Raw genomic sequence first — 57170 nt, 5'->3', positions numbered from 1 at the left:
TCTCCTTGGTCGTCTCCGGCATCACCTTGTTGAGCGAGAGCAGGGTGCCCACCAGGTGCACATCCGCCTCGACGGCCTCCAGCATCTCCGGCTCCAGCAGCAACGCGGACAGGCCCAGCCGGTCGATGGCGTCCCGCTGCATCACCTGCACGACGGAGGAGGGAAAGTACGTACGGATATCCCCGAGCCAGCGCGCCACCCCGGGCACCGATGCCCCGAGCCCCGCCGAACGCCGCCTGTCGTCAGCCCCTTGCCTGCCCTTGCCGCGTCCGTAGAGCGAGGCCAGCGCCCCGTCCATCTCGGCATCCCGCCCCTGCAACGCGCGCCCGGTGCCGTCCGCCTCTCCCCCACCGAGCACCAACCGCCAACGCCGCAACCGCTCATCCTCGGAGAGGGCGACGTCGGGGGTGGGGGTGTCGGAGGCGGGGGTGTCGGAGGCGGGGGTGTCGGAGGCGGGGGTGTCGGAGGCGGGGGTGTCGGAGGCGGGGGTGCCTGCGGTGCGGGTGGGGGTGCCCGCGCCGGGAGCGGGGGCGGGAGTCGAGGTGGTCGGGCCGGCCTTCGCCGTGGCGGTCACGGTCGTCTCGGCCACCGCCGTCTCAGCCACCGCCAGGTCGCCCACCACCGGGTCGCCCGCCGCCGTGTTGCCCGCCGCCGGGTCGCCCACCGCCGTGTCGCTCACGGCCGTCGTCTCGGCCGCTGTCACCTGGGACCTGTTCGTCGTCATCCCGCCGCCCCCGCATGCTCGTTGTCTCGTTCAACGCGTGCCGTGCGCGCTGTGCGTGCTGTGTGCGGGTCGCCCGCGTCGCGGTCATCGCGTATCCGATGCCGGTCAGGCGCCCCTTCGTCGACGGCATGCCCATCGAGCCCCGGCTCGCTGGAACCCGACTCACCGAAGCCCCGCTCCTCAAAACCCAGCAGCAGGCGCAGGGTGGGGAGGACGGCCGCGGCACGGTCGCGGTCCAGGCCGGGGCCGAAGCCCGGGGCCGCCGCCTCCTCGCCGGCGTCCGCAGGGGCGCCGGAGCCGACGGTGGGGCCGCGCCGGACCAGCTCACCGAGCGTGCGGCGGACCCCGGCTTCGTACTCCGCGAACGTCCTCCGCAGCAGCGGCAGGACGTCCGTGAAGGCGGCACCAGGCACCCGCGTCAGCCACCCGTCCACCAGCGCGAGCAGGCGTTCGTCATGGACCAGGAGCATGCCGCCGTCCCCGCCGCCGACGAAGCCTTCGATCCACCCGGCGGCGTCCGCGGGCGGGGTGCCGGGCGAGAGCGCCAATCCCATCAGCTGCTCCGCACCACCCTCGCCCAACTGCCCGTCGTCGAGGAGAAGTCGGGCCGCTCGCCCCCGCATCAGTCCGGGAACGGTGTCCCGCCCCGATATCGTCCGCAGCACCCCTGCCCACCGGTCCCGCAGCCCGGCCGCATCTCCGCCCGCGCCGGCGGCCGAGCCCTGACCGACCCCACCTGGAGCGGGACCGGCCGGCGCAGTGCCGGCGGGCGCAGTGCCGGCGGGCGCAGTGCCGGCGGGCGCAGTGCCGGTCGGCGCATCGGATGCCAGGCCGGCATCGGCCTGGAGCCGCCCGAGGAGGGCAACGGCCCGGTGGGTGGCGTCGAGATGGCCGCGCATCTCCGCCGCCCCGTCCAGGTCCAGCCCCGCGCAGGCCGGCGGCAGGCCGACGAAGACGCGTTCGGCCAGGCCCATCGCCACCTCGCGCAGCGCCGCACCGTCCGTGCCGCGCACATCGCCGTACCGCACCGACCGCACGAGGGCGGGCAGCGCCTGGGCGAGATGGCCCACGTCCGCGTCCAGTGCGGCGCGGTCCGAGAGCACCCGCATCACCACCGGCAGGGCGTCGGGGAGTTCGGCGAGCAGGCACTGCTCGGCAAGCGCCGTCACCGCGGCCAGGTCGGCGGCGCCCACCGCGTCGGACGCGGCCTTGGCGGTGGCGGCGGAGAGCACGGTCGTGCCCCAGATGCCGGCCTCGGCGACCCGCACGGACAGTTCGGGCTCCCAGCGCAGCCGCCAGGTCTCCCGGAACGTTCCGGTGCTGCCGCGGGAGCGGGTCGGCTCCCCCCAGGGGATGCCGAGCAGCCTCAGCCGGTGCAGCAGCCGGCTGCGTCCGGCGTCCGTCTCCTTCCGCAGGTCCAGCTCCATCTCCCGCTCCAGCGCCTCCGGTTTGAGGCGCAGCGCTCGCCGGATGCGGGCGATGTCCCGTTCCAGTGGGACGGCGGGCGCGTCCTCCGGCACCTCGCCGAGCACATCGCCGACCACCAGCCGGTCGTGGATGAGGGTGGACGGCGCCTCGGAGCCGTCGCCCATGACGGCCCGGATCGCGTCGTCCGTCTCGGCCAGCCCGGCCAGCGGCCGCCCGCGCACCGTGGCGAGCCCCTCGGCGAGCCGGACCGCCTCGATGACATGCGCGGAGGAGACGGCGTAGTCCTCCTCCCGCAGCAGGCCCGCGACCTTGGTCATCCAGCGCTCGATGGGGCGGTCGGGGGCGCTGAAGAGATGGCCGTACCACCCGGGCGAGGCGATACCGGCGCCGTAGCCGCTGCGGCGGGAGAGCCGCCGGTGTGTCCACGGCACCCAGGTCAGCGCCGCCTTCACCTTCGGCAGGCCCTTGAGCAGTGCCCGGTCGGCGGTCACGGTGCTGCGGCGGGCCAGCGCCGGTACGTGCCAGGCCCCGCACACCACGGCGATGTCGTCCCCGAACTCCTTGCGCGCGGCCCGCAGCCGGAGCCTCATATGGGCTTCGCGCACCGGGTCGCGGTCGTGCCCGCCGTCGCCGTACACCTCACGGAGCGCGGCCATCGCCTCGGCCAGCGCGTTGAACGGCGCGAGCGCGTCGGCCTCCGGCCCGCTCGTCCCGCGGTGCTCGACGACGTCCTCCCACCAGCGCTCGGGATCGTCGTAACCAGCGGTGGCGGCCAGCACCCGGAGCGGATCGACGCGCACCTCGGCCCGGCTGTCCGGAGCGCTGTCGCCCTGCTCTCCCTCTCCCGGACGCGCGGGTGCCTCTCCTGGCCCGGGTGCCTCTCCTGGGCGCCCGCCTTTCCCCGCCGCTTCTGCCCTCGCCGGCTCTTCTGGCCTCCCCCGCCCCTCCCGTGCCCCGGGCCGTCCGTGGTCTTCTGCCCTCTCGGCCTCTTCGGGTGCCTCTGCCTCCTCCATTGCCAGGGAGTGCGCCGCGGGCAGGTCGATGAAGCGGACCGGGACGCCGTGCTCCAGGGCCCAGCGCAGCGCCACCCACTCCGGGGAGAACTCGGCCAGCGGCCAGAACGCCGCCCGGCCCGGGTCGTCCAGCACATGGGCGAGCAGCGCGACGGGCGGTCGCATACCGTCCTGCGCCGCCAGCGGCACCAACTCATCGGCCTCGGGCGGCCCTTCGATCAGTACGGCGCGGGGCGCGCACTGCTCAAGGGCCGCCCGCACCGCCCGCGCGGAGCCGGGGCCGTGGTGCCGCACCCCGAGCAGCACCGGCTCACCGCCCGACGCGGGCCTCTCGGCCGTCCTCTCCGGGGCGGCCACGCCTCCCCCGGTCATGCGCTCGCCTCACGGCAGGCGCGGTAGAAGTCCTTCCAGCCGTCGCGCTCGCGCACGACCGCCTCCAGATACTCCTGCCAGACGACGCGGTCGGCGGCCGGATCGCGGACCACCGCACCCAGAATGCCTGCGGCGACATCACCGGAGCGCAGCACGCCGTCCCCGAAGTGAGCCGCCAGGGCCAGCCCGTTCGTCACCACCGAGATGGCCTCTGCCGTGGACAGGGTGCCGGAGGGTGACTTGAGCTTGGTGCGGCCGTCGGCGGTGATGCCGTCGCGCAGCTCACGGAAGACCGTCACGACCCGGCGGATCTCCTCCAGGCCCTCCGGCGCGGCCGGCAGGTCCAGCGAGCGGCCGATCTGCTCGACCCGGCGCGAGACGATGTCCACCTCTTCGTCCGGCGTCGCGGGCAGCGGCAGTACGACGGTGTTGAAGCGGCGGCGGAGCGCGCTGGAGAGTTCGTTGACGCCGCGGTCGCGGTCGTTTGCGGTGGCGATCAGGTTGAAGCCGCGGACTGCCTGCACCTCTTGCCCCAGCTCGGGGATGGGCAGGGTCTTCTCCGACAGGACCGTGATGAGCGTGTCCTGGACGTCGGCGGGGATGCGGGTCAGCTCCTCGACCCGCGCGGTCATGCCCTGCGCCATCGCCCGCATCACCGGGCTGGGCACCAGCGCCTCGCGGCTTGGGCCGTTGGCGAGCAGCTGGGCGTAGTTCCAGCCGTAGCGGATCGCCTCTTCAGGGGTGCCGGCGGTGCCCTGCACGAGCAGTGTGGAATCGCCGCTGACGGCCGCCGCCAGATGCTCGGAGACCCAGGTCTTCGCCGTGCCGGGCACCCCGAGCAGCAGCAGGGCGCGGTCCGTCGCGAGGGTCGTCACCGCGACCTCGACGATCCGGCGCGGGCCGACGTACTTCGGTGTGATGAGTGTGCCGTCGGCGAGCGTGCCGCCGAGCAGATAGGTCGCGACCGCCCAGGGCGAGAGTCGCCAGCGCTCCGGCCGCGGCCGGTCATCGGCCGCGGCGAGGGCCTTCAGCTCCGCCGCGAAAGTGTCCTCCGCGTGCGGCCGCAGCGCCTCGCCGGGCCCGGTCGCCCTTGCCTTGTCATCCATCGTCCCGACGCTGTTCTCGGACATCGCTCCCCCTCGTCGCAAGATGTGCGGCCGGCACCCCGAAACCCCGTCGGCCGCTTGCGGAACCAAGCCTGCACCACCCCACTGACAACGGCCGAAATACCGCCCCTGACCTGCCACTTCACCCCGGTTCGCGGCCGTTGTCAGTGGTGGGTCGTAGCGTCGTTGACATGAATTCGCAGGGGGAACGCTGGACGACGGAGCAGGTGCTCGCGCTCGCACCTGACGAGGCATCACGCAAGGCGGGCGGCAAGCTCGCGGCGCCCGGCCCGTGGTCGGAGGCGGGGGCGGCGGACGGCGCGGTGTGGGGACAGTGCAGGGGCAGCGGCAAGAAGCCGTATCAAGCGGTCGTCGACATCAAAGGGCCGGCCTTCAAGTGCAGTTGCCCGAGTCGAAAGTTCCCGTGCAAGCACGCACTGGGGCTGTTGCTGCTCTGGGCCGGCGGCGACGACGCGGTGGTGGCCGGGGATCCACCGCCGTGGGCGGGCGAGTGGCTGGCCGGGCGCCGGGAGCGTGCCGAGCGCTCCGCCGACGCACCCGGCGGTGGCGGCGGCGCATCGCGCGCGCCGGCCGATCCGGAGGCCGCCAGGCGGCGTGCCGAGCGGCGACTGCAACGGATCGGCGCAGGCGCCTCGGAGCTGGAGCAGCGGCTGGAGGACCTCCTGCACTCCGGTCTGGCTGCGGCCGACCGCGCCGGCTACGGCTCCTGGGACGAGACGGCCGCCCGCATGGTGGACGCCCAGGCGCCAGGACTCGCCGCGCGGGTAAGGGAGTTGGGGTCGGTCGCGGCCTCCGGGCCGGACTGGCCCGCCCGGCTGCTGGAGGAGTGTGCGCTGCTCCATCTCCTCGACCGGAGCTTCCTGGGGATCGAGCGGCTACCGGCCCCGCTCGCGGCGACGGTGCGCTCCCGCGTCGGGTTGACCACGGAAGCGGCGGACCTGCTGACCGGCCCCGACGCGACCACGATCCGCGACCGCTGGCTGGTGCTGGCCCAACAGGACTCCGACGACGGAAGGTTGGTCACCCGCCGGATCTTCCTGCGCGGTGAGCGCACCGGGCGCATGGCGCTGCACCTCTCCTTCGGTGGTGCGCACCGCCCCCTGGAAACGGCCCTCCCACCGGGCCTCGTTCTCGACGCCGAGCTGGCCTACTACCCGGGCGCCCGCCCGCTGCGCGCCACCCTGGGTGAACGGCACGCCCCGGCGGCGCCAGGACCGATCCCGTCGGGCGGCGGCATCGACGCGGCCCTCGCCGCGTACGGCGACGCCCTGCGCGACGACCCCTGGCTCGACTCCTGGCCGGTGGTGCTCGGGGACGTCACCCCCATACCGGGTCGCGACGGCACCGGCTGGCAACTGGCCGACGCCGACGGCGAGTCGGCGCTCCCTCTCGACCCGCGCTTCCTGGGCCGTACGGGCCTGTGGCAGCTGGCCGCCCTGTCCGGTGGCGCTCCGATCACGGTCTTCGGGGAGTGCGGGCACCGCGGCTTCCTGCCGCTCACCGCCTGGAGCCCGGCCGCCGGCGGGGACGCGTCCCCGGTGTCCCTGTGACCGTGCCCCCCGTGACCGTGCCGCTGCGACCCGCCCCGGCCCTGCGGTGATGCCGCCTTCTCCCGCGCGCCGGGCCCACACCTGGAGGAACACCATGCCCAACCCCCTGGCCACCACACCGGCCGTTGCACCCGGCACCCCCCGCACGCAACCGACCACCGGCCCGTCCCCCGAGCATCTCGGCGCACCCATGGGCGCGAGCACGACCGCCTCCCCCACCGGGTCCGCGCACACCGCCTGGTCCGACTTGGTGAGCGCCGCACTGCTCGGTACGGAGCGTCGCGACCCCCCGGTGGCCGTACGGCCGGGCCAGGGCGGAGCGGCCGCCCTGCTGGACGCCGCCGCGGTGAGCACGGTGCGCCGCCGCGCAGCGCTGCGCCCCGCCCCGGCCGGCGAGCGGCCCGCCCCCGCTCCCGCCGACCCACGCCCCCCGCTACCGGCCGCCGCGCGGCGCAGGCTCTCCCTGCTGCTCGCCGATCGCGGCAGCGCCGGCGGCAGCCGTCGCGGCCCGGCGCCCGATCTCACCGAGCTGCTGCCCCAGTGGCTCGCCGCGGCGGGCGAGCTCGGCTACCGCGCCCCCGAGGCGCTGCTGCCGGCGCTGCTCGACGCCGCCCGCGCCCGGACGGACCTGCGGTCCGCCGCCCTCTCCCTGGCCGGCCCGCGCGCCCTGTGGCTGGCGCGGCTCAACGACGACTGGAAGTACGCCCTCCGCGGCATCGGCGGCCCCGCCCTGCCCGGCACCGAGGACGCGGAGAGCGTACGGGCGCTGTGGGAGGAGGGACTGTTCGCCGAGCGGGTCGCGCTGCTGACGGCGCTGCGCCGCCGCAGCCCGCAGGCCGGCCTCGACCTGCTCGCCTCGACATGGGCGAGCGAGCGCGCCGAGGACCGGCTGATGTTCCTCGACTCCTTGCGCGAGGGTCTCTCCGCGGGTGACGAGCCGTTCCTTGAACAGGCGCTGTCGGACCGCAGCCGCAACGTCCGCGCCACGGCCGCCGAGCTGCTGTCCACGCTGCCCGGCTCCGCGCTGGCGGCCCGGATGGCACAGCGGGCCCGCACCTGCGTCAGCCTGGACCGCATGGCCGGCTCGGCCGGCGCTCCCGGCACCCCTCTGCCCACTGCCCCGGAACCGGTCGGACCGGTGATCCTCGTCGAGGCGCCGCACGAGTGCGACGCCGGCATGCAGCGGGACGGCGTGGCGGCGAAGCCGCCGTCCGGGCGGGGCGAACGCTCCTGGTGGTTGGGCCAGTTGGTGGACGCGGCACCCCTCGACGCCTGGCGTGAGCGCTTCGGCGGCCTGGAACCGGCGGCGATCGTCGCCCTGCCGGTGGCCGATGACTGGCGTACGGAGCTGCACGACGCGTGGTGCCGCGCCGCCGTACGCCAGCGGAACATCGACTGGGCCCATGCGCTGCTGGGCGCGCCCAGCGCCCCGTCGCAGGCCGCCGAGGTCGCGCCGGGCGGCTCCTCCCGCGATCTGGCGAAGCTGCTCACCGTACTGCCGGAGGGCGAACGCGCCGGATGGGTGGCGGAGTTCATCGCGGCGCACGGCCTCTCGGAGGCGTTCCGGCTGCTCGGCGTGTGCGGGGTGCCCTGGTCCGAGCCGTTGGGCCGGTCGGTCGTGGACGCGCTGGACATAGCCCGGGACGCGGGCAGCTACCCGTGGAGCTTCAGCGGAGTGATGGGCCTGGCGGAGCGCTGCCTGGACCCGGCGGCCGCGGACCACCTGGAGAAGCTCACCGCGCTCACGGACGAGCCGGAGGGCGCCTCGCCGGGCTCCGGCGGCTACTGGTCCGAGGCGTTCCAGCGCCTGGTCGGCACCCTGCGCCTGCGCGCCACCATGCACGCGGAACTCCGCCACCCCGCAGCCCTGGAAGAGAGCCCGCAGCCGCACAGCGCCCCCGCGCCACTCACGGAGCGCACCCTCCGGGCCGACGCCACCACCCCGGCCACGGCGGCGAAGCCGTGAGACCGGCCCCGGAGGCGACGCCCCCCGCTTCCCCGTCCGGAGGTGAAGCCCCATGCCCCACCTCCGAGGGCAGGCCCGGTCGGCTCAAGCCCCACGACCCCCGAGACCGCTGGTCGCCAGCCCTTTGCCGGCCGGCCCCTCAGTGCCTCAGCTCGGACTCAGACCGCCAGCGGACGGACGTTGGCGTTGACCCACTCCACGATGGAGGCGGTCGTCGCACCCGGCGTGAAGATTTCCGCGACGCCCTGCTCCTTCAAAGGCGCGATGTCCGCCTCGGGGATGATGCCGCCGCCGAAGACCTTGATATCCCCCGCGTCGCGCTCCACCAGGAGGGCGATCACCTTCGCGAAGAGGGTGTTGTGGGCGCCCGAGAGGATGGACAGCCCGATCGCGTCGGCGTCCTCCTGGATGGCGGTGTCGACGATCTGCTCGGGGGTCTGGTGCAGACCGGTGTAGATGACCTCCATACCGGCGTCGCGCAGGGCCCGCGCGATGACCTTGGCACCCCGGTCGTGACCGTCCAGTCCCGGCTTGGCCACCACCACCCGGATCGGCCCCGACCGACCCGTCGCGCTCGGGCTCTCCGCTTGCGCTCCGTCTTGCCGCGCCACACCCATCACTGCCTCCAAGCCATGCACGGCACCCGCTGTAGCGGTGCCGCCGAGCCGACAATCGATCGCGCGACCGCGATCCGGCGGCCACGAGCGTGAACGAACGTTATCGCCAGCATCCCGTACCCAGCAGTTTCGTGACATGCGGGGAGGGGGAAATCACACATGGGACACGTTCGCTACGCGTCGCGTCCCGCGTGTCGCACCGTCGCGGCCCAGCGGCGGCAGCGTCGCGCGGGCCGGGCGCATGGGGAGCCGCAGCCGGGCCTCCACGCCGCAGGGCGCGCGCCAAGGCCGCAGAGCAACACGCTCGAGGCCACTGCCTACGGCTTCCCACGAGGGCGACCGGGGGTCAGAGCCGCCTCCCGGATGCCGTTCGGGAGGTCCGCAATGCCGGCCACGCCCTTTCTCTCCGCAGCCCTTCTCCTGGCGCACCTCCGCTTCGCGCCGCTCGAATGCACGCGCACGCTCTCCACACGCGTCTCCTCGCTGCTCCCCCTCAGCATGTTCATGGATCTCGCGGTCCTCGCCGGCCATCTGCTCCTCTACCCGACGGGCATCTCCCAGGAGCAGCCCGCACCGGGCCACGCCCCCCGTCCCACGGGACAGGACGCCGACCCCGACTCTCCCGCCGTACTCCCGACGGAAGGGCGGGCCCATCCGCCCGTTCTGATGCTGCACGGCTTCATCGACAACCGCTCCGTCTTCGTGCTGCTTCGCCGCTCGCTGCGACGGCACGGCTGGCGCCATGTCGAGGCGCTCAACTACTCCCCGCTGACCTGCGACCTCCGAAAGGCCGCCGATCTGCTGGGCAAGCACGTGGAAGAGGTGTGCCTGCGGACCGGGCACCACCAGGTGGACATCGTCGGACACAGTCTGGGTGGACTGATCGCGCGGTATTACGTACAGCGACTGGGTGGTGACTCCCGGGTGCGCACGGTGATCACTCTCGGCACGCCGCACTCCGGCACCAGCGTCGCGCCGGTGATGTCGGCGCATCCCATCATCCGGCAGATGCGGCCGGATTCCGATGTCATCGCGGAGCTGGCACTCCCGGCTCCGCATTGTCGGACGCAATTCGTCGCGTTCTGGAGCGAGGAGGACCAGGTGATGGTGCCGCCCCGGACGGCCTGCGTCGCTCACCCGGATTTGCGTGCGCACAACGTGCATGTCACCGGTGTCGGACATCTCGCGCTACCGGTCAACGGCACGGTCGCGGCGGGCATCCGCGAGGCACTTACCTCGGTGGAGGAGGCGGAAGGGACAGGAAGGGCTTTTTCGGTGGCTTGAACCGATCCCCCACCGCGTCGCATTGCCCTCGCATTCGCACGACGATCAAGACTTGACGTCGAACAAGCGTCGAACGTCGCGCCAATATCTCGCATGTCGATTGGCGAAAGGCGGCCAAATGCCCGGTCTCGTGGAGCCTGAAACCTGCGGAAGATTGTCGCCGTCCCGTACCGCCGGGTACAGTCGCCGCTAATTCTCCTGCTGCCGAGGCGAAAGAGAAGTTGGTGAACGACCGTCACCCATCGGAGGCTCCGCTTCCGACAGGCCCCGCTTCCGACGCCTCGCATGCGCACTATCCGGGCTACGACGCCTACGCCCCGCAGCACTCCCAGGATGCCGTGGCCGAGTACGGCGGCGGCGACCCGCTCTTCGGTTCGCTTCCCGGCTCGTACGAAACGGGCCAGTACGACACCGGCGCGTATGCCACGGACCCTTATGCCACAGGCACTTACGACACCGGTGCCTATGGCACCGGCGCCTACGACACGGGTGCCTACCCGCAGGGCTACGGTCAGGGCGGGTACGACGCCGCCGGCCATCCCGACGCCTTCGTCCCGGGCCAGTACGACTCCGGCGGCTACGAGACCGCTGCCTACGCCGCCTACGGCACGCAGCAGCCCGCCGTGGACCACGACCCGTACGCACACACCGCCTACGGGACTCCCGCGTACGACACCACCGGGCACAGCGTGGCCGGGCAGGAGACCGGCGCGTACGGGCACCCCGGATACGACACCGGCTACGGAGTCCCGGCCCAGTCCGAGGGCGGGTGGGACGCGCACCACTACGCCACCGGCGCCTACGACAGCGGCAGTTACCCCACCCACGGCTACGACCCCGCCGGCTATCACGCCGACGCGCTCCAGGAGACCGGCAGCTTCGACGCCACCGCCGTCTGGTCGACCGAGGACCAGGGCCTGACCGCGAGCATCCCGGCCCAGGCCGGGCCCCCGCCGACCGACACCGCCCAGTGGGACGCCACCACCTGGGGAGAGGCGACGGGCTACGGGACCGGCCAGTTCGAGGCCGCCTCGTACGACTCCGACCCGTACGCGACCGGCCAGTTCGAGACAACGTCCCACGAGGGCGCCCTCTACGGGGCGGCCGCCGACGACGTCCCCGGGCACGACGCCGCCGCCCAGGAGAGCCCCGGCCACGAATTCACCGGGCAGGTGCACGAGGCGTACGCCCCGGAGACCGATGCCCACACCGCCTCGACTCCCGTCTCCGAGGACGCCGCGGCCGTCGCCGACGCGATGACGCAGGCCATGCCGGTCACCCCGCCGGTCGCTACGCGCGTCGTCGGCCGGGAGTCCGGCAAGGCCGGCCGCGGCCGTGGCCGCCGTCGGCCGGTGAAGCGGTCGGCGCTGCTGACCGTCGCCGTCCCCTCGGTCGCCGCCATGGGCGTGTGCGCCGTGGCCGCCGCTTCCGTCAGCGGCTTCACGGGCGACGACAAGGAAGAAGCGACCGCGCAGGCCGCTCCGGACACCGACGGCGTCAAACCGGCCCTGGCCAACAGCAAGCTCGACACCCAGCTCGCCGGGCTCAGCAGGGGCGCCGACGACTTCCGCGACCGGGCCAGCCGTACCCAGGAGCGGATCGACCTCAAGGAGCGCCAGGCGCTGGAGCGGAAGCGCGCCGCCGAGGAGGCGGCCCGCAAGGAGGCCGCCCGCCCCAAGTTCCTGCTGCCGGTCAAGCAGCACGGACTGAGCGCGCTCTACGGCCAGGCAGGCGTCAACTGGATGTCCGTGCACAGCGGCATCGACTTCCCGGTCAGCTACGGCACCCCGGTCATGGCCGCCACCGACGGCACCGTACGCACCCAGTGGAACTCCGCGTACGGCAACATGGCGATCGTGACGGCCTCCGACGGCACCGAGACCTGGTACTGCCACCTCAGCAGCACCAAGATCCGCTCGGGTTCGGTCAAGGCCGGCGACCAGATCGCCTACTCGGGCAACTCCGGTAACTCCACCGGCCCGCATCTGCACTTCGAGGTGCGCCCCGGCGGCGGCGAGGCGGTCGACCCGCTGCCGTGGCTGCGCGGCCACGGCCTCGACCCCAACTGACCGGCTCCCGGCCCGTCGAGAGGGCCGAGGGCGGCGCCCCCGGCCCGACGGTCTGCCGCGTGACTACAGCTTCTGCACCGGCGCGTACCGCAGCAGCAACCGCTTCGGCTTCTCGCCGCCGAAGTCGATCGTCGCCTCGGCGTTGTCGCCGCTGCCCTTGACGCCCACGACCGTGCCGAGCCCGAAGCTGTCGTGGGTGACGCGGTCGCCGATGGTCAGCGCGACCACCGAGTGGTCCTTCGACCGTCGGGTCGCGAAGCCGCTCGGCCCCTTCGCCCGTGCCGACGACGACAGTGCGGAGCCGATGCCGCTCCCGAAGCCGCCGCCACCCGACGACAGTCCGCCCATCGAGGCGGACGGCGTGGCGGGCCCGGTCCGCTTCCATTCGACGTGGTCGTCCGGGATCTCCTCCAGGAACCGGGAGGCGGGGTTGTACGAGGGCTGTCCCCAGGCGCTGCGCATCGTCGAGCGGGTGAGGTAGAGCCGCTCGCGGGCGCGGGTGATGCCCACGTACGCCAGCCGGCGCTCCTCCTCCAGCTCCTTGGTCTGGCCCAGCGAGCGCATGTGCGGGAAGACGCCGTCCTCCATGCCGGTGAGGAACACCACCGGGAATTCCAGGCCCTTGGCGGTGTGCAGGGTCATCAGGGTGATGACGCCGCTGCCGTCCTCGTCCTCGTCCGGGATCTGGTCGGAGTCGGCGACCAGTGCGACCTGCTCCAGGAAGTCGGAGAGGGTGCCGGGGTTGTCCTCGCCGCGGTCCTGCTCGAACTCCAGGGCCACCGCTGCGAGTTCCTGGAGGTTCTCGATGCGGGTCTCGTCCTGCGGGTCGGTGGACGCCTGGAGTTCGGCGAGATAGCCCGTGCGCTCCAGCACGGCCTCCAGGACGGTCGCCGGGCCCGCGCCGGACTCGACGATGGTGCGCAGCTCCTCCATGAGGACGTTGAACCGCCGGACGGCGTTGGCGGAGCGGGCCGCCATGCCGTACGCCTCGTCGACCCGGCGCAGCGCCTGCGGGAAGGTGATCTTCTCGCGCAGCGACAGGGCGTCGATCATCGCCTCGGCGCGGTCGCCGATGCCGCGCTTGGGGACGTTCAGAATCCGGCGGAGCGGGACGGTGTCCTCGGGGTTGGCGAGCACCCGCAGATACGCGAGGACGTCGCGGACCTCCTTGCGCTCGTAGAAGCGCACGCCGCCGACGACCTTGTAGGGCAGCCCCACCCGGATGAAGATCTCTTCGAAGACACGGGACTGGGCGTTGGTGCGGTAGAAGATCGCGACATCGCCGGCCTTGGCGTCGCCGGCGTCCGTCAGCCGGTCGATCTCGTCGGCGACGAACTGCGCCTCGTCGTGCTCGGTGTCGGCGACATAGCCGGTGATCTTGGGGCCGGCGCCGGCGTCCGTCCAGAGGTTCTTGGGACGGCGGTTCTCATTGCGCTCGATGACGGCGTTGGCGGCGCTGAGGATCGTCTGGCTGGAGCGGTAGTTCTGCTCCAGCAGGATCGTCGTGGCGTCCGGGTAGTCCTCCTCGAACTGGAGGATGTTGCGGATCGTGGCGCCGCGGAAGGCGTAGATGGACTGGTCGGCGTCGCCCACGACGCACAGTTCGCCAGCGTCCTCCGCCGGGCCGACCAGTTCGCGTACGAGGGTGTACTGCGCGTGGTTGGTGTCCTGGTACTCGTCCACCAGCACGTGCCGGAAGCGGCGGCGGTAGTGGTCGGCGACGTCCGGGAACGCCTGGAGCAGATTGACGGTGGTCATGATGATGTCGTCGAAGTCCAGGGCGTTGGCCTCGCGCAGACGTGCCTGGTACATCGAGTACGCCTCGGCGACGGACTTCTCGAATCCGTCGGCGGCCTGCTGGGCGAAGGCCTCCTCGTCGATGAGCTCGTTCTTGAGGTTGGAGACCTTGGCGCTGAAGGACTTGGGCGGGAAGCGCTTGGGGTCGAGATCGAGGTCCCGGCACACCAGCGCCATCAGCCGCTTGGAGTCGGCCGCGTCGTAGATCGAGAAGGAGGACGTGAAGCCCAGCTTCTTGCTCTCCCGGCGCAGGATGCGGACGCAGGCGCTGTGGAAGGTGGAGACCCACATCGCGTGGGCGCGCGGGCCGACCAGCTCCTCGACGCGCTCCTTCATCTCGCCCGCGGCCTTGTTGGTGAAGGTGATGGCGAGGATCTGGCCCGGGTGCACACCGCGCGCGCCGAGCAGATGCGCGATGCGGTGCGTCAGGACGCGGGTCTTGCCGGAACCGGCGCCCGCGACGATCAGCAGCGGTCCGCCGGTGTGTGCCACGGCGGCCTTCTGCTGGTCGTTGAGCCCCTCCAGGAGGGCGTCCGGATCGATCACCGGGCGGGCGGCGCCGTCGCGGTAGTAGCGGTCGCGCCCCGGGCCGATGGCGTGCGGGATCCCGCCGGGCACGTCGAAGCGGCCGCCGAACAGGTCGGCGGGGATCTCCTCCTGTGCGGGACCGTCCTCGTCCTCGGGAGGGGGCGGGGGCTCCTCGCCCTTCGGGCCGAGGTCCGCCAGGAAGCTGTCGTCAAAGAGGCTGCTCATCGCCCACCGAGTCTAGGCCGCCCCACTGACAGCCCGCCCCGGAGTAGCCGATTGTGGGTTCCGAATCGGCCGGGGTGACGCCGGAGGGGGGCCGGGAAGCGGCGGAGCGGGGGCCGTGGGGCGTCGAAACCGAGGGCCGGAGGCCGACGGGGACGACGACAGGGACGACCGGCCGCCGACGACGGGGCGCCGCGGCCCGTTTCGTCACCGTCGTGCACCGGATCGTCACAGCCCGGAGCCGTGGGGCGGGCTCCCCGTAACGGGTCGAATGTGACATCTGCCGCAAGAATCCCTGACGCACGTTCAGGTCACGAAAAGGTTTCGGGCAAATCGAACATCAGCCTTCACAGGAGCCACACGAGTTGGCTACCGTGCTCGCTCGGGCAGCCCGCATCCCCGCGGACGACAGCGTCAGCACGGGCCGCCTCCGCCGAGTCCGGCCCTGCCACGAAGGCACCCGGAGCCGGGGACCCACCAGCACCACCGGGGTGAATCGATCGGCACGGCCGCCCGAGGCGGACGTGGCGACCGTAGGGCAAGCCTTCCGTCAGCGACACCCGCCCGAACCCGACAGCTAACCCGGTAGGCGGTCCACGGAAGGAGTCGCACGCCTTGGCGTCGCATCGCAAGCCGCGCACCCGCGTGCTCACCTCGCCCGGAAGCCGCCGCACGGCGGCCGGGCTCACCACCGCCGCCCTCGCCTCGGTCACCCTGCTCTCGCAGACCGCCGACGCGGCACCCCGGGCCCCCAAGCCCAGCATCGAAGAGGTCAAGCAGAAGGTCGACGGCCTCTACCGCCAGGCCGAGGTCGCCACCCAGAAGTACAACGCCGCCAAGGAGAAGGCGGAAGGGCAGCGCGAGACCGTCGACGGGCTCCTCGACGCCGCCGCCAAGCGCGCCGAGAAGATGAACGAGTCCCGGCGCACGCTCGGCACGTTCGCGTCGGCCCAGTACCGCACCGGCGGGATGAACCCGACCGCGCAGCTGATGCTCGCCAAGGACCCGCAGCAGTTCGTCGACCGCAGCCACCTCATGGAGCGGCTGACCGGCCGGCAGAAGGAAGCGGTCACCGACTATCAGAAGCAGCAGGCCGAGGCGACCCGGCAGCGCGCGGAGGCGACCCGCAGCCTGGAGCGGCTCCAGGAGTCCCAGACGTCACTGAAGGAGTCCAAGCGCTCGGTCCAGGGCAAGCTGACCGAGGCCCGGCAGCTGCTGTCCCGGCTCACCGCCCAGGAGAAGGCGCGGCTGGCCGAGCTGGAGCGGAAGCGTGAGGCCGCGGCCCAGCGCAAGGCCGAGGAGCTGGCGCGCAAGCAGGCCGAGGAGGAGCGCCGGCAGCGCGAGGAACAGAAGCAGCCCGGCGGCGGTACCTCGGACGGCTCGACCGGCGGCGGCACCGGCAGCGACACCGGCGGTTCGTACTCGACCAAGGCGGAGAAGGCGCTCGCCTTCGCCCGCGCGCAGATGGGCAAGCCGTACGTCTGGGGCGCGACCGGCCCCACGTCCTACGACTGCTCGGGGCTGACCCAGGCGGCGTGGAAGGCGGCCGGCGTCGAGCTGCCGCGCACGACTTGGGACCAGGTGAAGGTCGGCGAGCGGGTGGCCACCAAGGACCTCAAGCCCGGTGACCTGGTGTTCTTCTACGACGACATCAGCCACGTCGGGATGTACATAGGCAACGGCAAGATGGTCCACGCCCCGAAGCCGGGCGCCAACGTCCGCGAGGAGTCGATCTACTACATGCCGATCTACGGGAGCGTCCGCCCGGCATAGCGCCGGCACCGCTCCGCCAAGGCCACCCCCCACGGCCACCCCCCACACGCCACCGCGCGGTCATCGCCCCGGAAGTCCCGACGGACTCCGGAGGCGAGACCGCGCGGTGAGTCGTTTTCAGGGCAGCCCCGCGCAAGAAGCTGTGCGTGCGGCGAGCGGGTCATGCGGCCGGATCAGGTCCAGAGCACCGCGATGAAGATGTTGGCGACCGTGAGCAGGCCGACGGCGCCGAACAACGGCTTGGCGACCGTCTCCTCGTCCCGCTTGACGTAGACCAGCGCCAGGATCACCACCAGGACGGCCATCTTGATGCCGATCTTGAGGGTGTTGAGGGCCTGGTCCTGCGCCTCGTTCAGGCCGACCAGCACGATGCCGGTGACCAGCATCGTCAGCGCGCCGTGCAGCATGGCCGGCACGAAACGGGCCCCGCCTGCGCTCATCGCCTTCATCTGGGTCAGGAAGCCGCCCAGCAGGGAGGCAATACCGATGATGTGCAGGCCGACGAAGATATTGATTACTACGTCCATAGTGCTGGATCGTATCCGCCGCATAGCACGGGCCTTCGGGCAGGGCACCCCCGATCGCCGCTTCGGTCAGGGCATGCAGGGAGCCGACCGTGTCCGCGGCAACCGCGCGGTCAGCTGCGGACAATCGGCGGTCGAATGCGAGCAATGCCGGGCAAGCGGACTCGGCCCGGGGAGGCGCAGGTTTAGCGTCCTCCTCCAGGCGGTCGACTCCCCGCTGTCGCCGGTCTCCGCCCCGGCGACGCGTCGACCGCCCCCGCCGAAAGGAATGGCGGCGGCCCGCTCCCCCTCTTCACGGGCCGCCGCCGGACCCACGGATCCGCCCGGATCACCCGGGCCACGCACGGCCCGAAGGGAAGGAAGTGACGGCCACAGTGGCGTCGCACCGCAGGACCAGGCACCACCCGCTCGCCCCGCTCGCCCTCACCGGCGGCACGGCGCCCGGCGCGCGCACCGCCCGTACCGCCGCCACCCTGGCCCTCGCCGGAGCGGCCACCGTCACCGCCTTCGACGGCACCGGCCAGGCCGCACCCGAACTCACCCCCGCCCAGGTGCAGGACCGGGTCGAGACGCTGTACCAGGAGGCAGAGGTGGCGACGCAGAAGTACAACGGCGCGAAGGAACAGGCCGACGCCGCGCGCGAGGAACTGGGCGAGCTCCAGGACGAGGCCGCCCGCAGGACCCGGAAGCTGAACTCCGCGAAGGCCGGCCTGGGCACCATGGCCGCCGGCCAGTACCGCTCCGGCGGGGTCGACCCCACCGTCCGGCTGCTGCTTGCCGCGGACCCCCAGCGCTACCTCGACGGCGCCACCGTCCTGGAGCGCGCCGGCAGCCACCAGGCGAACGCGGTGGCCGGTTACGCGCGTCGGCTCGGCAGCATCCGGCAGGTCCGTGAGCGGGCCGAGGAGACCGCGGAGCGGATGGCGGACACCGAGGCCGCGCTGAAGAAGCACCGGGTGACGGTGGTGCGGAAGCTGGACTCCGCGGAGCGGCTGCTCGACCGGCTGACCGAGGAGCAGCGGCAGCGGATGGCGAGCGAGGAAGGCTCAGGCGCCGACACCTCGGGAGAGGAGGCGGCCGCCCAGGCTCCCAATCCCCGTGCGGCGCAGGCGGTTTCGTATGCCTACACCGCTCTGGGCAAGCCCTACGTCTGGGGCGCTACCGGCCCCTCCGCGTACGACTGCTCGGGCCTGACACAGGCCGCGTGGCAGGCGGGCGGGATCTCCCTGCCCCGTACGACCTACACCCAGATCAATGCGGGCTCCCGCGTCGACAGGTCTCAACTCGCCCCTGGCGACCTGGTGTTCTTCAACTCCGGAATCAGCCACGTCGGTCTCTACATCGGCGACGGCAAGATGATCCACGCCCCGCATCCGGGTGCGCCGGTGCGCATCGCGCCGATCGACCAGATGCCCTTCGCGGGGGCCACCCGCCCCGCCTGACGCGCCTGTTGGGGGCCCGGTGGACCGCCGCCCCGGGCCGGGCGGGGTCTCCACCCACCGGCCCGCGCTCCCCGCGCAGACACCCCGGCGCGTGTGGAACCCGTCACCCGACGAAAGCCCGCACCGCCCGCACCTGCCAACCCGCCGCGGGCCCGGCCCCGTTCCACAGAATCCGATCGTTTGTTCGTGCGAGGGGCCCTAGGCTCACTGCGTGACCGGTCCTCTCGCCGCCACCGGCGGCCCCCTCGCGCACCCCTCTCCCTCCGGCCTCTCCCCGGTGCTCCACGCCTGGGTCGACGGCTGGGCGCGCTCCCGCCGTACGGACGCCCCGCGGGAGGCCGCCGGCGGGTTCCGGATCGAGGTCGGGCTGCCGAATCACCTCGCGCGCTACGTCCTGCCGGCCGCCGACCCGGCCGCCTTACGGGATCTCGTCGGCTCCCTCACCACGCCCGGACTCTGGATCAAGGTCTGCGCGCCGCGCGAAGCGGTGGAGTCGCTGCTGACGCCCGCCTGGCAGATCAGCGAACCCCAGTACCTCATGACAGCCCCACTGGCCCCGCTGTCCACAGCCGCCCGCCCGCCGGGCTACCGCCTGGATGTCACCTACCGTGACGGCGTCTACGAGGCGCGCCTCCTGGCGGCCGAGGGAACAGCCGACACCGCCGCCCCCGCCGCCAGCGGCCGGGCCGCGCTGACCGCCGCGGTGCCGGGCCTCGCCCCGTACGCCCCGTCCGTCGTCTTCGACATGATCGGCACCGATCCCGCCCACCGCCGCCGCGGCCTGGGCCGGTTCCTCATGGCCTCCCTTGCCGGCCGCGCGGCCGAACGCGGGGCCCGACAGGGCGTGTTGGTGGCGAGCCCGGACGGCCGCGCGCTCTACGAAGCCACCGGCTGGCGGCTGCGCTCCCCGGTCACGGCGGCGGTCCTCACCGGCTGAGCGGCCTGTCCGACGCGGTGATCTGGCGGCCCAGCCATGCGAAGGTGACCGGCACTTGCTGTTTCCACACCGCCGTGGAGTGCCCGCCCGCGCCCGCGGGGATCTGCTGGACGGTCACCGTCGTCGGTCGCGTCGCGAGCTGTCGCAGCCCGAGGCCCGCCTCGTAGCCGTCGCCCGCAGCGCCCGAGACGTACAGGGCCGTACGCGGCGGCTTACCCGCCGCGTTGGCCGACTTCAGGATGTTCAGCGGGTTGGATTCGACCCGCAGCTTCGGGTCCTTGCCGGCCAGCGAATCCTTCTCGATAGCCGGGTCGTTGTAGCCGGACATGGCGACCGCGGCGCGGTAGCGGTCCGGGTGGGCAAGCGCGAGCTTCGTGGCGCAGTGAGCCCCCGCCGAATAGCCCGCGAGCCCCCACGCGTCGGGGGTGTCGCCGGCCCGGAAGTTGTCGATGACCATCTGCCGCACATCGACGGTCAGCCAGCTGTCGGCGTTGACCTGGCCGGGGAGGTTCACGCACCCGGTGTCGGCCGTGCCCAGCACGTTGGTGCGCGGCGCGACCAGGATGAAGGGCTTGATGTCACCGCGCTCCATGAGCGGCCGCAGCTGCTCCCCCGCGCGCAGCGAGCCCAGCCAGGACTTAGACGAGCCGGGGTAGCCGGGCAGTACCTCGACGACCGGGAACTTCGTGTTCCGGTAGGCGGGGTCGTGGTATTGCGGCGGCAGCCACACATAGACCTCGCCGTTGACGCCCGAGATGGTGCCCTTCAGATCGGTCATCTGGACGCCGGTGCCGACCACCGGGTCATCGGCCGGCCGGAACTGCTGGAGCCGCTTGGGCTGGTTGTTGATCTGCTTGCCGCCCGTGCCGTCCGGGCCGAGGTCCCGCGCCTCCTCGACATGGCCGGCGGTCCCGAGCAGATCGCCCCAGGTGTCGTACAGGTTGTTCGCGTCATTGACCACAACGAAGACCAGGGTGAGGGCGGTGACCTGCGCGAACACCAACATCACCAGCCGGGCGAGGCCGCGCACCAGGCGCGGCCCGGCTATCCGGCTCCACACGGCGAGCGGCAGCACGAGGGCGACGATCAGCAGCGCGATCGAGGTGAGGAAGAAGGGCGTGCCCGTCAGGCTCATCGGGATCTCGCTTCCAGGACAGGGACGTGAAGGACCGGGGTGGTGACGGCCCCGCCTTCGGCAGCGAGCCTCTCCGCGCCCTTAGATGGCGATCCGCGCGGTCCTGGTTGCTCGCCGTGCGTCCCTCTTTGCCCACACTTCAGCTGACGCCTGCCGGCATCGTTCCTGGTCGGGGCTGGTCCTGTTGTGGGGCCTGATCCTGTCCTGGGGCCCGGGCCGGTGTGCTGACGGCTGACGGGTGGCCCCGCCGCCGTGTCCGGCGTTTTGCCGTCTCCCGTGTTCCGCCGTGCGGCGGGGCCTCAGACCAGCCGGCGGGCCGTCGCCCACCGCGTCAGCTCATGGCGGTTGGAGAGCTGCAGCTTCCTGAGCACCGCCGAGACATGCGATTCAACCGTCTTGACGGAGATGAACAGCTGCTTGGCGATCTCCTTGTAGGCGTATCCGCGGGCGATCAGCCGCAGGACCTCGCGCTCGCGCTGGGTGAGGCGGTCCATGTCCTCGTCCACCGGCGGGGCGTCGGTGGAGGCGAAGGCGTCCAGCACGAAGCCGGCCAGCCGAGGGGAGAACACCGCGTCGCCGTCGGCCACCCGGAAGATGGCGTTGACCAGATCCGTGCCGGTGATCGTCTTGGTGACGTAGCCGCGGGCACCGCCCCGGATGACGCCGATGACGTCCTCGGCGGCGTCGGAGACGGAGAGCGCCAGGAAGCGGACCGGACGGTCGGCGTCGGCCATCATCGCGGCGCTCCGGCGCAGCACCTCGACACCACCGCCGCCGGGCAGATGGACGTCCAGCAGAACGACCTCCGGCCGGGTCGCCGTGATGACCGTGACGGCCTGGTCGACATCGGCGGCCTCGCCGACCACCTCGACGCCGGTGCGTTCGGTCTCCCCGATCTCGGCCTGGACGCCCGTACGGAACATCCGGTGGTCGTCGACCAGGACGACCCGTACGGTCCGGCCCTCGGCCGCCCCGATACCGGCCTCGCCCTGCTGTGCGCCGTCGCTGCTCATGTCGTCCGCCCGTCCCTCGGTGTCTGCTCCGCCATCATCCCTCGCGCCGTCCCGCGCCCGCTGCCCCGCCGGGTGGCCCGTGTGCCGCGCCCGCCCGTCGATACCGTCCACGCGGCTCATTCCGTGCGCTCCATCTCCAGCTCGACCACGGTCCCGCCGTCGGGGGCGGAGCGCAGCCGCGCCGTGCCGCCGTGGCGTTCCATCCGGCCGATGATGGATTCGCGGACGCCCATCCGGTCCTGGGGGACGGCGTCCAGGTCGAAGCCGGGGCCGTGGTCGCGCACCGAGACGAAGACCGACCGGCCCTCCACCTCCGCGAACACCTGCACCGCGCCCCCCTCGCCACCGTACTTGGCGGCGTTGACCATCGCCTCGCGTGCGGCCTGCATCTGGGCGCCCACGGCCTCGTCCAGCGGGCAGTCGCCGACGACCACGACCTCGATCGGTACGCCGTGATGGTCCTCCACCTCCGCGGCGGCCGTGCGCACCGCCTCGGCGAGGGTCGCCGGCTCCTCGTCCTCCTCCTTGCCGCGGCCCTCGGGTTTGTACAGCCACGCGCGCAGCTCGCGCTCCTGCGCACGCGCCAGCCGCGCCACCTCCCGGGGGTCGTCGGCACTGCGCTGGATCAGGGTGAGGGTGTGCAGGACGGAGTCGTGGACGTGGGCGGCGACCTCGGCGCGCTCCTGCGCCCGGATGCGCATCAGCCGTTCCTCGGAGAGGTCCTGCGTCATCCGCACGAGGTAGGGGCCCGCCAGCAGTGCGATGCCGACGACGACGGCGAGCGCGGCCTGCAGCACCGAGCCGAGATGTCGGACCGATCCCTGGAGCACGACGATGCCGGTCACGCCGACGCCGACCAGCAGCACACCGGCCGCGCCGCGCAGCACCGGCAGCAGGCCCTTGCGCCGGCCGAGCTCCAGCCACTGGGCGCGCCGGGAGTTGTCCGCCTGACGCCACACCAGGGCGACACCGGCACCGATCAACAGCACCGGCCAGAGATAGCCGTTGGCCCGGCCCAACTCGAACTTGGACGCGACGACCAACGCGCCGATCAGCAGCGCGATCAGCGCGAAGACCTGGCCCTTGTCCGGCCTGCGGCCACGCAGCAGGCGCCTGTCGTCGGCCTTGCCGGGCCGTCGGCGCCTGGCCTCCACGCCGCCGACGCCCAGGGGCACGAAGAACCAGAACGCGGCGTAGAGCAGTGCGCCCATGCCGTCCGCCATGAAGAGCGCCACGAACACGACGCGAACCCACGAGACCGGCAGCCCCAGATGCCCGGCCAGCCCCCGCGCGACACCGCCGAGGAGCCGACCGTCGGCGCTGCGGTAGAGCTTGCGCACGGGCGGTTCGTCGGGGTCCGGCGCCGGGGCGTAGATCGTCCCGGCGCGGGGCGGCGCGGTGGTCATGTCCCCGATCGTCACACGATGCCGGGCCGCAAGGCATCAGGGAGGACCCTGAAGCAACCCCTGACGTTGTACCGACCGCACATGGGGGGCCGGTAGGGGGCCGACGGCCGCCGCCGCGCCTAGGGCCGCCGCAGCCGGTGGCCACGGCGCCGCCGGGATGGCCGGCGAGACCCGCGCGGGCCCGCCCGTACCCCTCAGCTCTTCGGGGTGTCCTTGCGGAAACCGTCCTTCACGTGGGAGAAGACCTGTTCGTACTTCGGCCAGTTCGCGCTCGGCGCCGAGACATAGATGGCGTACTCCTCGGCGCCCTCGCGGCCGAACCCCAGGTCGATCCCCCGGTATTCACGAGCCCGGCCCATGAAGGTGAACTCCCAGATGGCGGCGGGGTCGCCCTGGAAGACGGTGTCCTGCAGCCGCAGCCGCTTGTAACTCGGGTACTTCACCTTGAGGTCCGCCTCGACCTCCTTGAAGTGCTGCACCTGGTCCGCCGAGGAGAAGTCCAGGACGTTGATCGTCAGCGCCGCCAGTTCGGCCGTGGACGCGTAGTTGATCTGCCGGCCACCGTCCTTGACCTCACGCTTCCAGCCCTCGGGCACCGGGAAGGAGACCCCCAGTCCGGGCTCCTTGGCATGGCGGAAGCCGTCGGGCAGCGGCGGCGGCGGGCCGACGCTGCTCTCCGGGACGCCGGGCAGCACGGGCGTGGTCTTGTCGTTCCCGGTCGCCTGGGAGACGCCGGGGCCGTCGCTGTACATGACGTACCAGGCCGCCCCGGCACCGCCGCCGGCGATCAGCACCCCCACGGCACCCCAGGCCACGACCCGGCTGCGCCGCTTACCCGGCAGTGGGGCCCTGGCCTGCACATTCGTGGGGCTGTCGGGGGCCGTGATGTGGCCCGCCCCGGCCGGGACCGCCACACCGCCCGCCACCGGCGCCGTGCCCGCGCCCGTGCCGGTGGCGGGCGTGGGCCGCCAACCGTCCGCGTGCACCGGGCTCGTGAGGGCCTCGGCCGATGTGGTCGACGCAGTCGACGCCGTCGACTCGGCAGGCTCGGCCCGGCCGCGGTCGACGGTCCCGAGCGCCAGCGTCGGCCAGCCGATCAGCGCGGTGTCCGCCTCGCCCTCGGCGGCGCGCAGCGCCTGCTCGACGACCTCGGCCGTCGGCCGCTCCGCCGGTTCCTTGGCGAGCAGCGCCTCGATGAGCGGGGTCAGCGGACCGGCGTTCCGCGGTGGCACCAACGGGTCCACGGCGATGGCGTAGGCCGTCTCGATCGCGGTGTTCTTACGGAACGGGGGCCGCCCCTCGACCGCCTGATAGAGCGTCGCGCCCAGCGCCCACAGGTCGGAGGCCGGCCCCGGGGTGCCGCCCTTGACCCGCTCGGGCGCCAAGTAGTCGATGGAGCCGACCAGCTCGCCGGTCTTGGTGAGCGTGGAGGTGCCGCTGGCGACGGCGATCCCGAAGTCGGTGAGGACGACCCGGCCGTCCTCACCGAGCAGCACGTTGCCCGGTTTGACGTCGCGGTGCAGCACACCGGCGGAGTGCGCGGCCCGCAGCGCGGCGATCATGCCGCGTCCGATGCGGGCGGCTTCCCTGGGCGGCACCGAACGGTCGGCGCGGGCAGCCTCCTTGATGGCGTCGCCGAGCGTCGAGGACGGGACGTACTCCATGACGATGCAGGGCAGCCCTGCGTCGTCCACGACGTCGTGCACCCCCACCACGTTCGGGTGATTGATCCGGGCGGCGGCCTGCGCCTCCCGGGTCGTGCGCTCATGGCGGGTGGCGAGTTCGTCGGCTTCCAACTGGGGCGAGACGTGTAGCCGCTTGACCGCGACCTGACGCCCGAGGACTTCGTCCCGGGCCCGCCAGACGGTGCCCATGCCGCCCTGGCCTATCCGTTCGACCAGGCGGTACCGCCCGGCGACCAGTCGCCCCTCGTCCACCGACGCCGCCTCCGTCACCGCACGCCCCTCCGGAAACCCGTACGTATCCGGGGCGCAACGATAGTCCCCGGGAGCGCGAGGTCGGGCTTCGGCCACCGCCCGTCCGCTGCTTGAGATGCCGTCCGGACGCGGGACCGGGTGATATGCGAACTCGCGGGCGATATCAGGGCCACACCCTGACCCGGCGGCTTCCTTCCCACAGCGGTCGGCACTCGGCGTTCGCTGCGCTCGCGGTGGCGACCGTGACGACGGCTCCGGGACCGGAGCAGGTCTCGGGGGCGCTCTCTCAGGGACCGATCTCAGGGATCTGCCAGGGTTCCCACGGATGTCGGGACCGCGCCGCGGTTGTCACCATGGGTCCATGAACGATGCAGCCCCCGCTGAGGAGCCGGCGCCCTCCGACACCGCCGGCCCCACCCCGCCGCATCCCCCGCTGCGCCGCAGCCGGCGGCACAAGGTCGTCGGCGGGGTCTGCGGCGGGCTGGGCCGGCAGTGGGATCTCGATCCGGTGATCTTCCGCATCGTGCTGGCGGTGCTGTCCGTCTCCGGCGGCCTCGGGCTCATCGCCTACGGCTTCGCCTGGCTGCTCATCCCGCTCGACGGCGAGGACGAGAACGAGGGCCGCCGGCTGCTCTCCGGCCGCGTCGAGGGCTCCGCGCTGACGGCCCTGCTCTTCGCGCTGGTCGGCTGCGGGTTGTTCCTGACGACGCTCGGCAAGGGCAGCGTGATGTCGTTCGCCATCATGTTGACGCTGGTGGTGGCCGGCTCCGCCTACTGGTCGCGGCAGCGCCGACGGGCGGAGGCGGCGGGGGCGGAGTCGATGGACGCCGCGACCGCCCAGGCCGTCGCCGACGCACCACCCGAGACCACGGCACCCCCCGCGCCGAACACCCCTTCCTGGTGGCGTGATCCGCGCTCCGCGGAACCGCCGGCGGGCGGGGGCTACCTCTGGGGCCCCGAGAGCCTGCCGCTGGAGGTGACGTACGAGTTCGAGCACGGTGCGGCGGGCGGCGGGCGGCGTGGTGCCCGGTCCGGTCCGGGCCGGCCGTGGCCCGCCGAACCGTCCCGGCCCCCGCGGCGCGGAACTCCCCGCGCCGGCCGCTCGATCGGGGGGTGGACGTTCCTGCTGGCGATGCTCGCCGGCGCAGGTACGACCCTGGCCGTCTCCGCGTACGACGGCCTCACGCCGTCCTTGCAGGCGGGACTCGCCGCAGCGTTGGTCGTCCTCGGCCTGGGGCTGGTGCTCAGCGCATGGTGCGGCAGGACGGGTGGCGGCACGGTCTTCATGGTCGTACTGACCGCGGTGCTGCTGGCCGGCGCCACGGCGCTGCCCGACAAGCTCACCACCAACTGGCAGCACCGCACCTGGTCCCCCACTGCTGTCGCCGCGGTGCAGCAGCACTACGAACTCGGCTCCGGCGAAGGCATCCTGGACCTCGGCGGGCTGCCGCTGAAGGAAGGTGACAGGGTCCGCACCAGCGCCGAGGTGGGCGCCGGGCGCCTTCAGGTCACCCTGCCGCGCGGTGTCCCCGTCACCCTCCACATCTCTCTCGGGCTCGGTGACATCCAACTGCCCGGCGACGCCCCCGACGACGTGGACCTCTCCGCCGGAGATCGGCAGCGGACGGTCACACTGCCCGCCCAGGGCCTCAAGAAGGGCGAGAAGCCGCGCGGCTCCCTTGAGCTGAACCTCCGGGTCGGCGCCGGTCAGGTGGACGTCCAGCCCTTCGCCCCGGCCACCCCACCGACCGCCCCGCCGAGCCCGCCCGGCCCAGCGAGCCCACCGAGCGCGCCAGGCCGCGCCTCCGAGGCGCCCGACGCGCCCGCGGTCGGCGCCCGGACCGCCGTCACACCGTCGCCCCGGATCCCCGAGGGAGCCCTCTCGTGATGCGCCACCCCTTCGAACCGGCCCGCCTGATCTCCGGCGTCACCGCCCTCACGGTCGGCACGGGTTACGGCCTCGACGCCCTCGGCGCCTGGGACGCACCCGGCCCCTGGCTCTTCTTCGCCCTCCCCTTCGGGCTCGTCCTCTCCGGCATCACCGCCGCTGTCTGGGCCACCGCCCGCAGGCGCCGTCAGTCGCAGCACTCTTGACGGGCCGGGGGACCACCTGGGCTGCGGCAGGCCCTCCGGCTCGGCCGCGCCCCCCAGCTCGGCCGGTCCCATCGGTTCGGCCGGGCATCAGCCGAACAACTGCTGCCCGTGCCGGGCACGGCGGTTCCCCAGCGCCGCGTCCAGCGAGAATCTCGGCGTGCCCGCCAGCACCAGCGGGATCCAGGCCATCAGGTAGGCCAGGTCGTTGCCGTAGTAGTAGGGCGAGGTCGCCCAGCTCACGGTGAGCCACAGCGTCAGCGAGATCAACGCTCCGCCGACCGCCGCCAGCCGCCCCAGCAGGCCGACCAGAATCCCGACGCCGACCAGTAGTTCACCGACGGCTATGGCGTAGCCGAAGCCCACCGGGCTGCGCTGCGCCAGCTCCACCAGCTGCGGCAGCGCCGCCGAGTCATGGACCTGCCCCAGCAGAGCGCCGAGCGATCCGTCGCCGTCGGCCGCCAGAAAGGCCCGGTCCGTCACCTTGTCGAGACCTGCGTAGAGAAAGGTGCCACCCAGGAAGATGCGCAACGGCAGGAGCGCGTGGCGTCCCGCCCGCGCCCGCCATCCGGTGCCGGCAGCACCGACCCCCGCCCCCTTCAGGTCTGCGCTGATCGTACGGTCCGCGTGAGCCATGACGTCCGCCTCTCCGTTTGCCACCGGGCGCAGACGATTGTGCCCGCGACCGCGCCTCCTGGGGAGATACGGACGCGCGTGCGTACAACGTTCAACCGTCCGACGCACGTCAGAGAGGTACGTCTGACAAAATCCCCGCGACGCCGACCGGCCGCGCACCCCGCGCGACCCGCACCGGCCCGACCCGGCCAGACCCGGCCCGGTGCTCAGCACCGCCTCGCCGTGACCAGCCCGTGGCCCCCAGCGCACCCCGGGCGCTCAAAGCAGTCAGGTCACTCAGGGCAACCGGTCACCGACACCCGTGCCACGGCCCCACCCGCGTCCCCTCAGTCCTGCACGTCGATCGCGTAACCGCCGGTCTCCGCCCCCGCCGCCGTCACCACGCGGACCTCGACCCGGCCCGGTTCGACATCGACCGGTACCGGCACGGTCAGGACGTCGTCCGTCGGGTTGGCGAACCCGCCGGCGACCGGGATCAGCGGAACCGGGACGTGCACCGTGCCGATCCGTACGACGGTGCGGGCGAGCCTGTCCGGCGTTCCGGCGCCCGGCGGGACGAAGCCGGTGCCACGGATCTCGATGTCGTCCCCGGTGCGGATCGGCGAGGCGAGGTCGCCCAGCTCCCGGGACCGGACGACCGAGAGGATGACCGGGCGGCCACCCGCCGTCGCCTTACCGGCCAGGTACGCGGCCCCGGAGAGCACCACCAGGACCGCCACACCCCACGGCAGGCGGGGCAGTTGGTCGGGGCGGACGGCCAGGCACACCACGGCGTAGGCCACCACGACCGCGTTCACCAGCGCGTACTGCGCGTCCGGGAAGCTGCCGCGGCCCGCGTCGTCCGTCAGCAGATCAACGGCGCGCGGCCGTGCGGCGGGGACCTTCTGCACGCGCCCGGTCCGAACCCTCGCGGCCACCAGACCGTACGCGAGCAGGGCCACGGCACAGACGACTCCGATCACCGTCAACAAGGGTGCGGAGAGGGCCGGTTCGAGGCCGGTACGCAGCTTCCGTCGGTCGCGGGGCCCACCCGCCGCGGCCAGCTGCACGGCCGCCATCAGGACCGCGTACAGCGCCACGGCCACCCAGGCCGCCGCGACCGTGCGCGAGGTGGACAGCCGACGGTCCTCGCCGATGAGCGGCGCCAGCGCCCCGCCGTGCGCGCCGTGCCGCCAGGCCGCCACGGTCAGCGCGAGGGCCGGCACGACGGCCGCGATCAGCCCTGCCGTACGCGTCACCGTCCAGCCCGCCCCGATCGCGGTCAGGGCTTGGCCGATCAGCAGGGCCGCGACCAGGGCCCAGGCCACCAGCGGGGTGTGCCGCCCCGCTGCCGCCAGCCGGGCGGCGCCCTCCGCCGTGGCGCGTTCCGCCAACGTCCGTGCCGACAGCGAGAGTTCATCGGACACCCACTGACGGGCCGCGCCCGCGGAACGCGCGAGTCCGGCCGGTACGCCCCGACCGGCGGCGAAGTCCTCCCGCAGCGCGACGAAGGCGGCTACCGCCTGCCGGTGTCCCTCGCGGGCGCCGTGCGGGCACTTCCCGCACCGGCACGTACCGCCGTCGCCGCGCTGCGCGCCGCCTCCCGGCTCACCCGTTCCGGCCACTCTGCCCGCCGCATCAACCGACACGTCCGCTACCGCCCTGCCACAACTCGTCGCCAACTTCTCATCCGTGACCGGGAATTGTGCCTTACCTGACCGTCCCGCCGGTGAAACGTCCAGCTGGTGGCCGGTGGGCAGCCGGAACGGGCGGTTGACGCCTGCCTGCGGGTTCCCGATACGCACAGATGGGCGGCGCACGCCCGCGCAAGAACCGACCTTCCCCCATTCGGGCGAACCGGTGGGCCGGTAGGGCTGAGCCGACCTCGCGCGGCGCAAGCTCTCGGCGTGTACGCACAGCACGGACTTCACGGACCATATGGACCTCATGGAATATCTCTGGCCAGGCGGGGCCTCGCGGCAGCCGCGTTCCTGCTACTGACCGGGGGCGCCGCGGCACTGGGCACGGCGCCCGCGGCAGCGGCTCACGGCAGCCGCGTCGAGAGCCGCGTCGCGGTGGTCGTCTCGGGCGACAACTGCGCGTTCGCCGGGACGAGTCCGCCCATCGACGTGCCGACCGGATTCCCCATGCCGGACGACTGGCACTTCCCCTGCACCAAGCCCACACCCGCCCCTCCGCGCCCGCCGAAGCCCCGGCCGCCGCGGATTCCCGCGCCCGCACCGCCGCCTCCCGCCCCCCGGCCGACGGTGCGGCCGACGCCTCCGGCCCCACCGCCGGTACAGCGCAGCCGCCCACCGACGCCACCCCCCTCGCCCACCCCTCGGCTACGCATGCCCGCACCCTCACCGGAGCCGCCGCGCAACTACGCGGCGGTGGCGCAGAAACCGCGCGACAGCCGCTCCATGGTGACCAGGACCTTGCTGATCACCGCGCCGGCCGTACTGGCGGCCGCCGCTCTCCGTCCCCGTTCGAGCTCCCCGTCCGGCTCGTCCGGGCGCAGTTCCTCGTAGGAGGTTCCATGTCGCAATGGCTGGTGCTGACCATCGCCATGGTCGCCGCCTGCAGCGTCGTCCTGGCCATCACGGTGCTGCGGCAGCGCCGGATCGGTGACGACGACGACCCGACCGAGACACCGGACGTCATCGAGTACATGACGATGATGGTGGGCGTGGTCTACGCGATCGTCCTGGGCCTGGCCATCGCCGGTGTCTGGGAGGCGCGGGGCGCCGCCGAGGACACCGTGCGGACCGAGGCTCAGGCCCTGCACGAGGTGAGCGCGCGAGCGCGGGCGTACGCCCCTCCGGCGCGGGACCGCATCCGAGCGGACGTCGACACATACGTCAGCCACGTGGTGAAGACGGAGTGGCCGCTCATGAGTGAACGGGGCCAACTCACCCAGCGCGGTTCGGACCTGCTGCAAAAGGTCCGGGCGGACGTCACCGACTACCACCCCCGCAACAGCTTCGAGGAGCAGTCCTACCAACCCATCGTCGACCAGCTCGCGGTGGCCGACGGAGCCAGAAACGCCCGCGCCGACGCGGCCGAGTCCACCCTGCCGTCCGTGGTGTGGTTCGGCCTGATCGCCGGTGGTGCCGTCACCATCGGGGTCATCTTCACCTTGCAAATCAGACGGTCCGGGCGCGAGTTGCTGATGGCGGGACTCTTCAGCATGCTGATCGCGTTCCTGCTCTTCCTGGTGTGGGACTTCGACGCGCCGTTCAGCCGCGGCATCTCGGCCGGGGTCGATCCCTTCACCGATCTGTTCCCCCAAGGGTGACCGGGGTGCCCTGCGGGCCGTCCGCCGGCCCGCAGGGCACCGACCCGTGGGGCCGGCCCGTCCACCGCGATGACCTCCGAGGGAGCGGCAGCCCCGCCGCCGGGCGCGACTCAGTCGAAGAGGTCCGGCTCGCTGCGCGCGATCTGCTGGTAGAGCGGCTGGTAGTTGATCCATGCGACCAGGTCGTTGCCGAGCTGCTCACGGGTGTGAAGGGCGTTGTGGTGGTCGATCAGGACCGGCTTGCCGGCCGCCTTGGCGGTCAGCTGCACCTGGCATGAGCGCTCCATGGTGACGAACCACCACGCCGCCGCGTCCACCGAGTCGCCGACCGTCAGCAGCCCGTGGTTACGCAGGATCACCGCCTTGTGCGGCCCGAGGGCGGCCGCGATCCGGCGGCCCTCCTCCGCGTCGACGACGACGCCCGTGTACTCGTCGTAGAGCGCGTGGGACTCGTAGAACGCGCAGACGTCCTGGGTGATCGGCTCCAGCAGCTCACCGAGGGAGGAGAGTGCCCGCCCGTAGGTGGAGTGACTGTGGGCCGCGGCGACGACGTCCGGGCGGGCGCGGTGGACCTGCGAGTGGATCGCGAACGCGGCCTGGTTGACGTGGTGGCGGCCCTCGACGACCTTGCCGTCGTGGTTGACCAGGATCAGGTCGCTCACCGTGATGAGCTTGAAGGACATCCCGAAGGGGTTGACCCAGAAGCAGTCGGTGAACTCCGGGTCGCGTGCGGTGATATGACCCGCGACCCCTTCCTCGAAGCCGAAGCGGCCGAACAGCCGCAGCGCCACGACCAGGCGCTCCTTTCGGTAGCGGCGCTCGTCCTCAACGGTGTCGTGCGTCGGCGGCATCGCGAAATGCAGCTGCTCGGTGGGGATCGGCGTCGGCTCGGGCATCGCGGCTCTCCTCCTGGCACGTGGTTCTCTGCGCTCGGGGCGGAAGCTACCCTCCGGTACTTCAGGAGACCAGGGCTGTGACGATCTCACCTGCCCGAACCTGCATGATGAGGGCCCACGGACGCCGGCCGGCGACCGCACATCGGCCCGTACCGCCGCATCGGCAGCAGAGCCGTGGCGGCAGCAGAGGGGACACCATGAGAGCCATATCGGTCAGCAAGGACATCGGCGCGACGCCCGGGCAGCTCTTCTCCGTCCTCCGGACCCCGGCCCGGCACGCGGAGCTGGACGGTTCGGGCATGCTGCAAGGCAGGCCCGCGGGCCCGGACGTGCTGGGCCCCGGCGACCGGTTCAGCATGGCGATGCGGCAGGGCGGCCTGCCGTACCGCTCGGTGAACGTGGTGGTCGAGTACGAGCAGGACCGGCTGATCACCTGGCAGACCTGGGGCGAGTTCGGCGGCCGGCGGCTCGTCGGGGGCCAGTGCTGGCGCTACGAGCTGGCCGCTTCCGACACCGCCGGCACGACGCAGGTCACCCACACCTACGACTGGTCGGGCGCCCGGCTGCCGCGCCTCATCGTCGAACTCCCCGGCTTCCCCAAGCGGATGGGCCCGGCGATGGCCGCCACCCTGGAGCGGCTTGCGAGGGCCGTGGCCTCCTGAGGCCCCCGCGCTAGTCCTGCTCGCAGCCGCTCAGGCGCTCCACGCCGCGCAGCAGCGCCGAGTGGTCCAGGCCGCCGTCACCGCGGGCCACGGCGGAGCCGATGAGCTGGGCGGCGACCGCGCCGACCGGGAGGGTGGCGCCGACGGTGCGGGCGGCGTCGGTGACGATGCCCATGTCCTTGTGGTGCAGCTCCAGCTTGAAGCCGGGGGTGAAGTCCCGGGCGAGGAGGGTGTCCTTCTTGCGGGTCAGGACGGTGGAGCCGGCCAGTCCGCCGTTGAGGACGGCCAGCGCGGCGGCGAGGTCGACGCCGGACTTCTCCAGAAAGACCACGGCCTCCGCGACCGCTTGCAGATTCACCGCGACGATCAGCTGGTTGGCGGCCTTGACGGTCTGACCGGAGCCGTGCGGTCCGCAGCGCACGACGGTCCTGCCGACCACCTCGAAGACCGGCCGGGCGGCGTCGAAGTCGGCCTGGTCGCCGCCGACCATGATCGACAGCACCCCCTCGACGGCGCCCGCCTCACCGCCGGAGACCGGGGCGTCCAGCACCCGGATGCCCTTGTCGCCGGCCGCCTTCGCCAGCGCGACGGAGGTCTGCGGGGTGATGGAGGAGTGGTCGATCAGCAGGGTGCCGGGCCTGGCGTTCTCCAGGATGCCGTCGGGGCCGTACGCGACCGCCTCGACCTGCGGGGACGCCGGAACCATGGTGATGACGACGTCCGCGTCACGGACCGCCTCCGCGATCGACGCCGCCTCCTTGCCGCCCGCCGCGACCAGCGCGTCCGCCCGGCCGGCGCTGCGGTTCCAGCCGACCACGGTGTGCCCGGCCTTCGCGAGGTTCACCGCCATCGGGCTGCCCATGATGCCGAGGCCGATGAATCCGATCGTGCTCATTGCGCCACACTCCCCATTACTTCCGCATGATGGACTTCCAACACCACCATACGGAATTAGCCGCGGGTCGTCGCGCCCACGTCCCCGACACCCTGCCGGATCGGCACCCACCCGCCCGTCCGGCCCGCCGCCCGCCGGTCACCGAAAAACACCGACGCCGCCGCTCGAAAATGCTGAGCGGCGGCGTCGGTATCAGGCAGCGGGGAGGCCCCGAGGGGTCACTCCCACTCGATGGTGCCCGGCGGCTTGCTGGTGACGTCGAGGACGACGCGGTTGACGTCGGCGACCTCGTTGGTGATGCGGGTGGAGATGCGCGCCAGCACGTCGTACGGCAGTCGCGTCCAGTCCGCCGTCATCGCGTCCTCGGACGAGACCGGGCGCAGCACGATCGGGTGGCCGTAGGAGCGGCCGTCGCCCTGGACGCCCACCGAGCGGACATCGGCGAGCAGCACGACCGGGCACTGCCAGATCTCGCGGTCGAGACCGGCCGCGGTCAGCTCCTCGCGGGCGATGGCGTCGGCCTCACGGAGCAGGTCGAGCCGCTCCTTGGTGACCTCGCCGACGATCCGGATACCCAGTCCGGGGCCGGGGAACGGCTGGCGGTGCACGATCTCGTCCGGCAGGCCCAGTTCGGAGCCCACCATCCGGACCTCGTCCTTGAAGAGCTGCCGCAGCGGCTCGACCAGCTCGAACTCGATGTCGTCGGGCAGGCCGCCCACGTTGTGGTGGGACTTGATGTTGGCCGTGCCCGTGCCGCCGCCGGACTCGACGATGTCCGGGTAGAGCGTGCCCTGGACGAGGAAGGCGACGTCCTCGCCGTGGGCGCCGGCCTCGGCGACCAGCTCGGCCTGCGCCTGCTCGAAGACGCGGATGAACTCGCGCCCGATGATCTTTCGCTTCTGCTCGGGGTCGGTGACCCCGGCCAGCGCCGCCAGGAAGCGCTCCTCGGCGTCCACGACCTTCAGCTGCACGCCGGTGGCGGCCACGAAGTCCTTCTCGACCTGCTCGGACTCGCCCTTGCGCTGCAGACCGTGGTCGACGTAGACGCAGGTCAGCTGGTCACCGATGGCCTTCTGCACGATGGCCGCGGCCACCCCGGAGTCGACGCCGCCGGACAGCCCGCAGATGGCGCGCTTGTTGCCGATCTGCGCGCGGATCGCGGCGACCTGCTCGTCGACCACGCTGGTGGTGGTCCAGCTCGGCTCGATGCCCGCACCGCGGTAGAGGAAGTGCTCCAGCACCTGCTGGCCGTGCGTGGAGTGCATCACCTCGGGGTGGTACTGCACGCCGTACAGCTTCTTCTCGTCGTTCTCGAAGGCGGCGACCGGTACGACGTCCGTGGACGCGGTGACGGTGAAGCCCTCGGGAGCGGCGGAGCAGGCGTCGCCGTGCGACATCCACACCGGCTGCTCGGCGGGCGTGCCCTCGAAGAGGGTCGAGGCGGGGCGGGAGACCGTCAGCGGGGTACGGCCGTACTCACGCGCACCGGTGTTGTCGACGGTGCCACCGAGGGTGGTGGCCATGAGCTGGAAGCCGTAGCACATGCCGAAGACCGGGACACCGGCTTCGAAGAGCGCACGGTCGAGACGGGGGGCGTGCTCGGCGTAGACCGACGAGGGACCGCCGGAGAGGATGATCGCCTTCGGGTTCTTGGCGAGCATCTCGGCCACCGGCATGGTGGACGGAACGATCTCGCTGTAGACCCGGGCCTCGCGGACGCGGCGGGCGATGAGCTGGGCGTACTGCGCGCCGAAGTCGACTACGAGGACGACGTCCGGGGCGGCGGCAGGGGGTCCTGATGGCACTTCGGCGGCCTTCCGGCGGTGTGGAGCAGGGGTTGGACTTTCGATTCTAACGGGCTCATACTGAGCCCCATGTCCAAGCAGCTGACCTTCGTCTTTACCTATGGCACCGGCCCGTCCGGCTGCTGTGGGTTCGTCGGTTGTGCTGCTTGATCAACTGACAAGCGACTTCCCCAGGCGCCCCGGGCCGACAAGGTCCGGGGCGCCTGCGTCTGTTTCGGACCCGATCATCGGCTCCGGGGGCACACCACCCCAGGAGAGACGGACATGAGCACCGAGACCACCACAGCCCCCGCCGCGACCGCGACCGCCCACGACGCCCCGGACACCGGCGCCCGCACCCCGGAGGCGGTCGGCCTGATCACCGACGCGCGCGGCCGGATCGACGATCTCGACGGGCGGATCATCGGCCTCGTACAGGAACGGATGGCGGTCTCGGCCGTCATCCAGGGCGAGCGCATCGGCTCCGGCGGGCGCCGGGTCAGCCTCTCCCGCGAGATGGAGATCCTGGCCCACTACCGCGATCAGCTGGGCAAGCCCGGCACCGCGCTGGCGATGACCCTGCTGGAGCTGTCGCGGGGCCGCGTCTGAGGTGTGGCCGGATCCGCACCCTTTTCAGGGGCTCTGCACGGCGCACGGGCACCGGCGCGTGCGCCCCACGCGACAGCCGCATCTGCGTTCGGTCGATGTCTCACCCGTACGGCGCGTGACCGGCCGCCGCCGGGCTTCGTTGTTCCCGGTGCCACGCCAGCCAGGCGCGGCCTGCAGGACTACGCGTAGACGCCGCCCCGCGGGCGGAAAGAATCCGGAGCGATGAGACGTCGGCCGCCGACAGCGGCCCGTGTCGTGGGACCTCGTTCCGGGGCCGTGGCCGGTCAGCAGGGGACAGCAGCCCGGTCACATCCGATGGGGTGGTCGGTCCTGGGGACGCCCGGGGCCGACCGCATCCGGTCGAAACGGTTGCGCCGGGTGAGGCGCATCCAGGACGATGCTTGACGCACCACCGCCGCGCCCGGCCGGTACCTCCGCACCGCCATTGGTCCCACCACCGCGCGGCTCGCACCATCCAGCACCACCCCACAGCCAGCGGCGCTACCCCCCCCCAGCGCCGCCCCTCGGTGCCGGCGCTGCCCTGACGCCGGCACCGAAAGCAAAGGGCCCCGTGGCCGTCCGCACCCCCCTCGCGGACGGCGTTCCGGGGCCCTTCGCTGTGAGTGCGCTGTGCGTCTGCTTTCCAGGTGCTGTGCGGAAGCTGTCCACTTGCTGTGGGCGGACTCCGTGATCCCTGTGCGCCCCCTGTGACGCCTGTGACGGGCATCACGCGACCCTTTTTCTCCGGCCAGGGCAACCATTTCCGGCCATCGCCGGTCATGTACCTGCAATCGCACGGCCATACCGCGCCCCACCGCGACGGCCCGCCCCAACATGTGCCGCCCTACGGCACTTTGGACCCGAGAGGTCTTCTCGATGAAGCTTCGCCGTGCCCTGACGGCCGCCGCCGCGACGGCCGTCATAGCCCCCGCCGCCCTCATGGCGGCCCCCGCCGCGTACGCGACGACCGGTCCCGAGACCGAGTCCAGCGCGAGCGCCGACCCGACGCCGGCCACCCCCGACGCCGAGGAGACCGACGACGCCACCGCGCCGGCCGAGACCCCCGGCACCGGTGAGACCCCCGGCGACGACACCGACCCCGGTGCGGAGCCCGGCGACGAGGAGGGCGAGCCGACCGGCTCCGCCTCCCCCAGCGACGACACCGAGCCCACCGGCTCGGCCGAGCCGAGCACCACCGCCACTCCCACCGCGAAGCCGACCGACGAGCCCACCGACGACCCGGCCTGCGCCGAGGAGTCGGACGAGGCCGCGATCAGCACCGAGCTGCGCGGGCTGCCGAGCAAGGTCGTGGCCGGCTCCGGCTGGAAGAACTTCACCTTCCGCGCCACCAACACCTCCGACAAGTCGATGAAGTCGGTCGACGCCTTCGTCGCCCTGGCCGGCATCAGCACCGGCGACTTCGACGACATCTCGAAGCTCCTGACGGTGCAGTGGTACGACGAGAAGGCCGGTACCTGGAAGGCGATCACCGACGAGGAGGGCTACTTCGCCTCCACCTCGAACCTCAAGCCCGGTGAGTACGCCGACGCCAAGCTGCGTCTGAAGGTCGACGCCAAGACCCCGGGCAGCTACGGCTTCGCGTTCACCATCGGCGCGTACCACAACGAGGACGACGTCTGCGGCTACTCCGAGGTCTCGGAGTACGACTTCGACATCCTGGTCGCCGGCAGCAAGCCGGGCACCGTGCCGCCGGCCACCGGCAAGCCGGGCGAAAGCAAGCCCAACAAGCCCGCCCCGCAGGGCGGTCTGGAGAAGCTGCCGGTCACCGGCAAGCTCGCCGAGACCGGTTCGTCCTCCGCGCTGCCGACCCTCGCCCTCGTGGGCGGGGTCGCGATGGTCGTGGGTGCCGGTGCGATCTTCGTCGTCCGCCGTCGCAAGAGCGAAGGCGCCGCCGCCGCGTAACGGCGACCGCTGGACAGTGGGGGCCGCACCCGCCCGGGCGCGGCCCCTCGTCCTGTCCGCCCGCGTCAGGCCGTCTCGGTCGCTTCGGTCGTCCCGGCCGGCTCCGGGGACGCCGTGGACGCCTTCGGCGGTACCGGCGGGACCGCCAGGAACGGCAGGTTCAGCGCCCCGAACGCCTTCTCCGGGACCGCGGGACTTACCGGCTCGACCGGCGCCAGCCGCCGGTACGCCCGGCCCTGCGCGGGCCGCGGGTCCTCCTCGCCCTTGTTCGGCCAGAACGACATCGCCCGCTCGGCCTGCGCGGTGATGGTCAGCGACGGATTGACGCCCAGGTTGGCGGAGACCGCGGCGCCGTCCACCACCGAGATGCCCGGATGGCCGTAGAGCCGGTGGTAGGGGTCGATGACGCCGTGGTCGGGGTCCTCACCGATCGGGCAGCCGCCCAGGAAGTGCGCCGTCAGCGGTGTCCCCATCAGCTCGCCGACATTGCTGCCCGCGAAGCCGTTGATCTCCTGCGCGATGAGGGTGGCCGCCTCGGTCGCCTCCGGGATCTGGTCCGGGTTGGGCGCTCCGTGGCCCTGGCGTGCGGTGAGCAGGCCCTTTCCGATGCCGCTCGGCTTGCGGTACGTCGTCAGGGAGTTGTCCAGCGACTGCATCACCAGGCCGATGATGGTGCGCTCGGACCAGCGGCGGTTGGACAGCGAGCGCAGCAGCAGCATCGGGTGCCGGACGCAGTTGGCGGCGAACGCGGCGGCGCGCGAGCCGCGGCCGGACCGGAGGGGCACCTGGAGGATGGACAGGCCGCCCATCGCGTTGGATCCCTTGCCGTAACGGACCGGTTCGATATGGGTGTTGGCGTTGGGATGGATGGACGAGGTGATCGCGACACCGCGGGTGAAGTCGGCTTTTTCGCCGTGCGCCTTGCGGTAGCGGCGGTTGTCCGTCTGTGACCCGACGAGTGCCTCGGAGTTGGTCCGGGTCAGCTCACCCAGCTTGCCGGAGATGCCCGGCAGCAGTCCGCTGTCCTTCATCTTGTGCAGCAGGGTCTGGGTGCCGTAGGTGCCCGCTGCGATGACGACCCTGCGGGCGGTGAAGGTCCGGCCCCGCCCCTTGCGCTTCTTGTCGGTGGGGAGAGTGGCCAGGGCGTAGCCGCCCTGGGAGTCCTCGGTGACGGTGACGACGGAGGTCATCGGGTGGATGACGGCGCCGGCCTGCTCGGCGAGGTGGAGGTAGTTCTCGTTCAGCGTGTTCTTGGCGCCGTGCCGGCAGCCGGTCATGCACTCGCCGCACTCCGTGCACGCCTTGCGGGACGGGCCCTTGCCGCCGAAGTAGGGGTCGGGGACCTCGGTACCCGGCGCGACCTTCGAGGTGCCCGCATCGTCCCCGCCGCCCCCTTCCCCGCCGCGGGCGTCCTGGCCGTCGCCGAAGAACACCCCCACCGGCGCGAGATGGAACGAGTCGCCCACGCCCATCTTCTCCGCGGCGCCCTTGAGGTGGATGTCGGAGGGCGTCATCGTCGGGTTCAGGCGCACTCCCAGCATCCGCTTCGCCTGGTCGTAGTACGGCGCCAACTCCGCGTTCCAGTCGGTGATGTGGCCCCACTGCTGGTCCTCGAAGAACTGCGGCGGCGGGACGTAGAGGGTGTTGGCGTAGTTGAGCGAGCCGCCCCCGACACCGGCGCCCGCGAGCACCATGACGTTGCCGAGCAGATGCACCCGCTGGATGCCGTAGCAGCCGAGCGCCGGGGCCCACAGGTAGTCGCGGACGTGCCAGGAGTTCTTGGGCAGGGTCTCCCGGGTGAAGCGCCGACCGGCTTCCAGGACGCCGACGCGGTAGCCCTTCTCGGTCAGCCGCAGGGCGGAGACGGCGCCGCCGAAGCCGGAGCCCACGACGAGGACGTCGTAGTCGTACTCGTGGCCGTGGTGGTCCCGGCCCGGGTCGTCCGGGGCCCGGTCCGGTCCCTGGGGCGCGTCCTGGTTGCGGGCAGAGTTCTCCTGGGGCACTGGCTCTCCTGGATTTTTTGGTTGGCGAGGACCCAACGGGGCCCGCGGGCGGGCCCCGTGACTCAACCGTCTAGCGAAGACGCAGTGCCTTCATCGCGCGCAGGCTGCGGGTCATGAACTGTGCGTACTTCTCGTCCGTCATCCCGAAGGACGGCGCCAGCGGCATCACCCGCTGATGGGCGACGGTCTGTGCCTCGGTGTACTTGAGGATGCCCTCGGAGCCGTGCCGGCGGCCCAGGCCCGAGTCGCCCATCCCGCCCATCGGCGCCTGCACGCTGCCGTAGCCCGCGGCGTACGCCTCGTTGACGTTGACGGTGCCGGTGCGCATCCGGGCGGCGACCGCGCGGCCACGCCGGCCGTCCTTGGTCCAGACGCTGGAATTCAGGCCGTAGGGCGTGGCGTTGGCGAGCGCCACCGCCTCGTCCTCGTCGCTGAAGCGGTAGACGGACACGACCGGACCGAAGGTCTCCTCGCCGCAGACGGCCATCGGCGCCTGCACGCCGTCGAGGATGGTCGGCTCGTAGAAGAGCGGGCCGATATCGGGGCGCGGGCGGCCACCGGCGACCAGTTTCGCGCCCTTGGCGACGGCCTCCTCGACATGCCGGCTGACGGTCTCCAGCTGCCGCTCGCCGACCAGCGACCCCATGTCGGCGCCGTAGGCCAGGGCGTTGCCGAGTCGCATCGCCTTGGTGCGGGCGGCGAAGCGCTGGAGGAAGTCGTCGGCGGTGGACTCGTGGACGTACAGCCGCTCGATGGAGATGCACAGCTGGCCGGCGGAGGAGAAGCAGCCGCGGATCGCGCCGGCGGCGGCCTTCTCCACATCGGCGTCGTGCAGCACCAGCATGGCGTTCTTGCCGCCGAGTTCGAGGGAGACGCCGACCAGGCGGGCGGCGGCGCCCCGGGCGACCTCGCGGCCCGTGGGGGTCGAGCCGGTGAACGAGACGTAGTCGGCGTGCTCGACGACGGCCGGGCCGACGACCGGACCCTCACCGATCACGACCTGCCAGACGTCCTCCGGCAGCCCGGCCTCGATCAGCTGCTCACGGGCCCACAGCGCGGTCAGCGCGGTCTCCGTGTCAGGCTTCATCACGACGGCGTTGCCCGCGACGAAGGCCGGCAGGGCATCGCCCACGGACAGTTCGAGGGGGTAGTTCCAGGGGGCGATCTGCCCCACGACGCCGCGCGGCTGGCGCAGCTCGGTGACCTTGGTCAGGGTCGGTACGACGCCGGTGTGGCCCTTGGGCTTGAGGTAGGCGGCGGCCTTGCGGCCGTAGTGGCGGGCCGCGACGGCGACCGCCTGCACCTCCTCATGGGCGTGCAGCCGGGCCTTGCCGGTCTCCAGCTGGATCAGGTCGAGCACCTCGGCCTGGCGGCGGAGCACCAGGTCGTGGAAACGGAGCAGGACGGCGGCGCGCTGCTTGACCGGGACCTTCGCCCAGCGCTCCTGCGCGGCGCGGGCCCGCTCGAAGGCGGTGGCGACGTCCTCGGGGGTGGACTCCGGCAGGTCGGCCAGCTTCTCCCCGGTGAACGGGGTGTGGTTGGCGGTGCGGCCTCCCCCGCTGACGACGCCCCGGGTGAGCCGGGCAGCCACCTCGGGGGTGACCACGTCCGCGGCGGTGCGGGTGCCCGCCGCGGCGGGCGCGACCGGGTTGCCGTCGTCGGCGCGGGTCTCGGGCGGCGCCGTGGTCGCGGCAGCCGTGGTCGCGGCGGCCTCGTCGGCGGTGGAGCTGGGGGTACCTCCCGCGCGAGCGGAGTCGAGCGCGGGGGATGTTCCGGTGTCCTGCGAGTCCGTCATGTCGGCGAGCGTATTCCTCCCCGGGCGCTTTGTGTACCCGGCAGTAACGGGTTTTCACGCCGCACACACAATCGCGCCAGTAATCGCTGGCCACAAGGGGTCTGGTCAGCGAGGACCCGGCAATAATGTCCGGGCGGGGCCCCGGGGACCGGCTCGCGTCCGCCGGCCGGGGCCCGTCGGGGCGCTCAGCGCTTCGCGCCCCGGCGGGTCAGCTGGAAGGTGTCGAGCGCGGTGTCGAAGTGCCGCTTGGCCTCGGTGCGCGAGCCGAGCGGCGACGAAATCCACACGTCCATCATCCGGCCGCCCTCGTTCCAGCTGAGGTCGTAGGTGTAGCGCGGGCCGGCGTCCTGGGTGGCGCCGTCCCAGACGAACTCCCAGAGCCCGGCCTGGAATCCGTTGTGCGTGGTCTCGGTGACCTGGCCTTCGCGGTAGCCCGGGTAGTCGGCAGGGCCCTTGGCGTGCGCCGCCCGCATCATGCCGAGCGGGCCCTCCGGCACCTGCTTCTGGAGGTGGATGCCGATCCGGAACCGCTTGTTCTCGGAGTAGTAGTAGACCCGCGGGGCCTCGTACGAGCGCGTGAAGCCGTCCGGCACGGCGAGGGCGAAGCCGAGCGGGTCGCGGACGATGCCGTAGCCCGCCGGGGCCTTGGCCGTGATGTCCGGGACGGGCGACGAGGTGACCGTGACGGTCGGGTGCGGCGTCGCGCCCGGCGCACCGGCGTCCGGCGTGCCCTGGGGGACCGACGCCTGCTGGGACCGGTCGGCGCCGCCGTCCTTGCCGTTCGTGCCGTCGTCGCCGTTCTGGCTCATGACCAGGGCCGCGACTCCGGCGCCCGCACCGCCGAGCACGAGGACCGCGAGCGCGATGAGCAGGCCGACGCGGGTACGGCCGGTGTGCGGGCGGGATGCGGCGGCCAGCGCCCGGTCGTCGAGCGCGTCCGGGATCGGCACCCCCGGGGTGCGCCCGCCGCGCCCTCCGGGCGTACGGCTGTGGGTGCGGTCGGCGGAGGTGGGCGCGAGCGGCGTGGGGGCCGGGGTGGGGTGCACGGCCGGCTCGTCGGACGGGTGCTCGCTGGGCCGGCCGCCGCCGGGGCCGTCGTGGAGCGGCGCATGGCCTCCGGCGCCAGGGCCACCGGCGACCGGTCCCGCGGGCCCGCGCGGCGCGCTCGCGCCCGCCACCGCCTCGGCGCCGACTGCGCCGCCCGCGGGACCGGAGCCGCGTCCGGGCCCGCGCTCGGGCGCGCGGCCCGAATGCAGATAGCCGCGCAGCAGCCGCTCGGTCTCGGCGACGTCCAGCCGTCGCGCGGGGTCGCGTTCCAGGAGCCCGGTGACGACCGCGAGCAGCGGGCGCGCCTCCTCCGGCAGGGTGATCTCGTCGTAGACGACCGCGTGCAGCACCCCGCCCAGCGAGTCGCGATGGAAGGGCGATTCGCCGCTGAGCGCGGCACACAGCAGCACGCCCAGGGACCACAGGTCGGACTCGGGGCCGGTGCCCCGCCCCGCCATCCGCTCCGGGGCGGTGTACTCGGGCGAGCCGACGAATCCGCCGGTCTCGGTGAGCGTCGTGACGCCGGGGACCTGGGCGATGCCGAAGTCGGTGAGGACCACCCGTCCCGTGCCCGCCTCCATCAGGACGTTGGCGGGCTTGAGGTCGCGGTGCAGCACTCCGCGGGTGTGCGCGGCCCGCAGGGCGCCCAGCAGCGCGATACCGATCCTGGCGGCCTCACGCGGCGCGACCGGTCCGCCGCCGGCCAGCCGGTCGGCGAGCGACGGCCCCTCGACCAGCTCCATCACGATCCACGGCCGGCCGCCCTGTTCGACGACGTCATGCACGACGATCACGTTCGGGTGCTTGATCTGGGCGACGGTCCGCGCCTCACGCACCGCGCGCTCGCGCTGCCCCCGAGCCTCGGACTCGACGGTCATTTCGTCCAAATGCAGCTGTTTCACGGCTACTTGGCGACCCAACAGCTCGTCGGTGGCACGCCATACCGTACCCATGCCGCCACGGCCCAGCCGTATGCCCAGGCGGTACCGGCCCGCGATCAGTTGGTCATCGCCCCCGAAGCTCCCCATGGGGCCATCTTGCCGCACGGCCCCCGCGCCGCAGGGGTCGGCACCCGGGGCACCGGCCGTGACCGCCCGCTCCACCCCGATGACCAGCGGTAAATGACACTTTCGCAGCGGCGCCGGGCGCCGGGGTGATCCACTGGGGGCATGGAGGCAGTTGTTGCGAGCATCGTCGCCGTCGTCGGCACCCTGCTGGGTTCCGGTGTCACCCACGTCTTCCAGCGGCGGGCGACCGACCGCAGCGAGCAGTTCGCCCGCGAGGAGCGGCTGCGGCACGAGCGCATCGACGCGTACTGCGCCTACGCGGGCGCGCTGCTCGACTACCGGCGGGTGCTGGTCTACCGCTGGTTCGTTCTCCATGAGGAGGGCCGCGACGAAGAGGACACACCGGCGCTGCGGGAGGAGCTGTACAAGAACCGCTATACCGCCCAAGAGGCCATGTTCCGGGCCCAGATGGTGACCGGTGACCCGCGGATACTCTCCCTCTCCGAAGAGCTGATGGCACATGTGACCGAACTGCACCGTGCCCAGGACCTGGAGACGCTCACCGAGCTGCGGGCCGTCACCCGCCAAGGCATACGCGACTTCGTGGCGGCCACCGCCCCACAGGTGCGTTGACACCCCCGGCGGGGGCCGGGGAGCCCGCATCGGTGTGCGAACCCGACACACGGGGTGGAACCTCCACCGCCTCTCCCGCCGTCCTTGACACAGTGAGGCTGCTGTACGGGACCAGCCGGTACGGCGGCTGCTTCGGGTGGATCGGGGGTCGGCCATGGTGATGCAGGACGGCGGAACGGTGGACGTCCGCCCGGGCCCCGACCCCGGACGCGCCGCACCTGAGCACAGCGGCGCGTATCTCGCGTCCGGCCTGTGCCTCGCGCTCTACGCGGGCGCGCTGATCGCCTGGACCGTCCACGGCATCGCCGGGGGCGACGGCGGTCTCGGGGACTTCGTCGAGGGCCTGTTCAACCCGGGCGCCTCCCCCGCCTCGCAGGAAGTCGGTCCGTACGAGTGGGCGTTCGCCGTCGCGTTCCTGGTCATCGCGGCGCTGGCCCTGGCACAACGCCGGATCGCGCGCCCCGCCGCGCTGTTGTCGGCCTTCCTGCTGCTGGCCGTCTCCCTGCGCGAGGGCGTGGGACTGCTGGACGCGGCCTATCGGGACCAGTACGGCAACGACGAGCTCGGCGGCTGGGCGCTCGCCACCCGTGGCCTCGGACTGCTGGCCGCGCTGGTCATCCTGGCCATGCTGTTCACCGCCACCGAGCGACGTGGCGGCGAGGCCGCGGACCGGCAGGCCAGGGACCGACGGGCCACGGGTAGCGCTCCCGAGGGCCTCGACGCCCGGTGGCGACGCCTGTCCCGCGTCTGCGGAGTGCTGTTCCTGCTGATGGGCGCGGCCCGGCTGGGTTGGATGGTGCGGGACCTCGCGGCACCGGAGGTGGACATGGGCCGCTACCTGCACGGCGTGCTCGACGCCTCCGACCCGGGTTCCCTGCGGCTGGCCGTCACCGCCGAGTTCACCACTGTCGGCTCGGTGCTCGTCCTGCTGGTACTCGGCTTTCTCGCCGTACGGGGGCAGCGGGACGTCCGGGGCGCGCTGCTGGTGTTCGCGGCGGTGGAGCTGTATCTGACCGTCCGGACGGTGGTGTGGCTGACCGTGACGGACTTCTTCAACCAGTCCTTCGAGACCACCGAGGGCACGTTGTCCTTGGTGACGACGGCCTACAGCCTCGCGGCGATGACCTCGGTGGTACTCCTGGCGACCGGCCGCGGCTTCGTCCCCTACGGCAACCCGCGCCCGGAACCCCTCCGCACAGCCCTGGACGGGCGGTACGGGGGGAGGTAGGCGGGGCCCTGCGCGCGGCCCGGAGTGGCTGCGCCACCACTCCGTCGCGTGGATCGTTTCGCCGGGTGGTCAGCCGATGGGGTTGACGAAGGTGGCCGGGTGGGTGGCGCCACGCTGGTCCACGAGCGCGTCCCACGGCCAGTCCAGGGTCAGGCCGGTGGTCTCGTTCGGCGGGGTGACGACCGCGAAGGCGGGCTGCCAGAAGCCCGACTCCTCCTTGGTCAGGGCGAGGTTGATCGTGAAGTCGGTGCTGTCCCCGGGGTTCAGGGTGATCGAGCCGTGCTTGGCCGACGAGCGTTGCAGCGACCAGACCCCACCGCCGTTCTCGGTCTTGAGGTCCACGCCCGGGAAGCCGCCGATCTTGCAGGTGCGGCTGCCCTTGTTGGTCAGAACGACGCTGGTGGTCGTCGAGCCGCCCGCGTCCGGGGCCGGGGTCGCGTCGTCGCCCATGGCGAAGGACGCCTTCAGGCCGGAGGTGTGGCAGCGCTCGACGCTCGCGCCCGCCTTGCCACCGGCGGGCGCCTGCGCGCCGCCCGACTGCTTGCCCGCGGCGTCCGCCTTGGCGTCGGCCTTGCTGCCGGGGCCCGCCTGGGGGTCGGAGCCCTGCGTTCCGGCGGAGGAGCCGGCACCGCCGGACTCGACAACCTTGCCCGTGTCCGCGTGGGCCGCGGGCTTGGTGCCGGTGGCGTCCGAGCCGGAGCAGGCGGTCAGGGTGAGGCCGGCGGCTGCGGTCAGGGCCGCGGCGGCAATGCGCAGGGTGCGGCGGCGAGCGGTGCGGACTGCGGTGCTGGAGCTCATTTCGGTCCCCCGGGACGGTCGGTGTCGTTGTCTTCTCGGTACGTCACCCACTCTGATCGGTGCCACTGTCGCCAGGCTGCCGCTCCGCTAACGTCCGGCTAACACGGCTGTGAGCAGGGGAAGGACGCCAAGGCGGACTCGAAGTACCAGGCCGCGGCCGCCTGGTGGGAGACGCTCCGCCGCCTGCCGGAACCAGGGCCGCCCGACAGGTCAAGGTCATAGCCACAGGCGTCCCGCACCACAGCGACCGGAACGGTCAGGACACTCAGACGTCACGCGATCCATCGGACACGTACTGGGCCGGCCGCAGAGCGGCACAGGACGTCCCTGTTCACGGCGTTTCGCGGATGCCTGGCGTCGTGGATCCGTCGAGATCGACGGGCCCAGCGCCAACGCCGCCGGGGTGCATCGCTCCATGGGCGTCCAGCGTCTGGGCCGCGCCCGGTCGCTGATCGACGACCCGGCGGCGGACGCGCGGCGGCTGCGGTTTCCCTCGGCGCGGTCAGTGAGTCTGTGCGGGACGCGGTGCCAGTGGCGCAGAGCCGGGGCGATCGCGGGGCGACCCGCCTCGGGCGTATAAGACCTGGTCGTGCGGGGGCGGTTCCCCTCCGAACGCCCCCGCACGACTGCCCTCCCGTACGCCAAAGACGGCCGTCGCGTGTGGGGGTCGCGGCGGCCGCCAATGTGAACTGCAACGCGTATGGGGCTTGTGGCCTCTTCAGTGGTGCAGCATGTGAACCACTCTGCCCGTGGGTACCTCCTCGCGGCATCCTCCGCAGGTCGCGGGCTCACCCCCGCCAGGCGGCGGGGGTGCGGGGCCGCCTCGGGGCGGAGCCGGTGGGCGGCGGGCGGAATCGCGCGGGACCTGGCGTTCCGCGGCCTGGAACGGGTGCGACGGAGAAAGGGGCGGCCGGTGATCCGTGTCGCTGTGGTGGACGACGAGCGGCTCGTCAGATCGGGACTGCGGATGATTCTGGGGACCGCCCCGGACATCGACATGGTCGCGGACTGCAGCGGGGCCGAGGCCGTGGACACCGTGCTGGAGAGCGCGGCGGAAGTCGTGCTCCTCGACATCCGCATGCCGGACGTGGACGGTCTGACCGTGCTGCGCCGGCTGCGCGCCGTCCCGGAGCCACCGGCCGTGGCGATGCTGACCACCTTCGACGCCCAGGAATACCTGACCGCGGCGCTGCGGGCGGGCGCGGCCGGCTTCCTGCTCAAGGACTCCGACCCCGAACAGCTCCTGCGCGCCGTACGGACCCTCGCCGCGGGCGGCAGCGTGCTGGACCCGGGCGTCACCCGGGCGGTGATCGGCGGCTACCTCACCGCCGAGGACCAGGCGGCGGCCGCACGCGCCGTCGACGGGCTGACACCGCGCGAGTCCGAGGTGCTCGCCCTGCTCGGCGAGGGCCTGGGCAACGCCCAGATAGCCGACCGGATGGGTCTCGCCCCCAGCACGGTCAAGGATCATGTCCGCGCCCTGCTGGCCAAATTGGGCGGTATCAACCGCATCCAGGCCGCCATCGTCGCCGACCGCGCGGGCCTGGTCACGGGCACGCCCCGAGGGACGTGGTGAGCGTGCTCGCGGCGGCCGCGCGGGCGGCGGCCCGCGGCCCGGTGGGGCGACGGCTGCGCCGGATCGCCCCGGTCCTGGTCCCGGTGCTGCTCGCCGTCGCCGACGCGCTGCTCGTCAACGGCGTCGAACTCGCCCTGGAGCTGTGGGTGTCGGTGGTGGCCGCGGCGGCCCTGCTGCTGCGCCGCCGGTTCCCCCTCCTGGTCTTTCTCTTCACCCTCCCGGGCCTCTACATCGGCTACATCTGGTTCGCGCCGATGATCGCCCTCTACACCCTCTCCGCCCGACGGCCCGGCCGGGCCAGGCTCGGCGTCTGCGCGCTGCTGCTGATCGCCGCGCACTTCTTCCCGTACCCGATCTCCGACCTCGATCTGTCCGATCACCGCGAGAACACCCTGGTGCTGATCGACGCCTGCGTCACCTCGGCGGCGCCGATCACCCTGGGCCTGCTGGTACGCACCCGCCGCGAACTGGCCGTCCGGGTGGAGGATCTGACCCGCAGCCTCCGCCGCGAGGACCGGCTGCTGGCCGACCGGGTGAAGACGACCGAACGCGCCCGGCTCGCCCGGGAGATGCACGACGTCGTGGCCCACCAGGTCAGCCTGATCAGCCTGCAGGCGGGAGCCGTGCAGGTCAGCACGGAGGACGAGGCGGCCCGCACGGGCGCCAAGACGATCCGGGACCTGTCGATAAGGACGCTGGAGGAGCTGCGGCACATGGTCGGCGTGCTGCGCGCGGCCGGCGGCGACGCGGAGGAGGCCCGCGGCCTCGCGCCCCAGCCCGACCTGGACGAACTGCCGCGCCTGATCGAGATGAGCGCGCTGGACGTCACGTACGAGGGCGGGGTGGTGGCCGGCGCGAGCGGCGCGAAGACGGTGGAGCGGGCCGCCTTCCGCACGGTCCAGGAGGCGCTCACCAACGTTCGCAAGCACGCGCCGGGGGCGCAGGTCAGGGTCCGCGTGGACCCGGTGGACACGATCCGGGCACCGCACCCGACCGTCGGGGACGGCACGGACGGGCCGGACGCGGCGCGGGCGGTGGGCAGGCGACGCGCGGATGCGTCAGGCGACGAGGCGGCCCAGGGGCTGCGGGTCGAGATACGCAACGGTCCGCCGGACGCCACGGCGACGGCGCTCGCGCTGCCCGGGGGCGGGCACGGGCTGGTGGGGCTTCGAGAGCGGGCCCAGAGCCTCGGCGGGACGCTGGAGGCGCGCCCCACGTCTGACGGTGGCTTCGTCGTACGGGCGGAATTCCCGTACGGAGCGGGGTGAACCGGGCGGCGCACGGCACCGTCAGGCCGTAGCGGCACGGGGGCGCGGTGGCTCGGCACCCCGTGCGGCGGCAGGGAAGGGAAAGGAAGGGGGCCGGCTGCGTCAGGCCGGTCGCGATGCTCCGTTGCGCGGGACGGAGCGGTGAGGCTGGTGAGCGCGGTGCGACTCGGCGCGGCTCAGGCGGAAAGCGGCGCGGCGGCCTCGTCAACGGCCGTGTGCAGGTCGGGGTAGACCTCGAAGAGCCGGCGGACACCCAGTGCCGCCAGCACCCGGTTGACGTGCGAGCCGTCGACGGCGCCTTGCGCCGGAAGGATCAGCCGCAACCGCCCCTGGCAGGAGCGCATCAGCCGACGCGCGGCGATGAGCACGCCGACGCCGCTGGAGTCGCAGAACCGCACCTCGGAGAGATCGAGCACGAGACTTCGCCGGCCGTCCGCCACCGCGTCGTGCACATGCTGGCGCACCGCAGGCGACGTGACCAGGTCCATTTCCCCGGACACCTGTAGTACGGCCCATTGGCCCTGTTCGCCCTCTGCCACCTTCAACGACACGCGCTCGAAGCCTTTCGCTCGCTTTCGGAACGGACAAGCCCCGGAGAGATCCGGAACGAATCCTTCCCCGGCTCGACTGCCCGGCCTCTCTCCCCTGAAACTCTTACGAATCCTTGGCGCAACAGGCCGCTCCCGCCCAAGGCTATGCCCCGCAGGCGACGACTTCGCCCCGATGTCCGGTCACGCACGGATAACACATCCGCCGATACGGGCACGAACGATCCGCATCGGTCGGCTGTGATCAGGAATTTCCCGCTCAAAGTAGTGACTCCTTTACCATCCGCATCGGCCGTCCGGCTCGTTTTGTCGCAAACGAGCGTGCGTTGTCATACCCGCGCACTAGATTCGACGACAGGCCGGAGTGTGATCGTGGGCACAAATGTGGGCATGGGGTGGGCAGTGGTGCCGTAGGGCGTCAGGAGGAACGACGGACAGATGTCGGTTGAGGTGTCGGTAGAGGTGCCGGTAGAGGTGCCGGTAGAGGTGTGAACTCGGCGGCGACGGACAGGTATGGGGGTCCGATGGGAAACGACGCACATCCGCGGTGGGACAGGCGGATGCAACAGCGGCTGGCCCGCGGCGAGGCAGCCGCGCTCGGCGAGCTGTACGACCGCTTCGCCTCCCTCGTGCACAGCCTGGCCCACCGCGTCCTCGACGACGAGGACGCCGCGGACCGCATCACCCGCGAGGTCTTCGCCTTCATCTGGGAGCACCCGGACTCCTACGACCCCAAAGAGGGCTCGCTACGCTCCTGGGTCGCCGGGGTCACCCGCCACCAGGCCGTCCAGCGGCTGCGGCAGACCGAAGCCGCCTGGGCGCGCGACTGCGGCGCCGACGCCCCCGAACCCGCCGAGATAGAGCAGAAGATCCGCGAAGCCTCCACCGCCGCCCGCGCCGACTACATCGTCACGTCCATGCCCGCGCCACTGCGGGCCGCCCTGGAGCTGGCCTACTTCCAGCGGCGGGACTACCGCCAGACCGCCGCCGACCTCGGCGTCACCGAGGACGAGGCCCGGCGTCGACTCCGCCTCGGCCTGCAGCTGCTGTCCACCGCCCACAACCACCAGGCCCTGCCGCCCGCCGCGCCTCGCTCGTCCCACACGCCGCACACCGCACCCTCGTCGCCCACGACGTCCCACGCTCCACAACCGCCGCACGCACCCCGCACACCGCGCCCACCCCATGCGCAGCGTGCGCTTCCCGGTTCCGTCCATCCGCCCGGCCAGGGCCGCGGACGGTCCCTGTGAGCGGCCCCGACGAGTGGGACGGCCAGGGCCCCGACGACCCGCACGAGCCACGGGAGCACCCCGGGCGGCCCGAACGCCGTGGGCTGCCGTCCGACTCCCCTGATCCGCAGGGCCGGCAGGGCCGCGAGCTGCCCGGCCGGCCGCGGATACCGTCACCGCGCAGCGCGGCGGAGGACTTCGGCCCGCTGCCCGACGCCACCCCACCGACGCCCGCCCCGGAAACCGTGCGCGACCTTGCCGGCTCCCGCCCGGATCCCGGGTCGGAACCCGACAGCGAGCCCGTCGCCGCACCCGTCGCGCTGCCCGTCCCGACGGCTCCCGCCGCGCCGCCGCACAGGGTCCTCAAGTCGCTGCTGGGCGCCTGGGCGCTGGCCGCGTGCTCCGCGGAGGAGACGGCCGCCGTCGAGGCGCATCTGACGGACTGTGCCTCCTGCGCGGACGAGGCGCTGCGGCTGCGCGACGCCGTCGGCCTGCTGCATCCGGCCGACAGCCTCGATCTCGATCCCCTGCTGCGCTCCCGCGTTCTGGAGGGCTGCCTGGGCCGCCGCCCGGCACGTATCCCCGTCCCCGAGTGGGCGATGCCCTTTGACGCCGAGACCGCCAAACTCGACGCGCTGCTGCGTGACATGGGCGAGGCGGAGTGGCGCGCGCCGGTGCGGCTGCGCTGGTTCCAGCACGAGCGCCCCGTCGAGCGGGAGACCACCGTCGCCGGCGTCATCGGCCATCTGATGGCGGTGGACGGCCTGCTGGCGACGGCACTCGGCCTGCCCGATCCGCTCGGCGCCGCCCCGCCCGCCCCGGGGCCCGCCGCCCGTACGGAGAGCTACTGGCAGGCGATGAGCGAGGAGCAGACCCCGCTGACCGCCCACGAACCCTGGCGCGACCAGAGCCACGCGCTGATCAGGACCGTCTCCTTCACCGGTCGCGGCGTGTCCGAACTCACCGTTCCCTACGGCGGGTTCAAGCTTCCGCTGCGCGACTCGTTCCTGGACCGCGCCTTCGAGTGCTGGGTGCACGCCGGTGATATCGCCGAAGCGGTGGACTACCCCTACGAACCGCCGGCCGCCGGGCATCTCCACCGGCTGGTCGACCTCGCCGCCCGGCTGCTGCCCGTCGCCCTGGCCGACCGCCGCCGGGCCGGGCTCGCCGCGCCGCCGCAGCGGCTGGTCGAGGCGGGCGCCCCGGGCCGCACCCTGCATCTGGAAGTGGAGGGCAACGGCGGCGGCCACTGGTACATAGCGCTGGACTCGCCCGCGGCGCTCGGCACCCCGGACCACACGGTCGCGCATATCGCCCTGGACAGCGCGGAGTTCTGCCAGCTTGCCGCCGGCCATGTCTCCCCCGAGGAGGCCGCCGCGGGCCAGCACGGCGAACGCGACGCCATCAGAGAGGTGCTGTTCGCGACCGCTTCGCTCTCCCGCCTCTGACCGCTCCCCGTCTCCGCCCGTCCGGCGCCCCCGGCCGGGCGGGCGGGCGGTGACCGGACGCACGGCCCGGCTACTCGGGCAGCGGGCGGTCGTCGACGACGTGCTTCATGACGAGGGTGGAGGTCAGCCGCTGGACGCCCGGCAGCCGGGCGAGCTGCTGGTCGTAGAGCTGCTGGAAGGCGGCCATGTCGGTGGTGGCGACACGCAGGAGGTAGTCGGGTTCGCCGAACAGGCGCTGGGCCTGGAGCACATGCGGGACCGCGGCCACCGCCTCCTCGAAGGTGGTGACGGTGTCGCGGTCCTCCCAGCGCAGGGTGGCGAAGACGAGGGCTTCGAAGTCCAGGCCGACGGCGGCCGGGTCCACGACGGCGCGGTAGCCACGGATCGCGCCCCCGCGTTCGAGGTCGCGCAGGCGGCGGTGGCACGGCGAAACGCTCAGCTGCACGCGAGCGGCCAGTTCGGTGACCGTGAGACGGCCGTCCATCTGCAGCTCGGTAAGAATCTTCCGGTCCAGGGCGTCCATGGAGAAGATTCTCCCCCAAACAGCGCGATCATGAGGTAAATGAGGGAACACTTTCGGGCAGATCAAACCTAACCTTCCTCTCGAAACGCAGAACGTGAGAGGGAACGATTCATGGACACGACCACCCTGGCGGCCTTCCTGGCAGTGGATCTCCTGCTGGTGTTCACCCCGGGCGCCGACTGGGCCTACGCGATCTCGGCGGGCCTGCGGGACCGGTCGGTCGTGCCCGCAGTCGCCGGCCTGATAGCCGGGTACGCGGGATACACGCTGCTCGCGGTCGCGGGGCTGGTGGTGGTCGTGGCGAGTTCGGCAACCCTGCTCACCGCACTGACCGTTGCCGGGGCCGGCTATCTGATCTGGCTCGGCTGGGGAGTGCTGAGGCAGCCGGCCGCACTGGCGGCCTCCGAGGAGACCATGGGCTCCTCCCCCTTGCAGATCATGGTCAAGGGGGCCGGGATCAGCGGGCTGAACCCGAAGGCGTTGCTGCTGTACTTCTCGCTGTTCCCGCAGTTCATCGACCCGGCGACGGACTGGTCCGTGGCCGCGCAGACAGGGCTGTTCGGCACGCTCCACATGGCCGCCTGCGCCGTCGTCTATCTCGGCGTCGCCGTGCTCGCCCGCACCGTCTTGAAGGCCCGGCCGTCGGCGGCCCGGGTGGTCACCCGGGTCTCCGGTGCCACGATGATCGTCATCGGCGTGATCCTGCTGGTGGAACGCCTCGCCCGCTGACGGACCCGCCGCGCCCCGTTGCACACAGCGATGTCCGCAGGAGGAGAGCACACATGGCAGACCGGACACGACAGGAGGATGCGGGCCCCGAGACGGAGGCGCGCATCCGGGAGAGTTTCGCCCGCCAGGGGCTGATGGCCCACCTCGGTGCGCGGATCACGCACGTCGCGCCGGGCCGCGTGCACATCGCGCTACCGAGCCGGCCCGAAGTGACCCAGCAGCACGGCTACTTCCACGCCGGCGCCACCAGTGCGATCGCGGACAGTGCGGGCGGCTACGCGGCGTACACGCTGTTCCCCGAGAACACCGAGGTGCTCACCGTCGAGTACAAGATCAACCTGCTCGCGCCCGCAGTCGGGGACCACATCGAGGCGGTCGGGACGGTCCTGAAGTCCGGACGCACTCTGACCGTCTGCCAATTGGAGGTCTTCGGCCTCCAGGACGACCGGCGAAAGCTCATCGCGAACGGGCAGCAGACGCTGATCCGCGTGAACAGCCCCGCGCCATGACGTCGACCCAGGCACGCGCCGGGGCACGGGCGAGCGCACCGGGAACGCCGGGTTCTGCCGAGCAGGCGTCACCCTCGCATCGCTCCTGATGCGGGCGTGACGCCTTGCCGACAACTCCTAGGCGAAGACGACGGTCCGGCTGCCGTTGAGCAGCACGCGGCGCTCGCTGTGCCACTTCACGGCACGGGCCAGGGCCTGGCACTCGACGTCCCGGCCGATGGCGACCAGTTGGTCGGGCGTGACCTCGTGGCCGACGCGCTCGACCTCCTGCTCGATGATCGGGCCCTCGTCGAGGTCCGCCGTGACGTAGTGGGCGGTGGCCCCGATGAGCTTCACCCCGCGGGTGTGCGCCTGGTGGTAGGGCTTGGCGCCCTTGAAGCTCGGGAGGAAGGAGTGGTGGATGTTGATGATCCGGCCGGACAGCGCCTTGCACAGATCGTCGGAGAGCACCTGCATGTAGCGGGCGAGCACCACCAGCTCGACATTCTCGTCGCGCACCAGCTCCAGCAGCTGCGCCTCAGCCTCCGCCTTGTTGTCCCGGGTGACCGGCAGGTGGTGGAAGGGGAGGTCGTAGGAGCCGACCAGCTCGGCGAAGTCCGTGTGGTTGGAGACCACGGCCGCGATCTCGATCGGCAGGGCCCCGATCCGGGAGCGGAAGAGCAGGTCGTTGAGGCAGTGCCCGAACTTGGACACCATCAGGATGACGCGCATCTTCTCGTCGGCCCGGTGGATCTGCCAGTCCATGCCGAAGGAGTCGCCCACCGCGGCGAAGCTCGCCCGCAGCTTCTCGACACTCACCGAGGGGTCCGCACTGAAGTGGACCCGCATGAAGAACAGCCCGGTGTCGTGGTCGCCGAACTGCTGACTGTCCTCGATGTTGCAGCCGGTGATGAAGAGGTAACTGGACACGGCATGCACGATCCCCTGCTTGTCCGGGCAGGACAGCGTGAGGACGTACTGCTCGGACCGGTCGGGCCGGCCAGGCTGGGTGGGCTGGGACTCGCTCATGACCTCATAGGGTCGCACACCTGCCGGGATGGTCAGGCAGGGGCGTCCAGAGCGCCGGTCATGATGGACAGCACCTCCAGCGAGCGCGGCGGGACATCGGGGTCCTCGCCGTCCGCCGCCGACAGCTGCACATGCGCCTCTCGGGCCGCCTGGACGGCCTCCGGCCAGCCCTGATGCTGCATGTACGCGGCGACGGGGGCGTCCGCTCCGACCTGGTGCATGATCCTCAGCACCCGCAGCACGGCGACGTCGACCAGGGCCGCTTCCTGGGCGTCCCGGAAGATCGTGCCGACGTACTTGTCCGCCGACCAGTTGTCGAGCCAGGTGTCCTCGACGAGCCGGTAGACGGCGTCGGTGACGTCGCCGTACCCGGGGAGGCCGGCCAGCCAGGTCTCCTGCTGGAAGGCGGGGTCGGAAAGCATGTGCAGCGCGGAGCGCACATTGCTGCGCCAGCGCCACCACGGCATGTCGTTGAGTGGCATGCCGCCCATGGTGGTCGAGCGGCGGCCGCGACGGGAAGACTTCTCCGAACCTTGCACAGTATTCGATCGTACGTTCCGCCCTGATGATCTCCCGCGGCCCCCCGGAGTTCACTCCGAGGTCACCATCCGTTGCACTGACGTCACTCAACCGTTCCTGGCGGGACGGAAGGGTTACTGCACATGACCGGACGGCGACGCTCCTCCCCCCGCCCCTTCTCCGCTCCCGCGATCGCGATCGCTTCGGCGGTGGCGTGCACGGCGGTCCTCGCGTCCCTGCTCTCGGCCTGTGGCACCCTCGCCGGCACCTGGGAGGAATCCGGGGAGAAGGAGCCGATCACGGTCATGACCTGGGCCCCCCAGGACACCAAGGCGACCAATATGCCGGGCATGCCGGCGATGGCCCAGGCGTACGCCCGCTGGGTCAACGCCCACGGCGGCCTCAGCGGCCACCGCCTCAGGGTCCTCACCTGCAACGACCACAACGACTCGGTGGCCGCCGCGCAGTGCGGCCAGCGCGCGGCGGACCGGGGCGCGGTCGCCGTCGTCGGCTCGTACAGCCAGTTCGGCCGCTCGTTCATGTCGCCGCTGGAGGTCAAGGGCATCCCCTTCATCGGCGGTTACGGCGCCTCCGAGGAGGAGTTCGCCAGCCCGCTCTCCTACCCCGTCAACGGCGGCCAGGCGTCCCTCCTGGCCGGCAACGGGCGGCAGTTGGCACGCAGCTGCGAGCGGGTCGCGCTGGTCAGGCCGGACACCATCCAGGGCGACCAGATGCCCTCCCTGCTCAACTCCGGTCTGGAGAGCGGCAGTCGCCGCCCGGCGCAGGACATCCGCGCCCCCGAGGACGGCACCGACTACTCGGGCGAGGTGTCCCGGGCCCTGGACGGCGTGGGCGCGGACCCGGGGGTCTACGGCACGGCGGCGGCCGGGGGGAAGGCCGACGGCGCGTGTGTGACCGCCTCGCTCGGCGACCACACCGACGCGTTCTTCGACTCCTTCCGGCGCCTCCAGCAGGACACCCCCAAGGTGCGGATCGCCTCCGTCCTCGGCAGCGTCGGCCAGGCGCTGGTGAACCGTACGGGCGGGGGGTCGGGACCGCTGGAGGGCGCCTACCTCACCGGCTGGTACCCGGTCGCGAGCGACGCCCGCTGGCAGCCGATGCGCGACGTCATCCACGACCACGCCTTCGGCGACAACCGCATCGACCCCGCCGACCAGGGCGTCCAGACGACGTGGATCGCCTACACCGTGCTGCGCGCCCTGGTGCGGCAGCTCGACGAGGAGGGCGTGAAGGACATCACCTCACACGCCCTGCAGAAGGGGCTGGACCGCGGCGACCGCGCCATCGACACCGGCGGCCTGACCCCCAAGCTGCGCTGGCGGTCCGACGACATGCTCGCCGTTCAGGACTTCCCGCGCATCGTGAACGGCCAGGTGACCTACCAGGCCGTGCGGGACGGACAGCTGGTCGCCGTGAAGAACGGCTTCGTGAACGTCGCCAGGACGCTGGAGCGGCGCCGCACGGACAGCTGAGCGGGCCGACGGGGGGCTCGGCCCGACGGCGGCCAGGGGGCGGGTCCGCGCCGCCCTGGCCGCCGTCGCATGGTCCTGAACGCCGCCCGGATCTGCCCCGGGCGGCGTTCAAGACGGTCGGGACGCCACCCGGGCTGCTCGGGAGGCCGCTCAGAGCTGCTCGGGGCGGCGC

The 57170-nt window shown here is 72.5% G+C and carries 48 protein-coding genes and 1 riboswitch (2 of these 49 cut by a window edge); of the genes, 22 read left to right on the top strand and 26 right to left on the bottom strand.

Annotation, left to right across the window (positions count from 1 at the left end):
• The 3 genes from ACH4FH_RS10380 to ACH4FH_RS10370 all read right to left on the bottom strand — a co-directional run.
• Positions 1-376: the beginning of a VWA domain-containing protein gene (locus tag ACH4FH_RS10380; protein WP_398555638.1), read on the bottom strand. Its footprint begins 767 nt before the window's first position; 376 of the gene's 1143 nt are visible here — the first part of the coding sequence; its start codon is at positions 374-376; its stop codon lies off the left edge, out of view.
• 344 nt (positions 377-720) lie between these two features.
• Positions 721-3537: a DUF5682 family protein gene (locus ACH4FH_RS10375; RefSeq protein ID WP_398555355.1), complete on the bottom strand. Its 2817-nt coding sequence runs from the start codon at positions 3535-3537 to the stop codon at positions 721-723.
• A complete protein-coding gene (locus ACH4FH_RS10370) occupies positions 3534-4667 on the bottom strand; it encodes an AAA family ATPase (protein ID WP_398555354.1) in 1134 nt (377 codons plus the stop codon). The genes ACH4FH_RS10375 and ACH4FH_RS10370 overlap by 4 nt, the downstream gene beginning before the upstream one ends.
• A 167-nt stretch (positions 4668-4834) precedes the next feature.
• On the opposite strand from ACH4FH_RS10370, the gene ACH4FH_RS10365 reads away from it, so the two are divergent.
• Entirely contained in the window at positions 4835-6214 is a 1380-nt protein-coding gene (locus ACH4FH_RS10365; protein WP_398555353.1) for an SWIM zinc finger family protein, read from the top strand.
• Between the two features lie 190 nt (positions 6215-6404).
• Positions 6405-8180 (top strand): DUF5691 domain-containing protein, encoded by a 1776-nt coding sequence (locus ACH4FH_RS10360; protein WP_398555637.1) that lies wholly within the window; start codon positions 6405-6407, stop codon positions 8178-8180.
• Positions 8181-8338: 158 nt separating this feature from the next.
• Here ACH4FH_RS10360 and ACH4FH_RS10355 read toward each other — a convergent pair whose 3' ends face one another.
• Positions 8339-8797 carry a cobalamin B12-binding domain-containing protein gene (locus tag ACH4FH_RS10355; protein WP_398555352.1) on the bottom strand — a complete coding sequence of 153 codons (459 nt, stop codon included), beginning with the start codon at positions 8795-8797 and terminating at the stop codon, positions 8339-8341.
• A 384-nt stretch (positions 8798-9181) separates the two neighbouring features.
• Here ACH4FH_RS10355 and ACH4FH_RS10350 point away from each other — a divergent pair, with 384 nt between their 5' ends.
• Both ACH4FH_RS10350 and ACH4FH_RS10345 read left to right on the top strand, forming a co-directional pair.
• Positions 9182-10081: an alpha/beta fold hydrolase gene (locus tag ACH4FH_RS10350; protein WP_398555351.1), complete on the top strand. Its 900-nt coding sequence runs from the start codon at positions 9182-9184 to the stop codon at positions 10079-10081.
• A gap of 224 nt (positions 10082-10305) precedes the next feature.
• Positions 10306-12150, top strand: coding sequence for a peptidoglycan DD-metalloendopeptidase family protein (locus ACH4FH_RS10345; protein WP_398555350.1), 1845 nt, complete (start codon positions 10306-10308; stop codon positions 12148-12150).
• A 63-nt stretch (positions 12151-12213) separates the two neighbouring features.
• Here ACH4FH_RS10345 and pcrA read toward each other — a convergent pair whose 3' ends face one another.
• Entirely contained in the window at positions 12214-14700 is a 2487-nt protein-coding gene (gene pcrA / locus ACH4FH_RS10340) for a DNA helicase PcrA (RefSeq protein ID WP_398555349.1), read from the bottom strand.
• 418 nt (positions 14701-15118) lie between these two features.
• A riboswitch (cyclic di-AMP (ydaO/yuaA leader) is annotated at positions 15119-15305 on the top strand.
• Positions 15306-15312: 7 nt separating this feature from the next.
• Here pcrA and ACH4FH_RS10335 point away from each other — a divergent pair.
• A complete protein-coding gene (locus ACH4FH_RS10335; RefSeq protein WP_398555348.1) occupies positions 15313-16470 on the top strand; it encodes an NlpC/P60 family protein in 1158 nt (385 codons plus the stop codon).
• 173 nt (positions 16471-16643) lie between these two features.
• Here the strand turns inward: ACH4FH_RS10335 and ACH4FH_RS10330 are convergent, their stop codons facing one another.
• Complete coding sequence (locus tag ACH4FH_RS10330; RefSeq protein WP_398555347.1) at positions 16644-16997, bottom strand: hypothetical protein; 354 nt, start codon at positions 16995-16997, stop codon at positions 16644-16646.
• A gap of 359 nt (positions 16998-17356) precedes the next feature.
• On the opposite strand from ACH4FH_RS10330, the gene ACH4FH_RS10325 reads away from it, so the two are divergent.
• Complete coding sequence (locus ACH4FH_RS10325; RefSeq protein ID WP_398555346.1) at positions 17357-18436, top strand: C40 family peptidase; 1080 nt, start codon at positions 17357-17359, stop codon at positions 18434-18436.
• Between the two features lie 211 nt (positions 18437-18647).
• Complete coding sequence (locus tag ACH4FH_RS10320) at positions 18648-19373, top strand: GNAT family N-acetyltransferase (RefSeq protein WP_398555345.1); 726 nt, start codon at positions 18648-18650, stop codon at positions 19371-19373.
• Here ACH4FH_RS10320 and ACH4FH_RS10315 read toward each other — a convergent pair.
• The 4 genes from ACH4FH_RS10315 to ACH4FH_RS10300 form a co-directional block, all read right to left on the bottom strand.
• Positions 19363-20508: an alpha/beta hydrolase gene (locus ACH4FH_RS10315; RefSeq protein ID WP_398555344.1), complete on the bottom strand. Its 1146-nt coding sequence runs from the start codon at positions 20506-20508 to the stop codon at positions 19363-19365. The genes ACH4FH_RS10320 and ACH4FH_RS10315 overlap by 11 nt on opposite strands.
• A gap of 299 nt (positions 20509-20807) precedes the next feature.
• Positions 20808-21521: a LuxR C-terminal-related transcriptional regulator gene (locus ACH4FH_RS10310; protein WP_398555636.1), complete on the bottom strand. Its 714-nt coding sequence runs from the start codon at positions 21519-21521 to the stop codon at positions 20808-20810.
• A 116-nt stretch (positions 21522-21637) separates the two neighbouring features.
• Positions 21638-22927, bottom strand: coding sequence for a PspC domain-containing protein (locus tag ACH4FH_RS10305; protein WP_398555343.1), 1290 nt, complete (start codon positions 22925-22927; stop codon positions 21638-21640).
• 194 nt (positions 22928-23121) lie between these two features.
• Entirely contained in the window at positions 23122-24801 is a 1680-nt protein-coding gene (locus ACH4FH_RS10300) for a serine/threonine-protein kinase (protein ID WP_398555635.1), read from the bottom strand.
• A gap of 424 nt (positions 24802-25225) precedes the next feature.
• Between ACH4FH_RS10300 and ACH4FH_RS10295 the strand changes: the two genes are divergently transcribed.
• Both ACH4FH_RS10295 and ACH4FH_RS10290 read left to right on the top strand, forming a co-directional pair.
• Positions 25226-26752 carry a PspC domain-containing protein gene (locus ACH4FH_RS10295; RefSeq protein WP_398555342.1) on the top strand — a complete coding sequence of 509 codons (1527 nt, stop codon included), beginning with the start codon at positions 25226-25228 and terminating at the stop codon, positions 26750-26752.
• Positions 26752-26958, top strand: a complete 207-nt coding sequence (locus ACH4FH_RS10290; protein WP_398555341.1) for a hypothetical protein — start codon at positions 26752-26754, stop codon at positions 26956-26958. The genes ACH4FH_RS10295 and ACH4FH_RS10290 overlap by 1 nt, the downstream gene beginning before the upstream one ends.
• A gap of 87 nt (positions 26959-27045) precedes the next feature.
• On the opposite strand, the gene ACH4FH_RS10285 is transcribed toward ACH4FH_RS10290, so the two are convergent.
• The 4 genes from ACH4FH_RS10285 to ACH4FH_RS10270 form a co-directional block, all read right to left on the bottom strand.
• Positions 27046-27591 carry a DoxX family protein gene (locus ACH4FH_RS10285; protein WP_398555340.1) on the bottom strand — a complete coding sequence of 182 codons (546 nt, stop codon included), beginning with the start codon at positions 27589-27591 and terminating at the stop codon, positions 27046-27048.
• A gap of 326 nt (positions 27592-27917) precedes the next feature.
• Positions 27918-29219, bottom strand: coding sequence for a hypothetical protein (locus ACH4FH_RS10280; RefSeq protein ID WP_398555339.1), 1302 nt, complete (start codon positions 29217-29219; stop codon positions 27918-27920).
• 395 nt (positions 29220-29614) lie between these two features.
• Complete coding sequence (locus ACH4FH_RS10275; protein WP_398555338.1) at positions 29615-29923, bottom strand: hypothetical protein; 309 nt, start codon at positions 29921-29923, stop codon at positions 29615-29617.
• Between the two features lie 30 nt (positions 29924-29953).
• Positions 29954-30118: a hypothetical protein gene (locus tag ACH4FH_RS10270; protein WP_398555337.1), complete on the bottom strand. Its 165-nt coding sequence runs from the start codon at positions 30116-30118 to the stop codon at positions 29954-29956.
• Between ACH4FH_RS10270 and ACH4FH_RS10265 the strand changes: the two genes are divergently transcribed.
• Positions 30110-30868: a hypothetical protein gene (locus tag ACH4FH_RS10265; protein ID WP_398555336.1), complete on the top strand. Its 759-nt coding sequence runs from the start codon at positions 30110-30112 to the stop codon at positions 30866-30868. The two genes, ACH4FH_RS10270 and ACH4FH_RS10265, sit on opposite strands and share 9 nt — an antisense overlap.
• 110 nt (positions 30869-30978) lie before the next feature.
• Here ACH4FH_RS10265 and ACH4FH_RS10260 read toward each other — a convergent pair whose 3' ends face one another.
• Positions 30979-31854: a class II aldolase/adducin family protein gene (locus ACH4FH_RS10260; RefSeq protein ID WP_398555335.1), complete on the bottom strand. Its 876-nt coding sequence runs from the start codon at positions 31852-31854 to the stop codon at positions 30979-30981.
• A gap of 107 nt (positions 31855-31961) precedes the next feature.
• On the opposite strand from ACH4FH_RS10260, the gene ACH4FH_RS10255 reads away from it, so the two are divergent.
• Positions 31962-32426: an SRPBCC family protein gene (locus ACH4FH_RS10255; RefSeq protein WP_398555334.1), complete on the top strand. Its 465-nt coding sequence runs from the start codon at positions 31962-31964 to the stop codon at positions 32424-32426.
• Positions 32427-32436: 10 nt separating this feature from the next.
• On the opposite strand, the gene ACH4FH_RS10250 is transcribed toward ACH4FH_RS10255, so the two are convergent.
• Entirely contained in the window at positions 32437-33321 is an 885-nt protein-coding gene (locus ACH4FH_RS10250; RefSeq protein WP_398555333.1) for a 2-hydroxy-3-oxopropionate reductase, read from the bottom strand.
• 218 nt (positions 33322-33539) lie between these two features.
• Positions 33540-35126, bottom strand: coding sequence for a glutamine-hydrolyzing GMP synthase (gene guaA, locus ACH4FH_RS10245; RefSeq protein ID WP_398555332.1), 1587 nt, complete (start codon positions 35124-35126; stop codon positions 33540-33542).
• 264 nt (positions 35127-35390) lie between these two features.
• On the opposite strand from guaA, the gene ACH4FH_RS10240 reads away from it, so the two are divergent.
• On the top strand, positions 35391-35714 hold the full coding sequence (locus tag ACH4FH_RS10240; protein WP_398555331.1) for a chorismate mutase: 324 nt from the start codon (positions 35391-35393) through the stop codon (positions 35712-35714).
• 876 nt (positions 35715-36590) lie between these two features.
• On the top strand, positions 36591-37637 hold the full coding sequence (locus ACH4FH_RS10235; protein ID WP_398555330.1) for an LAETG motif-containing sortase-dependent surface protein: 1047 nt from the start codon (positions 36591-36593) through the stop codon (positions 37635-37637).
• Between the two features lie 65 nt (positions 37638-37702).
• Here the strand turns inward: ACH4FH_RS10235 and ACH4FH_RS10230 are convergent, their stop codons facing one another.
• From ACH4FH_RS10230 to ACH4FH_RS10220, 3 genes are all read right to left on the bottom strand, one after another.
• Positions 37703-39640: a GMC oxidoreductase gene (locus tag ACH4FH_RS10230; RefSeq protein WP_398555329.1), complete on the bottom strand. Its 1938-nt coding sequence runs from the start codon at positions 39638-39640 to the stop codon at positions 37703-37705.
• A 70-nt stretch (positions 39641-39710) separates the two neighbouring features.
• Positions 39711-41435 (bottom strand): succinic semialdehyde dehydrogenase, encoded by a 1725-nt coding sequence (locus tag ACH4FH_RS10225; RefSeq protein ID WP_398555328.1) that lies wholly within the window; start codon positions 41433-41435, stop codon positions 39711-39713.
• Between the two features lie 185 nt (positions 41436-41620).
• The gene (locus tag ACH4FH_RS10220; protein WP_398555327.1) at positions 41621-43510 is read right to left on the bottom strand and encodes a serine/threonine-protein kinase; all 1890 of its coding nucleotides are present in this window, start codon (positions 43508-43510) and stop codon (positions 41621-41623) included.
• A 141-nt stretch (positions 43511-43651) separates the two neighbouring features.
• Here ACH4FH_RS10220 and ACH4FH_RS10215 point away from each other — a divergent pair, with 141 nt between their 5' ends.
• Positions 43652-44122 (top strand): hypothetical protein, encoded by a 471-nt coding sequence (locus ACH4FH_RS10215; RefSeq protein WP_398555326.1) that lies wholly within the window; start codon positions 43652-43654, stop codon positions 44120-44122.
• Between the two features lie 154 nt (positions 44123-44276).
• Entirely contained in the window at positions 44277-45350 is a 1074-nt protein-coding gene (locus tag ACH4FH_RS10210; protein WP_398555325.1) for a hypothetical protein, read from the top strand.
• A gap of 69 nt (positions 45351-45419) precedes the next feature.
• Here ACH4FH_RS10210 and ACH4FH_RS10205 read toward each other — a convergent pair whose 3' ends face one another.
• Positions 45420-46148, bottom strand: coding sequence for a DUF4232 domain-containing protein (locus tag ACH4FH_RS10205; RefSeq protein WP_398555324.1), 729 nt, complete (start codon positions 46146-46148; stop codon positions 45420-45422).
• A 913-nt stretch (positions 46149-47061) separates the two neighbouring features.
• Between ACH4FH_RS10205 and ACH4FH_RS10200 the strand changes: the two genes are divergently transcribed.
• Positions 47062-47724, top strand: a complete 663-nt coding sequence (locus ACH4FH_RS10200) for a response regulator (protein WP_398555323.1) — start codon at positions 47062-47064, stop codon at positions 47722-47724.
• Positions 47721-48992: a sensor histidine kinase gene (locus tag ACH4FH_RS10195; RefSeq protein ID WP_398555322.1), complete on the top strand. Its 1272-nt coding sequence runs from the start codon at positions 47721-47723 to the stop codon at positions 48990-48992. The genes ACH4FH_RS10200 and ACH4FH_RS10195 overlap by 4 nt, the downstream gene beginning before the upstream one ends.
• A 176-nt stretch (positions 48993-49168) precedes the next feature.
• Here ACH4FH_RS10195 and ACH4FH_RS10190 read toward each other — a convergent pair whose 3' ends face one another.
• Complete coding sequence (locus ACH4FH_RS10190; RefSeq protein ID WP_393894707.1) at positions 49169-49543, bottom strand: STAS domain-containing protein; 375 nt, start codon at positions 49541-49543, stop codon at positions 49169-49171.
• Positions 49544-50064: 521 nt separating this feature from the next.
• Here ACH4FH_RS10190 and ACH4FH_RS10185 point away from each other — a divergent pair.
• Positions 50065-50790: a sigma-70 family RNA polymerase sigma factor gene (locus ACH4FH_RS10185; RefSeq protein ID WP_398555321.1), complete on the top strand. Its 726-nt coding sequence runs from the start codon at positions 50065-50067 to the stop codon at positions 50788-50790.
• Positions 50787-52217, top strand: a complete 1431-nt coding sequence (locus ACH4FH_RS10180) for a zf-HC2 domain-containing protein (RefSeq protein ID WP_398555320.1) — start codon at positions 50787-50789, stop codon at positions 52215-52217. The genes ACH4FH_RS10185 and ACH4FH_RS10180 overlap by 4 nt, the downstream gene beginning before the upstream one ends.
• Before the next feature lie 70 nt (positions 52218-52287).
• Here ACH4FH_RS10180 and ACH4FH_RS10175 read toward each other — a convergent pair whose 3' ends face one another.
• Positions 52288-52740, bottom strand: a complete 453-nt coding sequence (locus ACH4FH_RS10175) for an Lrp/AsnC family transcriptional regulator (protein ID WP_398555319.1) — start codon at positions 52738-52740, stop codon at positions 52288-52290.
• 111 nt (positions 52741-52851) lie between these two features.
• Between ACH4FH_RS10175 and ACH4FH_RS10170 the strand changes: the two genes are divergently transcribed.
• A complete protein-coding gene (locus tag ACH4FH_RS10170; protein WP_398555318.1) occupies positions 52852-53469 on the top strand; it encodes a LysE family translocator in 618 nt (205 codons plus the stop codon).
• Between the two features lie 53 nt (positions 53470-53522).
• A complete protein-coding gene (locus tag ACH4FH_RS10165) occupies positions 53523-53978 on the top strand; it encodes a PaaI family thioesterase (RefSeq protein WP_398555317.1) in 456 nt (151 codons plus the stop codon).
• 117 nt (positions 53979-54095) lie between these two features.
• On the opposite strand, the gene purU is transcribed toward ACH4FH_RS10165, so the two are convergent.
• A complete protein-coding gene (gene purU, locus ACH4FH_RS10160; protein ID WP_398555316.1) occupies positions 54096-54986 on the bottom strand; it encodes a formyltetrahydrofolate deformylase in 891 nt (296 codons plus the stop codon).
• A gap of 32 nt (positions 54987-55018) precedes the next feature.
• Positions 55019-55477, bottom strand: a complete 459-nt coding sequence (locus ACH4FH_RS10155) for a hypothetical protein (RefSeq protein WP_398555634.1) — start codon at positions 55475-55477, stop codon at positions 55019-55021.
• Positions 55478-55648: 171 nt separating this feature from the next.
• Here ACH4FH_RS10155 and ACH4FH_RS10150 point away from each other — a divergent pair, with 171 nt between their 5' ends.
• Entirely contained in the window at positions 55649-56998 is a 1350-nt protein-coding gene (locus ACH4FH_RS10150) for an ABC transporter substrate-binding protein (RefSeq protein WP_398555315.1), read from the top strand.
• 150 nt (positions 56999-57148) lie between these two features.
• Here the strand turns inward: ACH4FH_RS10150 and ACH4FH_RS10145 are convergent, their stop codons facing one another.
• Positions 57149-57170, bottom strand: the final stretch of a protein-coding gene (locus tag ACH4FH_RS10145) for a hypothetical protein (RefSeq protein ID WP_398555314.1). 1904 nt of this gene lie beyond the right edge of the window; only the last 22 of its 1926 coding nucleotides appear in the window; its start codon lies beyond the right edge, outside the window; its stop codon occupies positions 57149-57151.

It is taken from the genome of Streptomyces sp. NPDC017993, assembly GCF_044328065.1.
GTDB lineage: Bacteria > Actinomycetota > Actinomycetes > Streptomycetales > Streptomycetaceae > Streptomyces.
Note: the sequence above shows the minus strand (reverse complement) of the source record. Positions and strands in the feature narration are given on the sequence as shown.

Bases quoted from the DNA above. Each gene is read 5' to 3' on its own strand.
- ACH4FH_RS10375 (WP_398555355.1), bottom strand. From the start codon at position 3,537: ATGACCGGGGGAGGCGTGGCCGCCCCGGAGAGGACGGCCGAGAGGCCC.
- ACH4FH_RS10370 (WP_398555354.1), bottom strand. From the start codon at position 4,667: ATGTCCGAGAACAGCGTCGGGACGATGGATGACAAGGCAAGGGCGACC.
- ACH4FH_RS10365 (WP_398555353.1), top strand. From the start codon at position 4,835: ATGAATTCGCAGGGGGAACGCTGGACGACGGAGCAGGTGCTCGCGCTC.
- ACH4FH_RS10360 (WP_398555637.1), top strand. From the start codon at position 6,405: ATGGGCGCGAGCACGACCGCCTCCCCCACCGGGTCCGCGCACACCGCC.
- ACH4FH_RS10355 (WP_398555352.1), bottom strand. From the start codon at position 8,797: ATGGGTGTGGCGCGGCAAGACGGAGCGCAAGCGGAGAGCCCGAGCGCG.
- ACH4FH_RS10350 (WP_398555351.1), top strand. From the start codon at position 9,182: ATGCCGGCCACGCCCTTTCTCTCCGCAGCCCTTCTCCTGGCGCACCTC.
- pcrA (WP_398555349.1), bottom strand. From the start codon at position 14,700: ATGAGCAGCCTCTTTGACGACAGCTTCCTGGCGGACCTCGGCCCGAAG.
- ACH4FH_RS10330 (WP_398555347.1), bottom strand. From the start codon at position 16,997: ATGGACGTAGTAATCAATATCTTCGTCGGCCTGCACATCATCGGTATT.
- ACH4FH_RS10315 (WP_398555344.1), bottom strand. From the start codon at position 20,508: ATGAGCCTGACGGGCACGCCCTTCTTCCTCACCTCGATCGCGCTGCTG.
- ACH4FH_RS10310 (WP_398555636.1), bottom strand. From the start codon at position 21,521: ATGAGCAGCGACGGCGCACAGCAGGGCGAGGCCGGTATCGGGGCGGCC.
- ACH4FH_RS10305 (WP_398555343.1), bottom strand. From the start codon at position 22,927: ATGACCACCGCGCCGCCCCGCGCCGGGACGATCTACGCCCCGGCGCCG.
- ACH4FH_RS10300 (WP_398555635.1), bottom strand. From the start codon at position 24,801: ATGGGCACCGTCTGGCGGGCCCGGGACGAAGTCCTCGGGCGTCAGGTC.
- ACH4FH_RS10295 (WP_398555342.1), top strand. From the start codon at position 25,226: ATGAACGATGCAGCCCCCGCTGAGGAGCCGGCGCCCTCCGACACCGCC.
- ACH4FH_RS10290 (WP_398555341.1), top strand. From the start codon at position 26,752: ATGCGCCACCCCTTCGAACCGGCCCGCCTGATCTCCGGCGTCACCGCC.
- ACH4FH_RS10285 (WP_398555340.1), bottom strand. From the start codon at position 27,591: ATGGCTCACGCGGACCGTACGATCAGCGCAGACCTGAAGGGGGCGGGG.
- ACH4FH_RS10275 (WP_398555338.1), bottom strand. From the start codon at position 29,923: ATGCGTAGCCGAGGGGTGGGCGAGGGGGGTGGCGTCGGTGGGCGGCTG.
- ACH4FH_RS10265 (WP_398555336.1), top strand. From the start codon at position 30,110: ATGTCGCAATGGCTGGTGCTGACCATCGCCATGGTCGCCGCCTGCAGC.
- ACH4FH_RS10255 (WP_398555334.1), top strand. From the start codon at position 31,962: ATGAGAGCCATATCGGTCAGCAAGGACATCGGCGCGACGCCCGGGCAG.
- ACH4FH_RS10250 (WP_398555333.1), bottom strand. From the start codon at position 33,321: ATGAGCACGATCGGATTCATCGGCCTCGGCATCATGGGCAGCCCGATG.
- ACH4FH_RS10240 (WP_398555331.1), top strand. From the start codon at position 35,391: ATGAGCACCGAGACCACCACAGCCCCCGCCGCGACCGCGACCGCCCAC.
- ACH4FH_RS10235 (WP_398555330.1), top strand. From the start codon at position 36,591: ATGAAGCTTCGCCGTGCCCTGACGGCCGCCGCCGCGACGGCCGTCATA.
- ACH4FH_RS10225 (WP_398555328.1), bottom strand. From the start codon at position 41,435: ATGACGGACTCGCAGGACACCGGAACATCCCCCGCGCTCGACTCCGCT.
- ACH4FH_RS10220 (WP_398555327.1), bottom strand. From the start codon at position 43,510: ATGGGGAGCTTCGGGGGCGATGACCAACTGATCGCGGGCCGGTACCGC.
- ACH4FH_RS10215 (WP_398555326.1), top strand. From the start codon at position 43,652: ATGGAGGCAGTTGTTGCGAGCATCGTCGCCGTCGTCGGCACCCTGCTG.
- ACH4FH_RS10210 (WP_398555325.1), top strand. From the start codon at position 44,277: ATGGTGATGCAGGACGGCGGAACGGTGGACGTCCGCCCGGGCCCCGAC.
- ACH4FH_RS10205 (WP_398555324.1), bottom strand. From the start codon at position 46,148: ATGAGCTCCAGCACCGCAGTCCGCACCGCTCGCCGCCGCACCCTGCGC.
- ACH4FH_RS10185 (WP_398555321.1), top strand. From the start codon at position 50,065: ATGGGAAACGACGCACATCCGCGGTGGGACAGGCGGATGCAACAGCGG.
- ACH4FH_RS10175 (WP_398555319.1), bottom strand. From the start codon at position 52,740: ATGGACGCCCTGGACCGGAAGATTCTTACCGAGCTGCAGATGGACGGC.
- ACH4FH_RS10170 (WP_398555318.1), top strand. From the start codon at position 52,852: ATGGACACGACCACCCTGGCGGCCTTCCTGGCAGTGGATCTCCTGCTG.
- ACH4FH_RS10165 (WP_398555317.1), top strand. From the start codon at position 53,523: ATGGCAGACCGGACACGACAGGAGGATGCGGGCCCCGAGACGGAGGCG.
- purU (WP_398555316.1), bottom strand. From the start codon at position 54,986: ATGAGCGAGTCCCAGCCCACCCAGCCTGGCCGGCCCGACCGGTCCGAG.
- ACH4FH_RS10155 (WP_398555634.1), bottom strand. From the start codon at position 55,477: ATGGGCGGCATGCCACTCAACGACATGCCGTGGTGGCGCTGGCGCAGC.
- ACH4FH_RS10150 (WP_398555315.1), top strand. From the start codon at position 55,649: ATGACCGGACGGCGACGCTCCTCCCCCCGCCCCTTCTCCGCTCCCGCG.